Source organism: Pantoea sp. JZ2 (assembly GCF_035191405.1).
Lineage (GTDB): Bacteria > Pseudomonadota > Gammaproteobacteria > Enterobacterales > Enterobacteriaceae > Pantoea > Pantoea stewartii.
In genome coordinates this window covers 173,015-230,685 of sequence record NZ_CP045247.1, presented here as the reverse complement: position 1 = coordinate 230,685, position 57,671 = coordinate 173,015, and the positions used below count along the sequence as shown (strand labels likewise).

Here is a 57,671-nt window from a genome sequence, read left to right as displayed (position 1 = left end):
GCGCCAGCCAAAAAGCGTGCGCTGTACGGTTCCTTCCCGCAGTTGGGTGCGCCCATTGGATTCTTTTTTGCCAACGGCACCTTCCTGCTGCTCTCCTGGTTGCTGACCGACGAGCAGTTTATGCAGTGGGGCTGGCGCGTGCCTTTTGTACTGTCTGCCGTGCTGGTCCTGATTGGCCTGTATGTGCGCGTGTCGCTACATGAAAGTCCGGTCTTTGCCAAAGTGCAGAAAGAGAAGAAGCAGGTGCGCGTGCCGATTGCCTCACTTCTGAGCAAACATCTGACGGCGACCATTCTGGGCACCTTCATCATGCTTGCCACCTACACGCTGTTTTACATCATGACAGTTTACTCAATGAGTTACGGCACCGCCGCCGCGCCTGCGGGGCTGGGCATCTCACGTAACAGCATGCTGTGGATGTTGATGATGGCGGTCATTGGCTTCGGCGTGATGGTCCCCATCGCGGGCCTGCTGGCTGACCGCTTTGGTCGCCGGAAAACCATGATCACCATTACGCTGATGATTATTGGTTTCTCATTCCTGTTCCCTGTGATGCTGGGTTCCGGCTCTCAGGCGCTGGTGATGGCCTTCCTGCTGCTGGGATTAAGCATCATGGGCCTGACATTTGGCCCGATGGGTGCGCTGCTGCCCGAGCTGTTCCCGACAGAAGTGCGCTATACCGGCGCGTCGTTCTCATACAACCTGTCGTCGATTCTGGGGGCCTCCGTTGCGCCATATATCGCAACCTGGCTGAACGTGCACTACGGCTTATATGCCGTCGGATTGTACCTGGCCTCTATGGCCTTCCTGACGCTGATCGCCCTGATTGCCTGTAAAGAAACCCGGCATCAAACGCTGTATGAAGTGTGATCTCAGGTCACGCTTATAAAAAAACCCGGGTTTTTAGCGGCAGCAGACGGTTGGGTAAGGTGATGGCCCAGAGCGTCATCGGTGTTGTGTTTTCACTGTGCCAGTCCGGCAAAACACGACGCAGTGGACCATCAAGCAGATAGCCGTTTGCGATAAATCTACACACATTGCGCAGCCAGACTCTTCCCGAAGCGCATTTGGGGAAAAGGCGGGGACTGACTGAATGCCGACCCGACCCGCAGCGCCCGGCTGTCGCTTCTGTCGCCGTATGCTATGCCCTCAGACATCATCACGAGTATTTTGCTGGCAACCTTACGGCTGGCGTGTTCCTTATTCTTGCCGGGTGTCAGTATGTTGGTTACAGGAGCCTTTTACCGCCTGTTATCGTGTCGCCAGGCGCATGCTAAAACAAAAAGGCGCAGCCAGATGGCTGCGCCTTTTTGTCTTACATTTGCTGAAAACGGTGGCGGTGCGACTTAGCCTGCAACCGCGATGCGTTTCATATCGGTCATGTAACCACGCAGTTTGCGGCCAACCTGCTCGATAGGATGCTGACGAATGGCTTCATTAACGTCGCGCAGTTGGGCGTTATCCACCTGCGTGCCGTCAATAGCTTTACCCAGATCGCCCGGCTGCAGTGAGGCCATAAACTCTTTCAGCAGCGGCACCGCCGCAAAAGAGAACAGGTAGTTACCGTACTCAGCGGTATCAGAAATGACCACGTTCATTTCATACAGGCGTTTACGGGCAATGGTGTTCGCGATCAGCGGCAGCTCGTGCAGTGACTCGTAGTAAGCCGACTCTTCGATGATGCCAGCATCTACCATGGTTTCAAATGCCAGCTCAACGCCCGCTTTGACCATGGCAACCATGACAACGCCTTTGTCGTAGTATTCTTGCTCTTCGATTTTGCCGTCGAACTGAGGGGCGGTTTCGAACGCGGTTTTACCGGTCTCTTCGCGCCAGGTCAGCAGCTTCTTATCGTCATTCGCCCAGTCCGCCATCATGCCAGCAGAGAAATCGCCTGAGATGATGTCATCCATGTGCTTCTGGAACAGGGGAGCCATGATGGTTTTCAGCTGCTCAGACAGTGCGTAAGCACGCAGTTTCGCCGGATTAGACAGGCGATCCATCATCAGCGTAATGCCGCCAAATTTCAGGGATTCGGTGATGGTTTCCCAGCCAAACTGAATCAGTTTCTCGGTATACGCCGCATCGTGACCTTCAGCCACCAGCTTATCGAAGCACAGCAGAGAACCGGCCTGCAGCATGCCGCACAGAATGGTCTGCTCACCCATCAGGTCAGATTTCACTTCCGCAACGAAAGAGGATTCCAGCACGCCAGCGCGGTCGCCACCGGTGGCAGAAGCCCAGGCTTTAGCGATAGCCATACCTTCACCTTTCGGATCGTTTTCCGGGTGAACCGCGATCAGCGTCGGTACCCCGAAGCCACGCTTGTATTCTTCACGGACTTCGGTGCCCGGACACTTCGGCGCCACCATAACGACGGTGATATCTTTACGGATGGTTTCGCCCACTTCGACAATGTTGAAGCCGTGTGAATAGCCCAGCGCGGCACCGTCTTTCATCAGTGGCTGTACAGCCTGAACAACGGCGGAGTGCTGTTTGTCTGGCGTCAGGTTAACCACCAGGTCCGCCTGAGGAATCAGTTCTTCGTAAGTGCCCACTTTGAAACCGTTGTCGGTGGCTTTGCGATACGAGGCACGTTTTTCGGCGATGGCTTCTGCACGCAGGGCATAAGAAACATCCAGACCGGAATCGCGCATGTTCAGGCCCTGGTTCAGGCCCTGCGCACCACAGCCCACAATCACAATCTTTTTGCCTTTCAGGAAGCTGGCGCCATCCGCGAACTCGTCACGCCCCATAAAACGACATTTGCCCAGTTGCGCTAACTGGTTGCGCAGATTCAGTGTGTTGAAGTAATTAGCCATGGCTACTCCGGTTAAATGTTGTGTTTGCTTTTGTCTGTTGACGGCGTGAGATTCAGCGCCGCGAATGACCCCATCATATGACAGGATTTCTGTTGCTTAAATTGATATATTAACAACATTACATTGCAATAATCGCAATGCATTCCTGAGGTGGAACCTGTATGGATTTACGCGATCTCAAATTGTTTTTACATCTGGCAGAAAGCTGCCATTTTGGCCGCACCGCACGGGCCATGCACGTCAGTCCGTCCACGCTGTCACGCCAGATTCAGCGGCTGGAAGAGGATGTCGGCCACGCGTTGTTTCTGCGTGATAACCGCACCGTCACGCTCACCGAAGCGGGCGAAAGACTGAAGTTATTTGCACAACAAACCTTACTGCAGTATCAGCAATTGCGCCATGCCATGGATCTCAACGGTCCGTCACTCAGTGGTGAACTTCGCCTGTTTTGCTCGGTGACCGCCGCGTACAGCCATCTGCCGCCCATTCTGGATCGTTTCCGCGCCGAGCATCCTCAGGTGGAAATCAAACTGACTACCGGCGATGCGGCCGATGCGATTGAAATGGTCCAGTCGGGTAATGCCGATCTGGCGATTGCCGGTCGACCTGAATCGCTGCCTGCCAGCATTGATTTCACCACGCTGGGGCTGTTGCCGCTGGGGCTGATTGCACCTGCACTGCCCTGTCCGGTGCGCAGTCAGGCGACAGAAGAGGCACCGGACTGGTCACAGATTCCGTTTATCCTGCCCGAGCAGGGACCGGTCCGGCGGGCGATCGAGCTATGGTTCCGCCGTCATCGCATCGTTAACCCATTGATTTATGCGACCGTTGCCGGTCATGAAGCAATCGTGTCGATGGTAGCGCTGGGCTGTGGGATTGCGCTGCTGCCGGATGTGGTGCTGGAGAACAGCCCTGAGCCGGTACGAAACCGTGTGCTGCCGCTGGAAAGCGTGGCGTCCGTCGCACCGCTGGAGCTGGGTGTTTGTGTACAAAAAAAGCGGCTCGGAGAGCCGCTTATCAGTGCATTCTGGCACCAGCTATAGTTACTGGCCTGCCAGGAAGAAGCGGAATGCCGGGTTATGCGTTTCGTCGTGGAAATCGTAACCCAGGTCGGCAAGGTGCTCTTCAAAACGCGGTTCGTCGTTGCCAAGCTCGAAGGCCGTGAGGACCCGGCCGTAGTCCGTGCCGTGGCTACGGTAATGGAACAGTGAGATATTCCAGTGCGTGCCCAGCGTTTGCAGAAACTTAAGCAATGCGCCGGGCGCTTCCGGAAACTCAAAGCTGAACAGGCGCTCACGCAGCGGCTTGGAAGGCCGTCCACCCACCATGTAACGCACGTGCAGCTTCGCCATCTCATCGTCAGACAGATCCACCACCTGATAGCCGTTTTCCGTTAACTGGCTGATGATCTCTGCGCGCTCATCCATCCCGCGCGTCAGCCGCACGCCGACAAAAATGCAGGCTTTGTCGGTGTCGGCATAGCGATAGTTAAACTCGGTAATCGAGCGACCACCCAACGTCTGACAAAACTTCAGGAAGCTGCCCTGCTGTTCCGGGATCGTGACCGCCAGCAGAGCTTCGCGTTGTTCACCCAGCTCACAACGTTCAGAAACGTAGCGCAAACCATGGAAGTTAACGTTAGCCCCCGACAACACGTGCGCCAGGCGTTCGCCCTGAATATCGTGCTGCTGGACGTATTTCTTCATGCCCGCCAGCGCCAGCGCGCCTGAAGGTTCTGCCACGGCGCGCACATCTTCAAACAAATCTTTCATTGCCGCGCAGATCGCATCGCTGTCCACGGTGACGATGTCGTCGAGATATTCCTGGCACAGGCGGAAAGTTTCGTTACCGATGCGCTTCACGGCCACACCTTCGGCGAACAAGCCCACGCGCGGTAAATCCACCGGCTCACCAGCCTCCAGCGCCGCTTTCAGGCAGGCCGAGTCTTCTGACTCAACAGCGATCACTTTGATTTGCGGCATCAGCTGCTTGATGAGCACCGCCACGCCCGCGGCCAGACCGCCGCCGCCCACCGGAACAAAAACCCGATCGAGATGTGCGTCCTGCTGCAGCAGTTCCATCGCCAGCGTGCCTTGTCCGGCGATGACCGCCGGATGGTCAAACGGTGGCACAAAGGTGTAACCCTGCTGCGTCGCCAGTTCAATGGCTTTGGCTTTCGCCTCGTCAAAGTTGGCACCATACAGGAAGGCTTCACCGCCAAATGCACGCACCGCATCCACCTTGATGTCCGCTGTCGCCAGCGGCATGACGATCAGCGACTTGATGCCCAGCTTCGTCGCCGATAACGCAACGCCCTGGGCGTGGTTACCGGCCGACGCGGTGACAACACCGCGTGCTTTCTGCTCTTCATCAAGGCCGGCAATCATCGCGTAGGCACCGCGCAGTTTAAAACTGTGCACCGGCTGGCGATCTTCTCGCTTCACCAGAATGGTATTGCCCAGACGTGCAGAGATTTTTTCCATCTTCTGCAGTGGGGTAACCTGTGCCACTTCGTATACCGGTGAACGTAACACCGCACGCAGATACTCGGCACCGCAGGGCGCCTCGGGTAGCGGTTGAGCCTCAGCCATCTTAGCCTCCCAGCTTACTCTTATCGCGCACAGCACCTTTATCGGCGCTGGTCGCGAGCGATGCATAGGCGCGCAGGGCAAACGACACGTCGCGCTGACGGTTCATCGGCGTGTAAGCTGCGTCGCCACGGGCTTCCTGCTCTTCACGGCGGGCATGCAGTTCATTATCCGGTACGGCCAGTCTGATACCGCGGTTTGGGATATCGATATCGATGATATCGCCATCTTTCACCAGCGCGATGGTGCCGCCGTTAGCGGCTTCAGGTGAGGCGTGACCAATTGACAGGCCAGAGGTGCCGCCAGAGAAGCGACCGTCGGTGATCAGGGCACAACTTTTACCCAGCCCCATCGACTTCAGGTAAGTGGTGGGATACAGCATTTCCTGCATGCCCGGCCCACCTTTTGGCCCTTCGTAACGGATCACAACCACGTCACCCGCTACCACTTTGCCACCGAGGATAGCTTCCACTGCGTCATCCTGGCTTTCATAAACTTTGGCCGGGCCGCTGAACGTCAGAATCTCTTTATCGACGCCCGCGGTTTTTACGATACAGCCATCTTCGGCAATGTTGCCGTAGAGCACGGCCAGACCACCATCCTGGGAATAGGCATGTTCGCGCGTACGGATACAGCCTTCAGCGCGGTCATCATCCAGCGAGTCCCAACGGCAACTTTGCGAAAACGCCTGAGTCGTTCGAATACCGGCTGGACCCGCACGGAACATGTCCTTCACCGCCTGATCCTGAGTCAGCATGATGTCGTACTGATCGAGCGTTTCACGCAGGCTCTGCTGCAGAATGTTACGGGCGCTGGTGTCAATCAGCCCGGCACGATCCAGCTCGCCGAGAATACCGATGACGCCACCCGCACGGTGCACATCTTCCATGTGATATTTCGGCGTGCTTGGTGCCACTTTGCACAACTGAGGAACTTTGCGTGACAGGCGATCGATATCAGAGATGTTAAAGTCCACCTCACCTTCCTGCGCGGCAGCCAGCAGGTGCAGAACGGTATTTGTAGAGCCGCCCATAGCGATATCCAGCGTCATGGCATTTTCAAACGCGGCTTTGGTGGCGATGTTGCGCGGCAGCATATTCACATCATCCTGCTCGTAATAGCGTTTGGTCAGGCTGACGATGCGCTTACCGGCGTTAATGAACAGCGCTTTACGGTCGGCATGGGTGGCCAACAGTGAACCGTTACCCGGTTGTGACAGGCCGAGGGCTTCGGTCAGGCAGTTCATTGAGTTTGCGGTGAACATGCCCGAACAGGAGCCGCAGGTTGGACAGGCGGAGCGTTCAATCTGCTCACTGTCAGCATCGCTGACGTTCGGGTTAGCCCCCTGGATCATGGCATCCACCAGATCCAGCTTGATGATCTGATCGGACAGTTTGGTTTTACCGGCTTCCATTGGGCCGCCGGAAACAAAGATCACCGGAATATTCAGGCGCAGTGCGGCCATCAACATGCCGGGGGTGATTTTGTCGCAGTTTGAAATGCAGACCATGGCATCAGCACAGTGCGCGTTCACCATGTACTCGACAGAGTCGGCAATCAGCTCACGTGAAGGCAGAGAATACAGCATGCCGCCATGACCCATGGCAATACCGTCGTCCACCGCGATCGTGTTGAACTCTTTGGCCACGCCACCTGCCGCTTCGATTTGCTCGGCAACCAGCTTACCCAGGTCACGCAGGTGTACGTGGCCCGGCACAAACTGGGTGAATGAGTTAACGACGGCGATAATCGGTTTGCCGAAATCATCGTCGGTCATTCCTGTTGCGCGCCAGAGGGCACGGGCACCAGCCATGTTGCGGCCGTGGGTGGTGGTAGCGGAACGGTACTTAGGCATGCTCTTTACTCCAGTCAAAATAAGATCGCGGACATCCAGCGACATCCGCGCAAGGTCTGGTTATGCGTTAACCGGGTCCAGCCAGCCCCATTTGTCTTCGGTCTCGCCGGTAAACAGGCCAAAGAATGCCTGCTGAATGCGTTTGGTGACGGGCCCACATTTGCCTTCGCCAACCTGAATGCGATCCACGCTGCGTACCGGGGTGATTTCTGCCGCCGTGCCGGACATAAAGACTTCGTCAGCCAGGTACAGAGATTCACGAGACAGTGCCTGTTCACGCACTTCGATGCCCATATTACGCGCCAGCGTGATGATGGCATCGCGGGTGATGCCCGGCAGTGCAGAGGAGGTAAACGGCGGGGTAAACAGCACGCCATCTTTCACTTCAAACAGATTTTCGCCTGCGCCTTCTGAAATCAGGCCATTGGTATCCAGCGCAATGCCTTCCTGATAGCCATGGCGGCGCGCCTCACTGCCTACCAGCAGGGAAGACAGATAGTTGCCGCCCGCTTTTGCTGCGGTTGGCAATGTGTTTGGCGCAACGCGGTTCCATGAAGACACCATGGCATCAATGCCGTTTTCCAGCGCTTCAGCACCCAGGTAAGCGCCCCACGGGAACGCTGCAACAATCACATCCGTGGTGAAGCCATCCGGCGGGTTCACGCCCAGACCGACATCGCCCACGAAAGCCAGCGGACGGATGTAGGCGCTTTTCAGGTTGTTCACGCGAATCACTTCACGGCAGGCTTCCATCAGTTCATCAACGCTGTGCTTGATCGGGAAACGGTAAATTTTGGCGGAATCGTGCAGACGCTGCATGTGCTCGCGGTGACGGAAGACGACCGGGCCTTTGTGTGAGTCGTAGCAGCGCACGCCTTCAAATACCGAGGTGCCGTAATGCAGAGCGTGAGACATCACGCTGACTTTCGCCTCTTCCCACTTAACCATTTCGCCGTTGAACCAAATGAAATCTGCTTTCTTGGTGCTCATTATTATTTCCTTTCGCGACTACGCGCGGATTTGTTGTGATGTCTGTTGTTGAATCTGGACGCAGGCGACATCCATCAGTTTGCTTAACTGGGAAGACAGTAAATCGACAGAGCGCTGGCTGGCAACGGTCATTTCGATATTAATGTTTTCGGCGTTAGCCACAGTCGCCATGTTCATTGAACACACCTGAAAGCCACGATGGCGTACTACACGTAAAATGCGTTCCAATATTTCAGGTCGAAAGCGCGCTTCGATAGACAATTGATGCTGGTTCATACGGTTTTCTCCATCATGTTGGCGTTGCTGGCACCGGGCGGTACCAATGGCCAGACGTTTTCATGCTCATCAATTGACACGTGCAGGAAATAAGGACCTTCACTGTTCAGCAGAGCATCGATTGCGGCGTCGACCTGATCTTTACGGGTGATTCGCTGGCCCGGGATATCAAATGCGCTGGCCAGCGTGAGGAAGTCGGGGTTGTCGGTCAGGATGGTTTCACTGTAGCGACCGTCAAAAAACAGCTGCTGCCACTGGCGAACCATGCCCAGACGCTGGTTATCCAGCAGCAGAATTTTCACAGGCAGTTTGCCACGCTTAATGGTGCCCAGTTCCTGAATATTCATCATGATAGAGCCGTCGCCCGAGACACAGATGACGGTATCGTGAGGGCGCGCAACCTGTGCGCCGATTGCCGCAGGCAGGCCAAAGCCCATGGTGCCTAAGCCACTGGAGGTGATGAAATCTTCAGGGGCGTCACAGGCTATATGCTGGGCCGCCCACATCTGATGCTGACCTACGTCGGTGGTAACAACAGTGTTTGCCGGTTTGCGATCGGACAATTGTTTCAGTAATAACGGCGCATAGATGGCTTCACCGGGATGATCGTAGCGCCACGCATGCTGTGCTTTCAGCGCCATGACTTCGTCGCGCCAGGCCTGAATCTGTAAAGGCTGGCTCAGGGCCGGCAGGACATGGTTGAGATCGCCTTGCAGCGACACATGTGCACGGCGCAGCTTATTCAGTTCTGCAGGGTCCACATCCAGATGGATCACGCTGGCCAGCGGGGCGAAGGTGTCCAGTTTACCGGTGACGCGGTCGTCAAAACGGGCACCCACCGCGATTAACAGGTCGCAGGACTGGACGGCCAGATTAGCGGCCTTAGTGCCGTGCATGCCCAGCATGCCCAGATAACATTCGCTGTCGGCATCCACACTTCCCAGGCCCTTCAGCGTGGCAACAGCGGGAATGCCGGTTTCCTGCATCAACGCGCGCAGTGCCGGCACCGCTTGCGCCATGCCGACGCCACCGCCGACATACAGCATAGGTTTTTTGGCCTGCGCCATCATTGCCCGCGCGTCAATAATTGCCTGATGCGGCATCGACATCGCTTCTTCCACCGGCATCAACTGCGGTGAAGGTTCCCCTTTTGCCAGCTGAATATCCTTTGGGATATCGACTAATACCGGCCCGGGGCGACCCGACTGCGCAATGGCGAACGCCTCGGCCATCACGGAAGGCAAATCATCCAGCGATTCAACCATGAAGCTGTGTTTGGTGCAGGCTAACGACAGACCGAGAACATCGATTTCCTGAAAGGCATCCGTACCGATGAAGGCAGAAGCGACCTGACCGGTCAACGCGACAACCGGCACGGAGTCCATCATGGCGTCAGCCAGGCCGGTGATTAGATTTGTTGCACCGGGGCCCGAAGTGGCAATGCAGACACCGGTTTTACCGGTTGAACGGGCATAGCCGATTGCGGCCATCACCGCGCCCTGCTCGTGACGGCACAACAGGTGTTCGACGCCGCCGTCGTATAGCGCATCGTACACTGGCATGATGGCGCCGCCAGGGTAACCAAATACGGTATCAACGCCTTGTGCGCGTAAAGCCTGAACTACCCATTGTGCACCTGTCATCGTTATTCTCCTGTCGCCTGAGGGGAACAACAGAATTTTATGCTACTGTTCATTGTTTGTTCCTTGCAGATTTACTGAATTTTGCCAGGTCAAAAAAAAACCCCCGGACCTTTCGGTGCGGGGGTTTTTTTAGAGTTCTGGCTTGATTTTTAAGCCTTTCTTGCTCCAAGCGTTGCCCCGCACAGTGGGTTAATAATCACCACCACGCTAATCACGACAAGGCTAATCACTAGTAGAAGGGCTTTCATAACGTATTCGATTCTTTAACTCGTTCGAAGTAATGCCTACAGAGTTATCATAGTTAGTAGGCTAATTACAATATTTTTTATCAGGTTTTTTATTGCGGCCCATTGCGTTCTTTCGTTATCAATTTGTAATTAAAAGATTATTTTATTGAGCCCCGACTTTGACAAAAAAACCATGCCGATGCGGTTATACCGCGTTCAAAGTCCGGTTCCACAAAAAAAAGCGTGCGGATGTATAGTGCGCAAATAAATCACGGCGCAGCTTACATTTTGTCCTTTTGGCCCTCGCCGTCATTGAAGCGCCAGGGCAGACTTGCCGCATTTGGGAGCGGCCATGTCTTTGTCAAAAGTTCTGACACGTGCAGCCATCGGGGTTGATGCGCCGCTGGTGACTATTGAAGTCCATATCAGCAACGGATTGCCTGCCCTGACGTTGGTGGGCTTACCGGAAACTACCGTCAAGGAGGCACGCGAACGTGTCCGTAGCGCCATCATTAACAGCGGCTTTGACTTCCCTGCCCGGCGAATCACCATCAATCTGGGCCCGGCCGATCTGCCTAAGGAAGGCGGGCGCTACGATTTGCCCATGGCTGTCGCCATTCTGGTCGCGTCTGAACAGCTCCCTGCAGAGAAGCTGGGCGGATATGAGTTTCTGGGCGAGCTGGCGCTAAACGGCGCTCTGTGTGGTGTACAGGCCGCCATTCCGGCTGCCCTTGCGGCGATTAAAGCTGGCAGGCAGTTGATTCTCTCAGCAGAAAACCAGACTGATGTGGGTTTAATCCGTAAAGGCTCAACGCTGGTAGCCGCCCATTTGATCGACGTTTGTGCTTTCTTACACAACAGGGGTGAACTCACGATTGCCACCCCCCACGCCGATAACACCGACGAAATCACAGACGATCTTCGCGATATTGTCGGGCAGGAACAAGGACGCCGTGCCCTGGAGATCACGGCGGCCGGTGGACATAACCTGATGCTGATCGGACCGCCAGGCACAGGCAAAACCATGCTTGCCACTCGTTTACCGGGCATCATGCCGCCATTAAGCGATCAGGAGGCCTTAGAATGCGCAGCGATAGCCAGCCTGAGTAATGCGGGCCCTGTGCATCATTCATGGCGTAAAAGGCCGTTCAGGGCCCCTCATCATAGTGCTTCACTGTATGCGCTCATTGGCGGTGGCGCATTGCCCCGTCCCGGCGAGATCTCGCTGGCCCATAATGGAGTGCTTTTTTTAGATGAATTGCCTGAATTCCAGCGCAGCGTTCTGGATGCATTGCGCGAACCCATTGAGTCCGGTGAAGTCGCGATTTCGCGAGCCAGGGCTAAGGTGGTTTACCCTGCACGTTTTCAGTTAGTCGCTGCGATGAATCCCAGTCCGACAGGACACTATCAGGGACAGCATAACCGCACCTCACCGCAGCAGATTTTACGCTATCTCAGCAAACTTTCCGGCCCCTTCCTTGATCGCTTTGATCTGTCGCTGGAGGTGCCATTGCTACCGCCGGGACTGTTAGGCCAGCAACAGCAGACGGGAGAAAGTTCTGTGGCGGTACGCGAGCGCGTGCTTGTTGCCCGGCAAAGACAGATTGCGCGTTCAGGAAAAATCAACGCTCATTTAGCTAATGCGGAGGTATTACGGTGGTGTGCGCTTTGTTCAGCGGATGCGAAGTGGCTGGAGTCTGTTTTAAATCAGTTGGGCTTATCAGTACGGGCTTGGCAGCGGATCCTGAAAGTGGCGCGCACGGTGGCCGATTTGGCCGGTGAAGAGACGATCAGCCGTTATCATTTGCAGGAAGCCGTCAGTTACCGAAGCATTGACCGCCTCATGACCTATCTTCATAACAACCTGCAGTAAAAAGGGGCTTTCGCCCCTTTTCATTAATCGTCGCTTTCTGTGTAGTCTTCAACGGTATCCATTTGTGGCTTACCGCCTGACAGTGTGTGAAAACGCTTAGGACGCTTGATACGGGTCATGTATTTGGACCAGACACGTTCTGCTTCCGTCTGCGGCTCACGGACACCACGACATACCTCGATGAACAAACGCTCTTCTTCTGTCGCTGGTTCACGTTTGGCAAGATCCAGCTCATTAAACGCGACGCCGTGGCGTTCAAGTAGCTGTGCTTCTTTAATCGTAAAGTCCCCATGACGCGAAAATCCGCGTGGGTAATGTTTGTTATCAAAGAAACGATTTTCCGTTGAGAAGCTTTCCGCCATGTTACACGCTCCTGTTTCTCTTATGGCCGTGCTATTTATGGCGCGGAGTATTAGATACGCTTGACAGAGTGTAAAACAAAACATTTAAATCTATACGACAAACAAATTTTGGGAGAAGGCTGTGGATACGGAATTACTGAAAACTTTCCTGGAAGTGAGCAGAACTCGCCATTTCGGGCGTGCTGCAGAAGCACTTTACTTAACGCAGTCTGCTGTCAGTTTTCGCATCCGCCAGTTAGAAAACCAACTGGGAGTGAATCTTTTTACCCGACACCGCAACAACATCCGTTTGACCTCGGCAGGTGAGCGTCTTTTGCCTTACGCGGAAAGTCTGATGAATACCTGGCTTATGGCGAAGAAAGAAGTGTCGCACACGCAGCAGCATCATGAGCTGTCCATTGGTGCCAGCGCCTCACTTTGGGAAGCCTATCTGACGCCATGGCTTCAGACACTCTACGAAAACAGGGAAAGTCTGCACCTGGAAGCGCGTGTGGCGCAGCGTCATTTGTTAGTTAAACAGTTGCATGAACGCCAACTGGATTTATTGATTACGACGGAAGCACCAAAGATGGATGAATTGACCAGCCAGCAGATAGGTCATATCTCGCTGGCACTGTTTCGTTCCCGGCAGACCGAAAAGCGTGAGAAATATGACTATATTAAGCTGGAATGGGGCGCGGACTTTCATCAGCACCAAAGTTATCTTTCCGGCGGGGACGATGTTCCGGTATTAACAACGACATCAGCACAGGTGACGCGTGAATTGTTGCACACGACAGGAGCCTGCGCGTTTCTGCCCGAGTTCTGGCAAAGCTTGTACAGCGACCTGATAGTGATGCCCGATACGTCTGTGGCGGTGCGGCCTTTGTATGCGGTATGGCTGCAAAACAGTGATCAGCAGACGTATATCCGTCAGTTGCTGAAGTTTCCAGTCGTGCCGAATTAAAGAGAGGGAAGAAAGCGAGGATTAAGCCAGTCTTTGCTGGCTGGTTTTCTGTTTTGCTTTTCTTAAGGCAAAAAAAATCCTTCGCATACGCAAAGGATTTTTCTTTTTCTGGCAGGGGCGGAGGGACTCGAACCCCCAACACCCGGTTTTGGAGACCGGTGCTCTACCAATTGAACTACGCCCCTAAAAAGGGTGGCGGAACGGACGGGGCTCGAACCCGCGACCCCCTGCGTGACAGGCAGGTATTCTAACCAACTGAACTACCGCTCCACCGATTCTGTACTGATCGCAGAAAAACGTTCTGCTGTCAGGTGTTTCGCCCTTCCGCGTCACCGGTAAGGTCATGACCAGCGTGCTGGTCTTAAATTGATGCCTGGCAGTTTATGAATCACGCTGTGATTCACCCTTCGGGCCGCTGCGTTGCAGCGTTCAAAAGCGTTCGCTTTTGTCCTACTCTCTGTTGAGTAGCGAACTGCCCGAAGTTACGTACAGGTTTTTTAATTTAATGCCTGGCAGTTCCCTACTCTCGCATGGGGAGACCCCACACTACCATCGGCGCTACGGCGTTTCACTTCTGAGTTCGGCATGGGGTCAGGTGGGACCACCGCGCTACAGCCGCCAGGCAGATTCTGTCTGCCGCACCGCCCTCTCGGGCCGCACGGCGTTATCCGGTAAACAAGGCTGAAAATTCTTTCTGTCTCTCAACCAAAACGCCTCTGGCGTTGTAAGGTTAAGCCTCACGGGTCATTAGTACCGGTAAGCTCAACGCATCGCTGCGCTTACACACCCGGCCTATCAACGTCGTCGTCTTCAACGTCCCTTCAGGAGGCTCGGAGCCTCAGGGAGAACTCATCTCGGGGCAAGTTTCGTGCTTAGATGCTTTCAGCACTTATCTTTTCCGCACTTAGCTACCGGGCAGTGCCACTGGCGTGACAACCCGGACACCAGCGGTGCGTTCACTCCGGTCCTCTCGTACTAGGAGCAACCCCCCTCAATTCTCCAGCGCCCACGGCAGATAGGGACCGAACTGTCTCACGACGTTCTAAACCCAGCTCGCGTACCACTTTAAACGGCGAACAGCCGTACCCTTGGGACCTACTTCAGCCCCAGGATGTGATGAGCCGACATCGAGGTGCCAAACACCGCCGTCGATATGAACTCTTGGGCGGTATCAGCCTGTTATCCCCGGAGTACCTTTTATCCGTTGAGCGATGGCCCTTCCATTCAGAACCACCGGATCACTATGACCTGCTTTCGCACCTGCTCGAGCCGTCACTCTCGCAGTCAAGCTGGCTTATGCCATTGCACTAACCTCCTGATGTCCGACCAGGATTAGCCAACCTTCGTGCTCCTCCGTTACGCTTTGGGAGGAGACCGCCCCAGTCAAACTACCCACCAGACACTGTCCGCAGCCCGGATCACGGGCCCACGTTAGAACACCAAACATTAAAGGGTGGTATTTCAAGGACGGCTCCACGCAGACTGGCGTCCACGCTTCAAAGCCTCCCACCTATCCTACACATCAAGGCTCAGTGTTCAGTGTCAAGCTGTAGTAAAGGTTCACGGGGTCTTTCCGTCTTGCCGCGGGTACACTGCATCTTCACAGCGATTTCAATTTCACTGAGTCTCGGGTGGAGACAGCCTGGCCATCATTACGCCATTCGTGCAGGTCGGAACTTACCCGACAAGGAATTTCGCTACCTTAGGACCGTTATAGTTACGGCCGCCGTTTACCGGGGCTTCGATCAAGAGCTTCTCCTTACGGATAACCCCATCAATTAACCTTCCGGCACCGGGCAGGCGTCACACCGTATACGTCCACTTTCGTGTTTGCACAGTGCTGTGTTTTTAATAAACAGTTGCAGCCAGCTGGTATCTTCGACTGGCCTCGGCTCCGGGAGCAAGTCCCCTCACCTACGCGCCAGCGTGCCTTCTCCCGAAGTTACGGCACCATTTTGCCTAGTTCCTTCACCCGAGTTCTCTCAAGCGCCTGGGTATTCTCTACCTGACCACCTGTGTCGGTTTGGGGTACGATTTCGTGTTACCTGATGCTTAGAGGCTTTTCCTGGAAGCAGGGCATTTATCACTTCAGCACCGTAGTGCCTCGTCGTCACGCCTCAGTGTAAAGTGCACCGGATTTGCCTGGCGCACACACCTACACGCTTAAACCGGGACAACCGTCGCCCGGCCGATATAGCCTTCTCCGTCCCCCCTTCGCAGTAACACCAAGTACAGGAATATTAACCTGTTTCCCATCGACTACGCCTTTCGGCCTCGCCTTAGGGGTCGACTCACCCTGCTCCGATTAACGTTGAACAGGAACCCTTGGTCTTCCGGCGACAAGGTTTTTCACCTTGTTTATCGTTACTTATGTCAGCATTCGCACTTCTGATACCTCCAGCATGCCTCACAGCACACCTTCAACGGCTTACAGAACGCTCCCCTACCCAGCAACGCTTACGCGTCGCTGCCGCAGCTTCGGTGCATGGTTTAGCCCCGTTACATCTTCCGCGCAGGCCGACTCGACCAGTGAGCTATTACGCTTTCTTTAAATGATGGCTGCTTCTAAGCCAACATCCTGGCTGTCTGTGCCTTCCCACATCGTTTCCCACTTAACCATGACTTTGGGACCTTAGCTGGCGGTCTGGGTTGTTTCCCTCTTCACGACGGACGTTAGCACCCGCCGTGTGTCTCCCGTGATAACATTCTCCGGTATTCGCAGTTTGCATCGGGTTGGTAAGCCGGGATGGCCCCCTAGCCGAAACAGTGCTCTACCCCCGGAGATGAGTTCACGAGGCGCTACCTAAATAGCTTTCGGGGAGAACCAGCTATCTCCCGGTTTGATTGGCCTTTCACCCCCAGCCACAGGTCATCCGCTAATTTTTCAACATTAGTCGGTTCGGTCCTCCAGTTAGTGTTACCCAACCTTCAACCTGCCCATGGCTAGATCACCGGGTTTCGGGTCTATACCCTGCAACTTAACGCCCAGTTAAGACTCGGTTTCCCTGCGGCTCCCCTATACGGTTAACCTTGCTACAGAATATAAGTCGCTGACCCATTATACAAAAGGTACGCAGTCACACCACGAAGGTGCTCCCACTGCTTGTACGTACACGGTTTCAGGTTCTGTTTCACTCCCCTCGCCGGGGTTCTTTTCGCCTTTCCCTCACGGTACTGGTTCACTATCGGTCAGTCAGGAGTATTTAGCCTTGGAGGATGGTCCCCCCATATTCAGACAGGATACCACGTGTCCCGCCTTACTCATCGAACTCACAACCTGTGCACCTTTGTGTACGGGAGTATCACCCTGTACCCTGCGACTTTCCAGACGCTTCCACTGATGCACAAGCTGATGCAGGTTCTGGGCTCCTCCCCGTTCGCTCGCCGCTACTGGGGGAATCTCGGTTGATTTCTTTTCCTCGGGGTACTTAGATGTTTCAGTTCCCCCGGTTCGCCTCATGCCGCTATGGATTCACTGCATGATAGTGTGACGAGTCACACTGGGTTTCCCCATTCGGGTATCGCCGGTTATAGCGGTTCATATCACCTTACCGGCGCTTATCGCAGATTAGCACGCCCTTCATCGCCTCTGACTGCCAGGGCATCCACCGTGTACGCTTGGTCGCTTAACCTCACAACCCACAGGCGTTTTGCGCTTGCGTGTTATGAGCTTTTGAGAGACCCGAACGCATCGTGCTGTGTTCCTTATTACGGAGGAACACGACGTGCGTCGTTTCAAATTTTCAGCTTGTTCCGGATTGTTAAAGAGCATAATACTTCGCAGCACACCGTCGCCGGTACGCTCTGAAGTATTGTCAGAAAAAAAACAGCAAGTATGGTGGAGCTAAGCGGGATCGAACCGCTGACCTCCTGCGTGCAAGGCAGGCGCTCTCCCAGCTGAGCTATAGCCCCATACAGTTACTGCAGAGACCACTACCACCACTCAACTGCGTGCACTTCATGAGAAATGCACTTCGTGCTCAGGCAAGGCGTGTGTCCGCGAAGCATAGTGAACTATGCGAGCCGGAGACATAACGCAGCATGAGTGCGAAGTTGGTAGGCCTGAGTGGACTTGAACCACCGACCTCACCCTTATCAGGGGTGCGCTCTAACCACCTGAGCTACAAGCCTGTAGAGGTTTTTCTGCTCGTGACTTTCTATCAGACAATCTGTGTGAGCACTTCGCACGAAGGTATCTTCAGGTAAGGAGGTGATCCAACCGCAGGTTCCCCTACGGTTACCTTGTTACGACTTCACCCCAGTCATGAATCACAAAGTGGTAAGCGCCCTCCCGAGGGTTAAGCTACCTACTTCTTTTGCAACCCACTCCCATGGTGTGACGGGCGGTGTGTACAAGGCCCGGGAACGTATTCACCGTGGCATTCTGATCCACGATTACTAGCGATTCCGACTTCACGGAGTCGAGTTGCAGACTCCGATCCGGACTACGACGCACTTTATGAGGTCCGCTTGCTCTCGCGAGGTCGCTTCTCTTTGTATGCGCCATTGTAGCACGTGTGTAGCCCTACTCGTAAGGGCCATGATGACTTGACGTCATCCCCACCTTCCTCCGGTTTATCACCGGCAGTCTCCTTTGAGTTCCCGACCGAATCGCTGGCAACAAAGGATAAGGGTTGCGCTCGTTGCGGGACTTAACCCAACATTTCACAACACGAGCTGACGACAGCCATGCAGCACCTGTCTCAGCGTTCCCGAAGGCACCAATCCATCTCTGGAAAGTTCGCTGGATGTCAAGAGTAGGTAAGGTTCTTCGCGTTGCATCGAATTAAACCACATGCTCCACCGCTTGTGCGGGCCCCCGTCAATTCATTTGAGTTTTAACCTTGCGGCCGTACTCCCCAGGCGGTCGACTTAACGCGTTAGCTCCGGAAGCCACTCCTCAAGGGAACAACCTCCAAGTCGACATCGTTTACGGCGTGGACTACCAGGGTATCTAATCCTGTTTGCTCCCCACGCTTTCGCACCTGAGCGTCAGTCTTCGTCCAGGGGGCCGCCTTCGCCACCGGTATTCCTCCAGATCTCTACGCATTTCACCGCTACACCTGGAATTCTACCCCCCTCTACGAGACTCAAGCCTGCCAGTTTCAAATGCAGTTCCCAGGTTAAGCCCGGGGATTTCACATCTGACTTAACAGACCGCCTGCGTGCGCTTTACGCCCAGTAATTCCGATTAACGCTTGCACCCTCCGTATTACCGCGGCTGCTGGCACGGAGTTAGCCGGTGCTTCTTCTGCGGGTAACGTCAATTGATGAGGTTATTAACCTCACCACCTTCCTCCCCGCTGAAAGTACTTTACAACCCGAAGGCCTTCTTCATACACGCGGCATGGCTGCATCAGGCTTGCGCCCATTGTGCAATATTCCCCACTGCTGCCTCCCGTAGGAGTCTGGACCGTGTCTCAGTTCCAGTGTGGCTGGTCATCCTCTCAGACCAGCTAGGGATCGTCGCCTAGGTGGGCCGTTACCCCGCCTACAAGCTAATCCCATCTGGGCACATCCGATGGCGTGAGGCCCGAAGGTCCCCCACTTTGGTCTTGCGACGTTATGCGGTATTAGCTACCGTTTCCAGTAGTTATCCCCCTCCATCGGGCAGTTTCCCAGACATTACTCACCCGTCCGCCACTCGTCACCCGAGGAGCAAGCTCCTCTGTGCTACCGTCCGACTTGCATGTGTTAGGCCTGCCGCCAGCGTTCAATCTGAGCCATGATCAAACTCTTCAATTTAAAGTTTGATTTGCTGCAACCAGTGCAGCGATGCTCAAGGAAAACGTCGTAATGAATTTCAATACGTGTTCACTCTTAAGACTTGATATTTTTTTGCGTCCGGAGACGCGGATATCAATCCTGCGAGTGCCCACACAGATTGTCTGATAAATTGTTAAAGAGCAGTGCCACACTTCTCTGTGGCGCGGGCTGCATATATTACGCTTTCCGCTTTATGAGTCAAGCACTTATTTTTGCTAAACTCATCGGCTCGAATGATTCTGAACCTTACTCAACCCGGCGCTTCGTATTCCGTTGTGCCGTGTCAGTGGAGGCGCATTATAGGGAGTTCTTCGAAGCTGACAAGGGCTAATTTCAATTAATTTTCCGAGTGCTGTTTTTTTCAGCGAAAACCCGCTAAAGCGCCAGTTTTTCAAGCAACGGGAAGCCATAACGCTGTAAAACCGACGATAATTGCGCCGCCTCTTCATCCAGCTCAGTGCAAAACGCCATGTTTTGATCCGGCGAGCGGACTTCGGGTGCTTCATTGTCCAGTAGCCAGGCAGTACGTCTGGCTATTGCGGCACCGGAGTCAATCAAACGCGTACCTTCAGGCAGGACATGCTGAAGCTCATCGCGAAGTAAAGGAAAGTGCGTGCAGCCTAATACGACAGTATCCGGTGGCTCCGTCATACGTAACCAGGGTTGCACAATGCGCCTGACATCATCCAGTGAAACCTTATCGCCATGAAGCTTGGCTTCGGCTAACTCCACCAGCTCGGCTGAGCCCAGCATTTCAATCTTGCAGGTTTTAGCAAACTGCGACACCAGATCATGCGTGTACGAACGCCGGACCGTTGCGCGCGTCGCCAGCAGCCCGACCACACCGTTACGTGTAAGGCGTGCAGCCGGTTTGATTGCCGGTACAACGCCGACAACCGGAAAGGCAAATCGCTCACGTAATGCAGGCAAAGTCACGGTGCTGGCGGTATTACAGGCAATAATGACGAGAGAAATGGGATGACGGCGAGTAATGGCATCAACCATCGCAACAACACGCTCGACAATAAAGGTCTCGGTTTTCTCACCATAAGGAAAACCAGCGTTATCGAACGCATAAAGATAATGCAGGTCCGGCAGGAGTTGCCGAACCTCATCATAGACAGAAAGCCCGCCTACGCCGGAATCAAACACCAGCACAGTCGGGCGCAGGTCAGAAGCTGTAGCTTCCGTTGAGGTAATACTCTCTTCCTGGAGTCTGGTAGCCATACGCTGTCTCGTAATCTTTATCGAACAGGTTGGCAATTCTACCACGAACGGTCAGATGTGATGTGACAGGATACGATACGGCGAGATCAACGGTGCTGTAGGCCGGCAAACGGCGCTGCTCACTCGTGTACTGGCTCGTGTTATTGTCATAACGCTTGCCAAAATACTGGTAAATAACATCTATATCAGCCTCATAAACCATTACACCCAACTGATATTTCATCTGTTGATGAGACCGGCGAGCCAGGACTTCATCATCCGAATCCCGTCGGGCATCAAGATAGCCTAAGGTGATTTGATGATGCAGGAAAGACGTATCGAAGTCTGCGGTGGCTTCAATACCTTTCATTGTCACCGCTTTCTGATTGAAATAGCCGCCCTGGAATGTCACCGGATCGGACGCATAGTCAATCAGGTTCGTGACGTGATTACGGTAGGCCGCCAGCCGCCAGTTAACGGGGCCACTTAACCCTTCGAGCGCAGCTTCCCATTGTTTTGATTTCTCAGGCTGCAAATCGGGATTGGCGCTAATGCCAAAATGCTTTTGGCCATAAAGCTGCCCCAGCGTCGGTGCCTGGAAACCGGTGCCATAGGAGAGCGATGCCTTATAACCCGGCACAAACTCCCATCCAGCCGCCGTTTGCCAGGTACCATGACGACCATAATCCTGGTTATCGTCCCCCCGGACAGCACCTTCAAGCGTAACAGTGCCCAATTGCTGCTGCGTCGTCAGATATGCCCCGGTATTATCCTGCTTATAGCGGTCCGTTTCTCTGGGCTGGCCAGAAAAGAGTTGGCCTACTGAGCTCAACGCTTGCCGCTGCCAGTCAATCCCGGTACTCACCGTGCCATAACCGACTGCGAAGGCGTTCCCCCATTGAAGGTTGCGCTGATCCATATCATCCAGCGTATTGGAGTCTGCGTAACGTCCCTCAGCGCCAACATAATTATATATTTTGTACTTTTGGTAGCTGGCGACCAGTTGAGAAGAATAATCACCTTTAGTAAAGCGCAGGCCGGTATCAAAGGCGTGGTTATAAATCTGCTGCTCATCCGATCCGCCCGGGAAGCCAGCATCGTAGTCAGTATTCGCCGCATAACCATAACCACGAAAGAAACCAGAAAACATGTCATTGAACTTATGCTCAACCCCTGCCCAGAACGCTTTGTTGCGCCAGCCATCACGATCGCGATCGGCTGGAGACGTCGAATCAGGCTGGATGTTATAGCCATTGGTTGCCTGATAAGAACCGGCGACGGTAAGGCGGGTTTGGTCGGTCACATTCTGGTTTACGCCCCCGCTGTATTCCTGATATCCCTTTGACCCCATGCCTGCAGAAAGCACATTGTGATTTTGTGGATTTTGAGTAATCACGTTTACCACTCCGCCAATGGCATCAGCGCCATAGACGGAGGAGCGCGGCCCGCGAATGAATTCAACGCGTTGTATAAGGGAGATCGGAATCAGATTGAAGTCCGCTGCACCGGTGATGCCCGGTCTGGCAAAGGGCACGCCATCCACAAGAATCAACGTCTGGCGCGCTTCAGCGCCTCGCACAAACATTGACGCGCTTTGCCCAATCCCACCGTTCTGCGCAATATCCACGCCGGGCAGGCGACGAAGCACGTCTACCAGATTTTTTGCCTGCCACAGTTCAATCTCATCCCGTGTCACCACCGAGGTTGAAGCCAGCACCGACGAAACCGGCTGTTGAAAACGATTAGCCGTCACGATGAGCGCATCATCACTTCTCTGTGCAAAGCCATTTTGCGCCCAGAGGAAAATCGCCGTTGCACTGAAGGCAAACAGCGGGGTTGTTGTTTTACTCATTTTTATCGCATCCAAAAGAAAAAGGCCGCAGGCATACAGTCGATAGCACGCGATGACTGTACGCGTGGCGACGTCACACCGGCAGGTCTTCGGGCTGGGAATCATAGCAGGTGATGACTTCCCATCCCGCAGGACAGTGTCTGCAATCGCAATCACCCTGACATTCCTTACCGCTGCGCGTCAGCTCCAGATTCACACTGGATTCCCTGTTAACTCAAGGTTGAGGCCGGTGCCCGCAGTCTACGAAGCGCGCACGGGCAAGTCCAGATCTGCACACCCCGACGCTCTGCTCGCGCGCGCAGGACTGGACATCAGCAGGTGAATCCCTACAATCGCCCGGCAAGCAGGCTATTAACCAGGATTAAACATGACACCCGAACATCTCCCTGTTGAACAGTATGACGCGCAGCTGGCGGAAAAAGTCAGTCGGTTAGAAACGATGATGACGCCTTTCGCTGCCCCCGCCGTGGAGGTGTTCCGTTCACCGGTCAGCCACTATCGCATGCGTGCAGAATTCCGCATCTGGCATGATGGCGACGACATTTATCACATCATTTTCGATCAGGAGACGAAACAGCGCATTCGCGTTGACCAGTTCCCGGCGGCCAGTGCCCTGATTAACCAGATGATGCCGAAAATGATGGCGGCCATTCGCGATAATCGCATCCTGCGCCATAAGCTGTTCCAGCTTGATTATCTGTCGACGCTAAGCAACCAAATCGTCATCTCTCTGCTCTATCACCGCAAGCTGGATGAGGAATGGCAGCAGGCCGCCACAACGTTACGCGATCAGTTGCGGGCGGAAGGCGTCGATGTGCAGCTGATTGGTCGCGCCACTAAGACCAAAATTTGCCTTGATCGGGATTACGTGGAAGAGCGTTTGCCGGTCGCCGGTAAAGAGATGATTTATCGACAGGTGGAGAACAGCTTCACGCAACCCAACGCGGCGATGAACATTCATATGCTGGAATGGGCGCTGGATGTGACAACGGGTTCCCGTGGCGATTTACTGGAACTCTACTGTGGTAATGGCAACTTCTCGCTGGCGCTGGCCAGAAATTTCCGCCGCGTGCTGGCCACGGAAATTGCCAAGCCATCTGTCGCGTCGGCCCAGTACAATATTGCCGCCAACCAGATTGATAATGTCCAGATTATTCGCATGGCGGCCGAAGAGTTTACCCAGGCAATGAACGGCGTGCGCAGCTTTAACCGGCTGGAGGGGATCGACCTGAAGAGTTATGACTGCGAGACGATCTTTGTGGATCCGCCGCGCAGTGGGCTGGATGAGGAAACCGTCAGGATGGTGCAGGCTTATCGCACGATCCTGTATATCTCCTGCAACCCGCAAACCCTGTGTGACAATCTGCTGGAGCTGGCGCAAACCCATGATGTCACGCGACTGGCCCTGTTTGACCAGTTCCCGTATACCCATCATATGGAATGCGGTGTGCTACTGACGCGCAAAGCGTAAAAAAACGGGAACCCAGGGGTTCCCGTTTTTGTGATTACCGGTTGCGATTGCGCTTGTAACGCAGGGCAATCCAGAACACCAGCCCGACCATAAGAATCGTGGGGATAAAGTTAGATCCGATATCCGGATATTCGGCACGCACTAATGCGCTGTACACCAGGATTCCCAGCAGGAAGAAGGCCGCAGCCAGCCCCGGAACCCCATCGGGCATACTTTTATTCAGGTAGCGTTGATGCAGGCACCATGCCGCCAGCCCCAACGCAATCAACGGGAAAATAGAAAAAGGAACGAAAGCACTAAACAGCACAGAGAACGAGCCGTTCATAGCAAGGCCGGTAATAAAAGCCAGTAACATCGTGCCTTTATCACGGGAGCTTGGGTGGGTCATGGCAGGGTCCTTATTCATAGCTCTTCAGGTTTCTCCAGGGTTACCGCCAGGCGTTCTTGTTCCCGGCGATACCAGTAATACGCGCCCTTCGCGATCATACGTAACTGCAATACCAGACGATCTTCCAGCTTACGACGCTGCGCTATATCAATATCCAGCGCCTCGGCACCGGCACTGAAGACAATGGTCACCATCGCTTCAGCCTGCGCTTCGGTGAAGCTGCGCGGCATGCGGTTTTCGACCTCAAGATAATCAGCCAGTTCAGCAATAAAATGTTGGATTTCACGCGCAACCGCCGCACGGAAAGCCGCAGACGTCCCCGAACGTTCGCGTAACAGCAGCCGAAACGCATTGGGGTTATTTTCGATGAACTCCATAAAGGTGGCGATAGAGGTTTTAATGATGCTGCCGCCTTTCGCAATACGTTGACGTGCCTGTCGCATCAACTGCCGCAGCATCAGCCCGCTTTCATCCACCATGGTTAAACCCAGCTCATCGACATCTTTAAAGTGCCGATAAAAAGAGGTTGGCGCGATGCCCGCCTCGCGGGCAACCTCACGTAAACTCAGACTGGCAAAACTGCGTTCGGCGCTGAGCTGACTGAAGGCAGCTTCAATCAGTGTACGTCGTGTACGTTCTTTTTGTTGCGCTCTGACGCCCATTCTCTCTGCCTTGTGAGGTTCTGAAACAGCACTATAACAAAATATTCAGCGTACAGTCCGGCAAACTTTGTGACGACGTGTTAAACCTCACTGAAAGCCAAAACGTGATGAAAATCGCTGTTAGAATTCAGAAGTGCGCGGCGAGATGTTAGAATCTCGTTGTAAAAATGTATAAATAATAGGACGTACCGGTATGCAAAAGTCTTACGATTACGATGTCATTGTGATTGGATCAGGACCAGGCGGTGAAGGTGCGGCGATGGGGCTGGTGAAGCAAGGCGCCCGAATCGCGGTTATCGAACGCTATCACAACATAGGCGGCGGCTGTACACACTGGGGTACGATCCCCTCGAAAGCCCTTCGTCATGCTGTGAGCCGCATCATCGAGTTCAACCAGAATCCCCTCTACAGTGACCATACCCGCCTTCTCCGCTCATCGTTTGCCGATATTCTCAATCACACGGAAAGCGTGATCAGCCAACAAACCGCAATGCGTCAGGGTTTTTACGAGCGCAATCGCTGTGAGCTGTTTCAGGGCGATGCGCATTTCGTGGATGCCAACACGGTTGAAGTGGAACATCATGATGGCACGCGCGAACAGCTGACCGCCGGGAAATTTATTATTGCCTGTGGTTCGCGCCCTTATCATCCGCATGATGTCGACTTTACCCATCCACGTATTTACGATTCCGATTCTATTCTCAACCTGCATCATGAACCCGGCCACGTCATCATTTATGGCGCGGGCGTGATTGGCTGTGAATATGCTTCCATTTTCCGTGGGCTCAATGTCAAGGTTGACCTGATCAACACCCGTGACCGCCTGCTGGCGTTCCTTGATCAGGAGATGTCTGACTCGCTGTCTTATCACTTCTGGAACAGCGGCGTGGTGATTCGTCACAACGAAGAGTTTGAGAAGATTGAAGGCGTGGATGACGGCGTTATCATGCACCTGAAATCCGGCAAGAAAGTCAAAGCGGACTGCCTGCTGTATGCGAACGGCCGTACAGGTAACACCGATTCACTGTCGCTGGAAAATGTCGGTCTGGAAGCGGATGGCCGTGGGCTGTTGAAAGTGAACAGCATGTATCAGACAGCGCAGCCGCACATTTATGCAGTGGGCGACGTCATTGGTTACCCCAGCCTGGCCTCCGCTGCTTACGATCAGGGCCGTATTGCCGCACAGGCCATCATTAAAGGCGAAGCCTCAGCGCACCTGATCGAAGACATTCCGACCGGGATTTATACCATTCCGGAAATCAGCTCTGTAGGCAAAACCGAACAGCAGCTCACGGCGATGAAAGTGCCTTACGAAGTGGGACGTGCGCAGTTTAAACATCTGGCGCGTGCGCAGATTGTGGGGATGAACGTCGGTAGTCTGAAGATCCTGTTCCACCGTGAAACCAAAGAGATTCTGGGCATTCACTGCTTTGGGGAACGTGCTGCGGAGATTATCCATATCGGTCAGGCGATCATGGAGCAAAAAAATGGTGGCAACACAATTGAGTACTTTGTGAATACCACCTTTAACTACCCCACCATGGCAGAAGCGTATCGCGTCGCCGCGCTAAACGGTTTAAACCGCCTGTTTTAGCGTGGTATCGAAATAGCCTTGCATATGTGTGCGGATTGCCTCTGCCAGTTGTTCATAACGGCTGCGCAGAGGTGAGCCGGGACGGTAAACCAGCGCAATCGTACGCTGTGGTACCGGCTTATAACAGGGCAGATAACAAACCCCATCACGCACACGCTGTGGCGGGACAGCCAGAGCAGGCAGTAACGTAATACCGCTTCCTGCCGCGACCATATTGCGCAACGTTTCCAGGCTTGTCGCACGGAAATGGGTATCTTCGTCTGCACCCGCTTCAAAACAAAAACCCATGGCCTGATCGCGCAGGCAGTGGCCGTCTTCCAGCATCAGCAGTTTTTCACCAGCCAGATCGGACATGGGCACACGATCGCGTTCGCGCCACGGATGATCCTCATAAACCGCCAGCTTCATCGGTTCATCGAACAGCGGGACTTCAATAAAGGCTTCGCTTTCTTTGACCAGCGCCAGAATCGCGCAGTCCAGTTTGCCGCTGTCGAGCTGAGCCAGCAATTGCTGGGTCTGTGCTTCATGCAGGTACATTTCCAGCTTTGGAAAAGTCTGATGCAGCATAGGAATAATTTGCGGCAGTAAATACGGACCGGTGGTGGGAATCAGCCCAATATGCAGTGGTCCTGACATCGCTTCGCCCTGCTGACTGGCCATCTCTTTCAGCACTTTGACTTCACGAAGGACAGTACGCGCCTGGTCGACCAGCAGCAAACCGGCCTGCGTAAACAGTACTTTGCGGCTGGTACGTTCCAGCAGCATGACACCTAACTCATCTTCTAATTTGCGAATCTGCCCGCTTAAGGTCGGCTGACTGACATGACAGGCATCCGCCGCACGTCGGAAGTGACGATGTTCAGCAAGCGAAACCAGATATTCAAGATCACGGATATTCATTATTACCCTCCATTCCACGATAGCTCGTGGCGATAGATAGAATAGCAACCAACGATTGGCCCTATCAAGAGCGGATGGGAATAATGCCCACATCAAATTCAGACTCATCGCCACCCAGGGAAATGTTTTCTGAATCATAAAGACAGCGTTATCCGCTGTTTTTAGCTGACGCAAATCTTCTGGCAACGCTGATAAAACAAAAAACTGAACAGGCGAAGGCCAGACGACAAGCGTAACGAATCTGAACATCGGTCGGGAGCACCGATGGTCTGATGATGTGCCTAAAATAAAAGTAGTTTCTGAAGCTAGAGGTTGGCGGGCATGGTATGCCCGCTCTTTTTTTATCTGCGACTCAGGCTAAGCGCGCTTTGGCATCCGCAATGGCACGGGCAACCTGAGACGGTGAAACGCCTCCCTGCGCATTGCGCTTATCCAGGCAGGATGACAGGGCCAGCACCGGATAGACATCGTCTTCGATAACAGCACTGAACTGCTTAAGCTGAGATAACGACAAGGCTTCCAGTGCCACACCTTGCGCGATCGCTGCAACGACCGTTTCTCCCACGATATGGTGCGCTTCACGGAAGGGAACGCCTTTTGCCACGAGATAATCGGCCAGTTCCGTTGAGTTTGCGTAACCCTGTTCGGCCGCTTCCTGGCAGCGAGGACGTTTTACCTGCAAACCTTCCAGCACCAGCACGGACATATGCAGGCAGTCCAGCCAGGTATCCAGCGCATCAAACAGCCCTTCTTTGTCTTCCTGCATGTCTTTGTTATAGGCAAGCGGCAGGCCTTTCAGCGTCATCATCATGCCGGTTAACGCGCCCTGAACCCGCCCGCATTTTCCACGGATCAGCTCCAGTGCATCCGGATTTTTCTTTTGTGGCATCAGGGACGAACCTGAGGTGACTTTATCCGAGAGTTCGATAAAGCCGGCTTCGCCGGTATTGAAGAAAATCATGTCTTCCGCAAAACGTGAAAGGTGCACCATGCCGATTGACGCATCGGAAAGCAGCTCCAGCACATGATCACGGTCGGATACGGTATCCAGGCTGTTACGCGTTGCAGACGCAAAGCCTAACCAGCCTGCCAGTTGCTCACGGTCAATAGCGTAAGCCGTTCCGGCCAGTGCACCACAACCTAACGGGCTGACATCAAGACGCTTTAACGTATCCTGCAAACGGCTTTCATCGCGCGCCAGCATTTCAACGTAAGCGAGGCACCAGTGTGCAAACGTCACCGGCTGTGCACGCTGTAAATGTGTATAGCCCGGCATCACCGCGTCCTGATTGACTTCGGCAGTCGCCACCAGCGCCTGCTGCAGCTCACGTGTGGCATCCAGCAGTGCGGCAACCTGCTCTTTACACCAGAGTTTCAGGTCGGTCGCCACCTGATCATTGCGGCTACGGCCGGTGTGCAGTTTTTTGCCCAGCGCACCGACTTTCTCAATCAACTGGCCTTCAACCCAGCTGTGAATATCTTCGGCATCGCTTTGCAGGATTTGCTCAGGATTGGCACGAACCTCCTCCAGCAGTGCGTTCAGTGCGGCTTCAAGCTGTTGCTGCTCATCACTGCTCAGGACATTTACCGTCACCAGCGCTTTGGACCAGGCCACTGAGCCAATGATGTCCTGCTCTGCCAGGCGGTAATCAAAACGCAGCGAGTCGTTGAACTGTTTGAAACGTTGATCTGCTGCCTGGGTAAAGCGTCCACCCCAAAGTGCCATGTGAATCTCCTTCAAGTCGTTAAACCAGGGGCGGCCTGAAAGCCGCCCCTGATGCCATACTGAGAGGCGAGGCGATCCCCGCCTGCGATTACTTTTTCTGCTCGTTCAGCGCACGGATACGTGAAGAGAGTGAGAACAGACGAATAAAGCCGCCTGCATGACGATGATCGTAAACTTCGTCTTCGCCGAAGGTCGCGAACTCTTCGGAATACAGGCTGTTAGCTGAACGCTTCTGCGTCGCCGTGGCCTGACCTTTGTAGAGTTGCAGAACCACTTCGCCGTTAACCTCTTCCGCCAGCGACTCTGCCGCCGCCTGGATAGATTTACGCAGCGGCGCAAACCAGCGACCATCGTAAACCACATAAGACATTTCATGGCCCAGCTGCTCACGCCATTTGAAGCTGTCGCGATCCAGAACCAGTTGCTCTACCGCACGCAGCGCGTTAACCATAATGGTGCCGCCAGGGGTTTCGTAACAGCCGCGTGATTTAATGCCTACCAGACGGTTTTCAACGATATCGATACGGCCCACGCCATGTTTTGCGCCCAGCACATTCAGTTTTTCCAGACACTGGAACGGGCTCAGTCTTTCACCGTTCACCGCCACCACGCGGCCTTTTTCAACGGTTACTGTCACGTCTTCTGGCTGATCGGGCGCTTCCAGCGGATCGACAGTCCAGACCCAGCAATCCTTGTTAGGCGCGTTAGACGGGCTTTCCAGCACGCCGCCTTCGGTAGAAATGTGCCAGGCGTTTTCATCACGGCTGTAGATTTTTTCCAGCGAAGCGGTGGTAGGGATGTTGCGCGCTTTCAGATAATCCAGCAGCGCTTCACGCGACCGCAGATCCCACTCGCGCCATGGCGCAACCACTTTCAGCTGCGGCGCCAGTGCGGTGTAAGTGGTTTCGAAACGCACCTGGTCATTACCTTTACCCGTGGCACCGTGGCACAGCGCATCAGCACCCACTTTCAGCGCCAGCTCAACCTGGGCTTTCGCGATGATAGGACGCGCCATTGAGGTACCCAGCAGATACGTGCCTTCATACAGGGCCCCGGTCTGCAGCACCGGATAAACGTAGTCACTGATGAACTCTTCACGCAGATCGACAACGTGACATTCTGATGCACCTGACTGCAGCGCTTTCTTCTCAACGCCTTCCAGATCGCTACGTTCCTGACCGATATCCGCCACGAACGCGACCACTTCACAGCCGCCATAGGTTTCTTTCAGCCAGGGAATAATGGCCGAAGTATCCAGACCACCGGAGTAAGCCAGTACGATTTTTTTGATGTTTTGCGTTTGCATTTCGTAATCCTTGAATCTGAGTCGTTAAGCGAGAATCCGGGTGCCAATGGACACGCCGTTAAAAAGGGTAGGTAACTGCTCGGCATGACGCCAGCTGGCAATATCGACCGGACGGCCCAGCGTACGTGCCGCATCCAGCGCAGCGTTCACTTTGACAATCATGCCATCGGTGATGATGCCCTGAGCGATCAGCTGTTCTGCTTTATCTGCCGTCATTTCTTCGATGCGCTGACCTTTGCCATCAAGAATGCCGCTGACGTCCGATAACAAGACTAAGTCAGCACCCAGCGTTGAGGCCAGCGCTGTGGCAGCCTGATCGGCATTGACGTTCATAAGCTCACCGCTGTCGGTGATGCCGATTGAACTGACAACGGGCATGTAACCTGCACCCAGCAGCGTGTTAATTAATGCAGGATTGCCCGGCGTTGCGTTGCCCACATGGCCCAGCGCTTCATCTAACTGGGTGACATTGACCAGGCCCGCATCGCCCAGGCACAGACCGACGGCCTGAATGCCGTATTTTTTCGCCCAGGCCAACAGCGTTTTATTGGCGGTACCAGCCAGTGCGCCGGTGATGATGTCAATCTGATCGGCAGGCGTAACACGCAAACCGTTCTTCTTTTGCACCGGCAGCGCCAGTTTTTTCATCAGTTCATCGACCAGGCAACCGCCACCGTGAACGATAATCAGGGGGCGCTGATGAGCAGAACGGTAGGCCAGCAACGCGTCAAATAAACGGGCCAGTGCTTCTTCGCTGTCTAACAGCACACCGCCCAGCTTGATAATTAATGGATTAGTCATGGTTTAGTCGTCCGTTAAATCAGTGACTGCGTTTCAGGGAAACCGAAACGAATATTAAGACACTGTACTGCCTGAGAGGCTGCCCCTTTAAGCAGGTTATCTTCAGCAGCCACCACAATCAGGTGTTCGCCCTGTACGGCAAAGCCAATATCGCAGTAAGGCAGACCGACCACGGCTTTCAATGCCGGTACGCCTTGCTCGTAAACGCGTACCAGCGGCTTATCGTGGTAGGCATTGTGAAAGACCTCAGCGACATCATCACGGCTGACGCCGGCATTAAGACGGCAGGTGATCGTGGCCAGGATGCCACGCGGGAAACTGCCCAGGTGCGGCGTAAAAATTACCGGTGTGCCCAGGTGCGCCACAATTTCAGGATGATGACGATGATTAAAAATACCGTAAGGCTGCAGACTGACTTCACAGAAGCTGGTACCAACATTCGCTTTGCGCCCTGCTCCACTGACGCCACTGGTGGCATTGATGACCGGCCACTGCGCCTCATTCAGTAAACCGGCATCCACCAACGGCTTGAGTGCCAACTGAGAGGCGGTGGGATAGCAGCCAGGGACGGCAATCAGCTGTGCTTCTTTGATTTTTTCCTGCTGGAACTCCGCCAGACCGTAAACGGCTTTATCCAGCCAGTCCCCATGCTGGTGCGTGAAGCCATAAAACTGCGTGTAAAACTTGCCGTCGTTGACGCGGAAAGCGCCGGACAGATCGAACACGACGCAGCCAGCTTTCAGAAATTCAGGCGCCAGGTCGTGGCTGACTTCGTGGGCCGTCGCCAGAAACACCACATCAACTTTATCTGCCCATTCGTCGGCGCGGCTCAGTGGCTGCAGCGGCAGATCCACCACGCCTTTCAGCTGTGGATGAAGATCGGACAAGCGCTTACCCGCATCGGGACTTTGCGCAGACACCGCCAAAGCGGTTATGTTGATATGTGGATGGCGATTAAGGAAGGTGGCAAGCTCTACGCCAGCGTAACCACTGGCACCAACGATCAGCGTATTCAACATCAGGCTGTATACCTTTATTACAGTCACACGTTCCGGGTCGCGGCCTTGCCCCGTTGCCCACGATGTCGTTTGCAGCGATTTAAGGTTCACATGCACACGACGTTAATGTATTTTTATTCACTATTAATGCATGAATATTGATACATCCTAACTCAAGGACCGTCAACAGTGAAGACAAAATTACCGCCTTTTATCGAACTCTACCGCCAGTTGATCGCAACACCGTCTATCAGCGCAACCGATGCCGCTCTCGATCAGAGCAATGAAACTTTAATCAATTTACTGGCTGGCTGGTTCCGTGACCTGGGTTTTACCGTGGAAGTCCAACCCGTGCCGGGCACGCGGCATAAATTTAATATGCTGGCGCGCACCGGAAGCGGTGCGGGCGGTCTGCTGCTTGCCGGGCACACCGATACCGTTCCGTTTGATGATGGTCGCTGGACTCGCGATCCCTTTACCCTGACCGAGCACGACAATAAGTTGTACGGTCTGGGTACCGCCGATATGAAAGGCTTCTTCGCGTTTATTCTGGACACGCTCCGTGATGTGGATGTGACAGCCCTGAGTAAGCCGCTTTATATTCTGGCCACCGCTGATGAAGAAACCACCATGGCGGGCGCGTCATATTTTGCCGCATCCACACAGCTTCGCCCTGACTGCGCCATTATTGGCGAACCGACGTCACTGAAACCTGTTCGTGCGCACAAAGGACATATCTCGAATGCGATTCGTATTCAGGGTCAATCCGGCCATTCCAGCGATCCGGCTCGCGGCGTCAACGCCATTGAGCTGATGCATGAGTCGATTACCGAACTCATGCAACTGCGCAATACGCTGAAATCCCGTTACAACCATGATGGTTTTGCGATTCCTTATCCCACAATGAACTTTGGTCATATTCATGGCGGTGATGCAGCAAACCGTATCTGCGCCTGCTGCGAATTGCACATGGACATCCGCCCTTTGCCGGGGCTGACGCTGAGCGATCTTGACGCGCTGCTGAATGAGGCACTGGCGCCGGTGAGCGAACGCTGGCCGGGACGGATTACCATCGAAGAATTGCATCCGCCGATTCCGGGCTATGAATGTCCGGTTGACCATGAGCTGGTCAAGGTGGTGGAAAAACTGCTGGGTACACCGACAGAAGTGGTGAATTATTGCACTGAAGCCCCGTTTATCCAGCAACTTTGTCCAACGCTGGTGCTGGGCCCGGGTTCTATCAACCAGGCGCATCAGCCGGACGAATTTATCGATACCGCATTTATTCAGCCTACGCGCGCCTTAATCGCTCAGGTTGTGCAGCATTTCTGTCACTAATTATCATCAAACGGGGCATTTCACTGTATTAACAGCAAAATGCCCTGCCAATCTGTGGGATTTGATAATAAGAATAACTTATCCCGCTTCGCCGCTATCAAATTCCATGAATTTCCGTCAGTTAGCTGCACGTTTCCCTCACTTTAAGTCATTTGACGAACGCCTGATTACGTGGCTAGATAAAAGACGATGTTATACCCACTGGGCAATCATCCCACTTTATTCAGCTTGCGACGGGCAGCAACTGAAGAACCCCGGTCAGAGCCGGGAGGACGACGTTGCTGGCTTTTCTGCTGCCTGAAAAGGCCGGGTATAGAGGTTTATCAAGACGATAAGGGTGTCAGGGTCACATGAACGAACAATATTCCGCAATGCGAAGTAATGTCAGTATGCTCGGCAAACTGCTCGGGGATACGATTAAGGATGCGCTGGGAGAGAATATCCTGGGCCAGGTGGAAACCATCCGTAAGCTTTCTAAGTCATCCCGTGCAGGAAATGACACTCATCGTAAGGAATTGCTGAATACGCTGCAAAACCTGTCAAATGACGAGTTATTGCCCGTGGCGCGTGCCTTTAGTCAGTTCCTCAACCTCACTAACGTGGCTGAGCAGTATCAAACGATTTCCCGCAGCGGCGATGGCGCAAACCACCCTGAACTGTTGAAAAAAACATTTGAAACCCTCAAGCAAAATAATCTCAGTGAAAGTGCGATTCATAACGCCATTGAATCACTTTCCCTGGAACTGGTTTTAACCGCGCACCCTACTGAAATTACTCGCCGCACGCTGATTCACAAACTGGGCGAGGTCAACAGCTGTCTTGAACAACTCGACCACAGCGATATCTCTGAATACGAACGCAACCAGATTATGCGCCGCCTGCGCCAACTGGTCGCGCAGGCCTGGCATACGGATGAGATCCGTAAATACCGTCCAACGCCGGTTGATGAAGCCAAGTGGGGATTTGCCGTCGTTGAAAACAGCCTGTGGGAAGGTGTACCTGCATTTTTGCGTGAGCTGAATGAGCAGGTAGAAGAGACGTTTGGCATTAAGTTACCGGTTGATTTTGTGCCGGTGCAGTTCACCTCCTGGATGGGCGGAGACCGTGACGGTAACCCGAACGTCACCGCCGCCATTACCCGCCATGTTATGCAGCTCAGCCGCTGGAAAGCCACCGATCTGTTTCTGCGCGATATTGGCGTGTTGATTTCGGAACTGTCGATGTCCGAATGCAGTCAGGAAGTTGCCGAGCTGAGTGGCGATCCTGAGGCGCTGGAGCCGTATCGCGTGATCTTAAAGCGTCTGCGCAGTCAGCTAATGTCTACCCAGGCTTACCTGGAGCGCCGCCTGAAAGGCGAGCGCTTGCCCCGCCCGGCAGACCTGCTGGTCTCCAACGTGCAGTTGTGGGATCCGCTTTTCGCTATCTATCAGTCCCTGCAGCAGTGCGGCATGGGCATTATTGCCAACGGTCAGTTACTGGATACGCTGCGCCGTGTGAAATGCTTTGGCGTGCCGCTGGTTCGCATCGACGTCCGTCAGGAAAGCACCCGTCACACTGAAGCTATCGCTGAAATTACCCGCTATCTGGGCCTGGGCGATTATGAAAGCTGGTCGGAAGCCGACAAGCAGGCTTTTCTTATCCGTGAGCTGAACTCCAAGCGCCCTTTACTTCCTCGCAGTTGGGAACCGAGTGACGAAACCCGCGAAGTGCTGGAAACCTGCAAAGTAGTGGCAGAAGCGCCCCAGGGCTCTATCGCAGCCTATGTCATTTCGATGGCGAAAACGCCGTCTGATGTCCTTGCCGTCCATCTGTTACTGAAAGAGGCTGGCATTCCGTTCGCTATGCCGGTTGCTCCCCTGTTTGAAACCCTGGATGACCTGAACAATGCCAATGATGTGATGAGCAAACTGCTTAACATCGACTGGTACCGTGGTTTTATTCAGGGCAAACAAATGGTCATGATTGGCTATTCCGACTCGGCGAAAGATGCCGGCGTGATGGCCGCCAGCTGGGCACAATACCAGGCACAGGATGCACTGATTAAAACCTGCGAAAAGGCGGGCGTTTCCCTCACGCTATTCCACGGACGCGGCGGCACCATCGGCCGCGGTGGTGCACCCGCGCATGCCGCACTGCTGTCCCAGCCGCCAGGCAGCCTCAAAGGCGGCCTGCGCGTGACGGAACAGGGCGAAATGATTCGCTTCAAGTACGGCTTGCCGGAAGTCACTATCGCCAGCCTGTCGCTTTATACCGGCGCGATTCTGGAAGCCAACCTGATGCCGCCGCCGGAACCCAAACCGGAATGGCGTAATATCATGAACCAGCTTTCTGCCGACTCCTGCGCCATGTACCGGGGTTATGTGCGTGAGAATAAGGATTTTGTGCCTTACTTCCGTTCCGCAACCCCTGAGCAGGAACTGGGCAAGCTGCCCCTGGGCTCTCGTCCGGCGAAGCGTCGTCCGACGGGCGGTGTGGAATCCCTGCGCGCCATTCCCTGGATTTTTGCCTGGACGCAAAACCGCCTGATGTTACCCGCCTGGCTGGGCGCGGGCGCCGCCCTGCAGCAGGCGATGCTGGCAGGCCATCAGGATCAGCTTGAGGCCATGTGCCGCGACTGGCCCTTTTTCTCAACCCGCCTTGGTATGCTGGAAATGGTGTTTTCGAAAGCAGACCTGTGGCTGGCGGAGTATTACGATCAGCGACTGGTTGATAAATCGTTATGGCCATTAGGTAAACAGCTGCGTGACCAGCTGGATGCCGATATTAAAGCGGTGCTGACCATCGCCAACGATTCCCATCTGATGGCGGACCAGCCGTGGATTGCCGAATCGATTGCCCTGCGTAACGTTTATACCGATCCCCTGAACGTACTCCAGGCAGAGCTGCTTCACCGTTCACGTGCACAGGAAGCCCGTGGTGAAGAACCGGATGCGCGCGTCGAACAGGCGCTGATGGTGACGATTGCCGGTGTCGCTGCAGGGATGCGTAATACAGGTTAGCTCACAGAAACAGGGCGGTTGATACCGCCCTGTTTCGTATCAGTTAACGTCATCCTCATATCGCCATTACAGGTCGCCCAACTGACGCGGGGGCAAAAGGTATCGCACCTTTCAGATTGTAGAAATGCCGGTCTTTTACCCTTTCGCGTGACAGAATATTCACCCTGTTCGTAGCAGGCTCAGGTGACCAATGGCATGCCATAGCTTCTCTGCCATTTCGCTGATCCGGGGCGGGAAGAATGAAGAGTAATCTGTCCGTTTAGCGCTGACCGGCAAAAAAACGCATCCTGCCACCACCACCCAACGCTTCCCCCCAACATAGTGAGACGTTCAGACATTCAACGTGATCGATGCTCCCCTCAGCGCCAGTCAAAATGGCGCCACAGGCAGGCAAACGTTACCGCACGTTATGACATCGGCGAGCAGAAACAGGGCAAAAAAACAGGTGCCAGAGCACCTGTGTTGAAACCTGTTTAGAGGAGTTGCGCGAGGCGATTGATATCAGACTGTATGGCGCCTGCCGTGACGTCACGACCCGCGCCAGGTCCGCGAATCACCAGAGGATTATCGCGATACCAGCGGCTGTCGATGGCAAACACATTATCGCAGGGCAGTAAGGCTGCCAGAGGATGCTCAGGACGAACGGCTTCCACACCCACACGTGCTTTGCCATTGGCATCAAACCGTGCCACGTAACGCAGGACCAGCCCCATTTCCTGAGCGGCTTCAAACCGTTGCAGCATCTGCTCATTAAGTTCGTCACCGTTCTCGAAGAAATGGTCGACGGATTCATCACAGTTCTGGGGCACCAGTGACTCGACGCGTACCTGATCGGGTTCAATGTTATAGCCCGCTTCACGGGCCAAAATGACCAGCTTACGCATCACATCCTCGCCAGACAGATCAACTCGCGGATCCGGCTCGGTTAAGCCCTGCTGCCATGCCTGATCCACCAGTTCGGTAAAGGGCACCGACCCGTCAAACTGCAGGAACAGCCAGGACAATGTGCCAGAGAAAATACCGCTAATCGACAGAATGGTATCGCCACTTTCACGCAGATCCCGCACCGTATGGTTGATGGGTAAACCTGCGCCTACGGTGGCGTTATATAACCAGTGACGCCCGGTTTTTTCGAAGGCATCGCGAATCTCACGCCAGGTTTGCGTGTCGGACGCGCCCGCAATCTTATTGGCGCTAATCACGTGGAAGCCATGACTGGCAAAATCCAGATACTGCTGTGCCAGTGGTTTACTGGCGGTGACGTCCAGCACCACAAGATCATCGTAAGGATGCGCCCGCATCCACAGAAACAGCGATTCTTCATCACGTGTTTCCGCTTCATCGTCAAAGAAGGCCAGCGCGCGGCTGGCATCAAGCCCGTCATAGTTCAGCAGGCTGCGTTGACTGTCGACCACACCCGCGAGCACAAATTCAAAACCGGTTCGTGCTGACAAGGTTTCCTGCTCACGCGCAAACAGTTCCAGCCAGCGTGAGCCGATATTGCCTTTGCCAAACAGCATCAGGCCAATTCGCTTTTCGGCACGGAACAGGGAGCTGTGTAAGCCCTGAATTAAATGCTGCGTCGGCCCCACGCGCAGGACCGCCACCACGCTGATATGTTCTGGCGACTGACAAACAAACTCAACCGGCTGATCTTTCAATTGCTGCCAGAAACGGTGCGTATGCAACGGATTACGAGTCACGCCTGCTCCGACCAGCGCTACCAGCGCTAAGCCATCACGTAACTGTAAATGCCCGGGTAAGCCTGCGTCCTGTAACAATGTGAAGGCGCTGTTAACCACTTCAGAGGTGTAACAGAGTTGCAGCAGCTGACGATCAGGATGAACGCCCATTGCCAGTGGGCGCATCTGCGCGCGCGTGAGCAACTGATCGATCTCTTTGCGCAGGAGCGTAAAATCGTGCTGCCCGGGAAGCTGGATTTCGACCAGACACACATCATCGTGACTGGTCACAATGCGTGCGCCCGTTCCGGAAGCGAGGACGCGCTCAATACGGGTTGAGCCCTGTTCTGGCTGATAGCTACAGCGCAACTGCAAATCGATGTCGCTGCCGGAAACGGGCTGTAAGGTGCGGGTATGCAGCACCGGTGCGGCGAGACGCGCCAGTTCACTGGCCTCATCAAGACGCAACAGCGGCAGCAGACAGGCATCAGAAACTTTACGTGGATCGGCACTGTAAACACCCGCCACATCACTCCAGATAGTGACGCGTCCCACACCGGCCAGCGCACCAATTTGTGTGGCGGAGTAATCAGAGCCATTACGCCCCAGCAACACGGTTTCACCCGCATCGTTGGCGCAGATAAAGCCCGTCACCACGATACGTTTATGGGGATGCTGGGCCAGCAGCGTTTGTAACAACGGCCAGGATTTTCCTTCATCAACCTGAGGCTGCGCGGCACGTTCTGCACGCAGAAAATCGCGCGCATCCAGCCAGCAGGCCTGCAGGTCGTGTTGATTCAGCACAGCGGACATTAAACGTGCCGACCAGACTTCACCATGGCCCACGACTTCCGCATAAACCGCGTCGGTAACGGTACCATCGAGTAATCCGGCAAGCTTCTCAAGATCGCGAATAAAGGCCGATATTAAAGGTTCGGCGATTTCGGCAGGCAACAGGGCACTGATGAGCTCACTCTGATAACGACGTAATGTCTGCTGCACCTGATGCGCGGACAAGCGGTCACTCTGGCTCAGTTTCAGCCAGCTAATCAGCTGATTGGTCGTTGAACCTGCGGCTGAGACCACCATCATGTCGCCTGGCTGGCTGTAATCCGCCATGATGCTGGCAACACGCTGGTAGCAGCGTGCATCGGCAAGGCTGCTGCCACCAAACTTGTGGAGCTGTCTGTTGTTTGGCGTTCCTGCGCCTGCTGAAATCGTCATGGTTAATCCTCTGCTGCGATCCGGAATGCATTATCCAAATCGGCAATTAAATCTTCGTGGTCTTCAATCCCCACAGAAATACGGAGCAATGTTTCAGAAATACCTGCTGCGGCACGGGCTTCTGCAGACATGCCAGCGTGCGTCATGGTCGCGGTATGCGAGATTAAGCTCTCAACGCCACCCAGTGATTCAGCCAGCGTAAACAGTTCAAGCGCTTTCAGGAAACGACGCAAGCGCGCTTCATCGCCATCCAGTTCGAAACTGAGCATGGCGCCAAACCCACGCTGCTGACGCGCAGCGACTTCATGCCCGGCATTTTCTGGCAGAGAAGGATGATACAACTTTTTCACCAGGGGCTGCTGCTTCAGATAAGCAACAATTTCTAACGCATTACGCTGAGCAGCGGCCATACGCGGACCCAGCGTACGCATACCACGTAACAGCAGGTAGCTGTCAAAAGCGGAACCGGTCACGCCAATATTATTCGCCCACCACGCCAGATCGGTCGCGACCTGAGGATCTTTGGCAATGACAGCGCCAGCCACGACATCGGAGTGCCCGTTTAAATATTTGGTACAGGAGTGAATAACCAGATCTGCGCCCAGCGCCAGCGGATTTTGCAGCGTCGGACTCATAAAGGTGTTGTCCACAACGCTTACTGCGCCTACTTTACGCGCGGCGTCGCAGATGGCCGCGATATCGACGACACGCAGCAGCGGGTTACTGGGGCTTTCTACTAATACGAGCTGAGGTTTCTCGTCCAGCGCAGCCTGTAGCGCGGCACTGTCGCCTTGATCGACAAACTTCACCCGATAAGCACCGCGCTTGCTTAAACTATCGAACAGACGGTAGCTGCCGCCATAGCAGTCGTGCGGTGCCACCAGCAAATCGCCAGGCTTCAGGAAAACCGTTGTGACCAGATGAATGGCGGACATACCGGTATTAGTCAATACCGCGCCCGCACCGCCTTCCAGCTCTGCCAGCGCGCGTTGCACAACGTCGCGCGTAGGATTACCACGACGAGAATAATCGTGGGCTCGCGGCTCATTGAAATCATGGAAGTTATAGGTGCTGGAAAGGTGGATGGGCGGGACAACGCAGCCATATTGCTCGTCGTCATTCAAACCGCTGCGCACTGCGATGGTTGCCTGTTTACGCGTCATAGGGCTAACTGTTCCTGAAGTGAGAAATAAACTGACCACAGGATATCAGCTTACATTTAGACGTCAATACATCTGGACATCCAAATGTCTTTGCGTATAGATTGAGCATGGCCGCAATAACCGCTAAAATTATGCGCCCATGCTGGCGTTCAACCCATTTTCTTCCTGTGTTGGACGAAGAAACCCGCCAGAGAAGGGGTCCGGTAGAAGAAAATCAGGCATAATCGGCTGATTTCGTAACTTTTAACTTTTATTGATTAAGGTATCCCATGGCTGAATGGAACGGCGAATATATCAGCCCGTACGCTGAGCACGGCAAGAAGAGCGAACAGGTTAAAAAAATCACGGTTTCTATTCCGTTGAGCGTGTTAAAGATTTTGACTGACGAACGGACACGTCGTCAGGTGAATAACCTGCGCCATGCGACCAACAGTGAGCTCCTGTGCGAAGCCTTCTTGCATGCTTTTACCGGACAACCGTTACCAAATGATGTCGATTTGCGTAAAGAACGTAACGACGAAATCCCGGAAGAAGCGAAGAAAATTATGCGCGAGATGGGCATTGACCCGGACACCTGGGAATACTGAGTCAGCCAGACATAAAAAAACCCAGCCTGAGCTGGGTTTTTCTTGCCGCCGAACAAATGTTCGAATGCCGTTTCTTATTTTTTGGTGCCTGGCACGCTGAAACGCTTGTTGAAGCGGTCAACGCGGCCACCAGTGGCAACTTCACGCTGCTTACCGGTGTAGAACGGGTGGCACTTACCACAAACGTCCAGGTTCAGTTCGTGAGTCAGCGTAGAGCGAGTGTGAATCACGTTACCGCAAGTACAGTTGATGGTAACTGCTTCGTATTTAGGGTGAATACCTTGTTTCATGGGAAACCTCATAGAAGGCCGTGTCGCTCTCCGCGCCAGGACGAAACCTGCGCAGCACCACACGCGATTGAACATTAATGGTGTACTCCGGTAAGGTCTTTCCTACCGAAGGCGGCATATTATACAGGCTAATGTTTGCTGCTGCAAATGTCGCCTGAGATATCCGTCCTGTGCGCCAGCGTGTACACTAATCGCCCTGTCAGATGAACCGGAAAGAGAAAGTTATGCCCGTTGTTCAGGTTGCCCTGCCCGTTCCCCTTCCCCGCCTTTTTGACTATCTGCCGCCTGAGGGTGTGCAGCCGGTGACTGGCGGTCGCGTGATCGTGCCGTTTGGTAACCGGAAAATGATCGGCATTGTGGTGGCGTTCTCTGACAGCAGCGATCTGGCGACCTCACAGCTTAAACAGGTGCTTACCGTCCTGGACAGGGAATCCCTGTTTCCGTCCTCTCTGTGGCGCATTCTTCACTGGGCAGCCGACTATTATCACTCTCCGCTGGGTGAGGTGCTCAGCCATGCCATTCCGGTACTCCTCAGACAAGGTAAACCGGCTCAGGATGATCCCCTGTGGCGCTGGGAAATCACGGAACAGGGCCGCGCGACGTCCCCGGAAAGTCTTAAACGCGCGCCCAGGCAGCAGCAAGGTCTGGCGGTGCTGCGCCAGCAACCGCTCTATCGTCATGAAGTCAGTGAACATGACCTGACCGAGGCGGCTATGCAGGCGTTGCGCGCGAAAGGGCTTTGCGAATTGCACGAGCACCAGCCGCAAATGCATGACTGGCGAACCGCGTTTGCGGTAAAGGGTGAGCGTCTGCGCCTGAACACCGATCAGGCGACTGCGGTGGGCGCCATTCGGGGAGAAGATGAGCACTATGCCGCCTGGCTGCTGGCAGGAATTACAGGTTCCGGTAAAACCGAGGTGTATCTCAGCGTACTGGAAAATGTGCTGGCGCGGGGGAAACAGGCACTGGTGCTGGTACCGGAAATTGGCCTGACGCCACAAACCATTGCCCGTTTCCGTGAACGTTTTGACGCGCCGGTGGATGTCCTGCATTCGGGACTTAATGACAGCGAGCGTCTGTCCGTGTGGCTGCGGGCGCGACGGGGGGAAAACGCCATTATTATTGGTACGCGTTCCGCGCTCTTTACTCCCATGGCGCGACCGGGCGTGATCATTATTGATGAAGAGCACGACAGTTCCTATAAGCAACAGGAAGGCTGGCGCTATCAGGCACGGGATCTGGCTGTCTTCCGCGCGCATGAAGAAAACATTCCTGTAGTCATGGGATCCGCAACGCCGGCACTGGAAACCCTGCATAACGTGCGTAACGGTAAATATCGCCAGCTTGATCTGATGAAGCGTGCCGGCAATGCTAAACCGGCACTGCAGCAGTTGATCGACCTGAAAGGGGCACAACTTACTGGTGGCCTGGCACCCGCCCTGATCTTCAAAATGCGTCAGCACCTGAAAGCCGATAACCAGGTTCTGCTGTTTCTGAACCGCCGCGGTTTTTCGCCGGCTCTGCTCTGTCACGATTGCGGCTGGATCGCCGAATGCCAGCGCTGCGACCGTTATTACACGCTGCATCAGCATCACCGCCAGTTGCGTTGCCACCACTGTGACAGTCAACGACCACTGCCGCATCAGTGCCCGCAATGTGGTTCAACACATTTACTGCCGGTCGGTGTGGGCACGGAACAGCTGGAGCAACAGCTGGGCACCCTTTTTCCCGGCGTCCCTGTCTCACGCATTGACCGTGATACCACCAGCCGAAAAGGCGCTCTTGAACAGCACCTCGCCGACGTTCATCGCGGGGGCGCGCGTATTCTGGTTGGCACGCAGATGCTGGCAAAAGGTCATCATTTCCCGGATGTGACCTTAGTGTCGCTGCTGGATGTAGACGGTGCCTTGTTCTCAGCCGATTTCCGTGCTGCGGAGCGCTTTGCTCAACTGTATACCCAGGTGGCCGGACGTGCCGGACGTGCCGGTAAGCAAGGTGAGGTTTTACTGCAAACCCATCATCCTGATCATCCCCTGCTGCAAACGCTGCTGCATCAGGGCTACTTCGCTTTCGCACAACAAACGTTGCTGGAGCGCCAGTCGGTCTTTTTACCTCCCTGGACGCACCATGCCTTATTCCGGGCAGAAGACATGGATAATCATCAGGCTGCAGAATTTCTGCAACAGCTACGCAATATGCTGGAAGCCAGCCCGCATAACGATGCGTCAATGTGGTTTATGGGCCCGTTACCTGCCTTGCAGCCTAAACGCAGTGGCCGCTGGCGCTGGCAGTTACTGGTTCAGCATCCCTCGCGTAAACGCCTGCAACAGTTGCTGAGCAGTTCGTTACCGCTGGTCACAACCTTGCCCGCCTCACGAAAGGTGAAGTGGACGCTGGATGTCGATCCTACCGAAAGTTAAGGCCGGCCAGGTTGCGAGCGGGATCGAAATACGTCGCATAAGTCACAATTTTTATGCAAATTAAGTAACAGCCTTGTTGGCCAATCGATAACAATAGTGCCCGGCTTGTTTTTATACCCGTCGATACGAACGTTGAATGCGCGATTACGCATCAGGAGCATGTGTTGGATCAGAATCAACCGCCGGCCGCCGCCACCATGAAAGACGTCGCAGAAAAAGCCGGCGTCTCCACTGCTACCGTGTCGCGTGCGCTGATGAATCCCGAAAAAGTCTCTTCGGCCACCCGTCAAAAGGTGGAACAGGCCGTCGCGGCCGTAGGCTATGCGTCGCAAAGCATGACACGACATTCCCGGCGCAACGACACACAAACGATTTTGTTGATCGTCCCCAATATCTGCGATCCCTTTTTCAGCGACATTATTCGCGGCGTTGAAGTCGCCGCCTCAGAAGCCGGTTATCTCGTGCTTATCGGCGATTGTGCGCATCAGAAACCGCAGGCGTGGACATTTCTCAACCTGATACTGACACGTCAGATTGATGGCATGGTGCTGCTGGGCGCGCAGTTGCCTTTTGACGTCAGCCCGGACGAACAACGTAATCTTCCGCCCATGGTGATGGCGATTGAGTTCGATCCCGAGATGTCGTTGCCGACGGTGAATATCGACAATCTTACCTCCTCATTTGTTGCCGTTAACCATCTGCTGGAGTTAGGCCATAAACGCATCGCCTGCCTGGCCGGTCCGGAAGATGTCGCCCTGTGTCAGTATCGTCTGCAGGGCTACGTACAGGCGTTACGACGCAGCGGGATTAGCGTCGATCCGACCTGTATTGTTCGGGGAGATTTCACTTTCGAATCAGGTGTGGCCGCGATCAATCAGCTCATGACCTTAGCCGAGCCCCCGCAGGCCCTGTTTTGTCACAGCGATATCATGGCCATCGGTGCCATCAGTCAGGCAAAAAAACTGGGCTTACGTGTGCCGGAAGACCTGTCCGTGGTGGGATTCGATGACATCGAGCTGTCGCGCTACTGCGAACCGCCGCTGACCACGGTGAAACAACCCTGTTTTGACATTGGCCGGGAAGCGGTGCTGTTACTGCTGAACGAACTTCAGGGGAAAGGCACGCGGAGCGGGTCAAAGTTACTCGACGCAGAATTAGTGATACGCGGTAGCACAACATTGGCAAAAATGGGGCGTTGATACAGAAAATGTTCCGCTATTTTCAGGAGATTCTTAGGGCTATCATTGCTGGTCAAAGTTCCAGCCCTTAAGTAACATGGCGGGCTCCTTGCCGGGCGTGTGGTAACAACGGATTCGCCCAAATGGCATCATATTTTGAAGGGTATCAGGACGAGAGTGGCACAAAAAGATTATGTAGGCCGCGGGCGTTCAACAGGGACGCGTCGCAAGAAAAGCCCCAGCCGTGGTAAAAAAACGAAAAGCGGTTCAGGCACCTCTAAACTTATGATTGTACTGGCGGTGGCTGTATTAGTGACCTTTGCCGGTGGTTTATGGTTCCTTGCGCATCATAAGAAGGAAGATGTGCCGGTCATTACGGATCATAAAGCCAACGGTAATGGCTTGCCGCCCAAGCCTGAAGAACGCTGGAAATACATAAAAGAGCTTGAAAATCGTCAGGTTACCGTTCCAACGCCCAGCGAACCAACCTCGGGTGGCGAAGTCCAGTCACATACCCAGTTGACGGATGAGCAACGTCAGTTGCTGGAACAAATGCAGGCAGATATGCGCCAGCAGCCTACCCAGTTGAACGAAGTCCCGTGGAACGAGCAAACCCCGGCACAGCGGCAGCAAACGCTGCAACATCAACAACAGGTTCAGCAATACCAGCATCAACAACAGGTGCAACAATTCCAGCGTCAGCAACAGCAGGTGCAGCAACGTCAGCAGCAGGTACAACAGCCGCGCCAGCAGATTCAGGAACAACATACGCAGCGCCAGCAACAGCAGAATACCCAGCAGCAGTCACAACCTGCGCCGGTGACACGCGAACCTACCGCCCAGCCTAAGACACAGGATACGGCGAAAACGAAACCTGCTGAAAAAGCGGCATCGCAACGCTGGATGGTGCAGTGCGGTTCGTTCAAGGGAACAGAACAGGCTGAATCCGTGCGTGCTGCCCTGGCGTTCGAAGGTTTTGAAAGTCGCCTCACCTCCGGCGGCGGCTGGAACCGTGTGGTGGTAGGGCCCTTTAAAGATCGGGCCAGTGCCGACAGTACGCTGAAACGTCTGCGTGCGTCAGGCCATTCCGGCTGCATTCCGCTCGCCATTGGGGGTTGAAACCCGTCAAACCCGCCCCATATCTGTCTGCATGATCCTCCGCGCCTTGTGCGCGGAGCTTTTTTCCGACAGTAAAAGGGGTCTGCCCGTGACAACAATAGTAAGTGTTCGACGCAACGGCCAGGTAGTGATTGGCGGTGATGGCCAGGCTACGCTCGGTAATACCGTAATGAAAGGCAACGTTAAAAAAGTGCGTCGTCTTTACAACGATAAAGTCATTGCTGGCTTCGCTGGCGGTACCGCCGATGCCTTTACCCTGTTTGAACTCTTCGAACGTAAACTTGAAATGCATCAGGGCCATCTGGTGAAAGCGGCCGTTGAGCTGGCGAAAGACTGGCGCACCGATCGGATGTTGCGCCGTCTTGAAGCGCTACTGGCGGTGGCCGATGAATCCGCCTCGCTGATTATCAGTGGTAATGGTGACGTCATTCAGCCTGAAAACGATCTTATTGCCATCGGTTCAGGCGGTCCCTTCGCTCAGGCGGCGGCGCGCGCACTCCTGGAGAATACAGAGCTGGGCGCACGTGACATCGTTGAGAAATCGCTGAATATCGCTGGCGATATTTGCATCTACACTAACCACAACGTTAATTTTGAAGAATTAACGTCTAAGTCGTAAGGATTTAACCATGTCTGAAATGACTCCACGCGAAATCGTCAGCGAACTGAACCGCTTTATCATTGGTCAGGACAGCGCCAAGCGTGCCGTGGCCATCGCGCTGCGTAATCGCTGGCGCCGTATGCAGCTTGATGAAGAGTTGCGTCACGAAGTGACACCGAAAAACATTCTCATGATCGGCCCGACCGGTGTAGGTAAAACGGAAATTGCTCGCCGACTGGCAAAACTGGCTAACGCCCCCTTCATCAAGGTGGAAGCCACCAAGTTCACCGAAGTGGGTTATGTCGGTAAAGAAGTCGACTCCATCATTCGCGACCTGACGGACTCCGCGATTAAAATGGTGCGCAGCCAGGCCATTGAGAAGAACAAATACCGCGCAGAAGAAATGGCGGAAGAGCGCATCCTGGATGTCCTCATCCCGCCGGCAAAAAATAACTGGGGACAGGCTGAACACACCAGTGAGCCCTCATCTGCGCGTCAGTCTTTCCGTAAGAAGCTGCGTGAAGGCCAGCTTGATGATAAAGAAATCGAGATCGACTTAGCCGTAACAGGGCCGGGTGTAGAAATCATGGCACCGCCGGGCATGGAAGAGATGACCAGCCAGCTACAGTCCATGTTCCAGAATCTGGGTGGTCAAAAGCAAAAGCCACGCAAACTCAAAATCAAAGAAGCGATGAAGCTGTTGATTGAAGAGGAAGCGGCTAAGCTGGTTAACCCGGAAGAACTGAAACAGGATGCTATCGACGCGGTTGAACAGCACGGCATCGTCTTCATCGATGAGATCGATAAGATCTGTAAACGCGGCGGCCAAAACGCCGGTGGCCCCGATGTTTCGCGCGAAGGTGTCCAGCGCGACCTGCTGCCACTGGTAGAGGGCTGTACCGTGTCGACAAAGCATGGCATGGTTAAAACTGACCATATCCTGTTTATCGCCTCGGGCGCATTCCAGGTGGCCAGCCCGTCTGATTTGATTCCTGAGCTGCAGGGCCGTTTACCGATTCGCGTTGAACTGCAGGCGCTGACGGTCAATGATTTCGAGCGCATTCTGACTGAACCAAATGCCTCCGTCACCGTACAGTACAAAGCACTGATGAATACCGAAGGCGTGAACATCCACTTCACCGACGATGGTATTCGCCGTATCGCGGAAGCGGCCTGGCAGGTCAACGAAACGACCGAAAACATCGGTGCGCGTCGTCTGCATACCGTGCTGGAGCGCCTGATGGAAGATATTTCTTACGATGCCAGCGATCGCAGTGGAGAGTCCGTAACCATCGATGCTGATTACGTCGGCAAGCATCTGGATGAACTGGTTGCAGATGAAGATTTAAGCCGCTTTATTCTGTAACACTCCGCATCCATGCGTTGTATCAAAGCCCAGACATTACGTCTGGGCTTTTTTCTGCATGCGCTTGATGCAGGACCGTTTTTTTACGGTTGATGATTTTGCCAACAATTAGCATAAAGCGATATACTTAGCGCTCCTGTGGCAAACAGACGAAACCCTTATGAAATACGATACTTCTGAACTCTGCGACATCTACCACGAAGAAGTGAATGTTGTTGAACCGCTTTTCTCAAATTTCGGTGGGCGGACCTCATTCGGCGGTCAGATAACCACAGTGAAATGCTTTGAAGATAACGGCCTGCTTTACGATCTGTTGGAAGAGAATGGCCGGGGTCGCGTACTGTTAATTGATGGCGGCGGTTCAGTGCGCCGTGCGTTAGTGGATGCACAACTTGCGCGTCTGGCAGCACAGAATGAGTGGGAAGGCATCGTCGTTTACGGTTCAGTTCGTCAGGTTGACGAACTGGAAGAGCTGGAAATTGGTATCCAGGCCATTGCAGCCATTCCGGTGGGCGCAGCGGGCGAAGGGATTGGTGAAAGCGATGTGCGCGTGAATTTTGGTGGCGTCACTTTTTTCTCAGGCGATCACCTGTATGCAGACAACACCGGTATGATTTTGTCGGAAGACCCGCTTGATATTGAATAATGTCTGCAAACGAAAACGGGTGCCAGTGGCACCCGTTTTTGTATCAGCAGAGGCTTAAACCTCTTCCATTTTTCCCAACAAGGCACGCAGGCGTTCTTGCCAGACATGCTGCTCCTCTTTCAGATGCTGATTTTCACGCATCAGAGCTTCGTGGTTGCCGGCTGCGTTCTGCGCCTCATTACGCAGGTTGTTGTTCTGCTCTTTCAGCTCTTCAATTTCCATTTGCAGCAAGGTGATAGTATCAATCGCCTGCTGTACTTTCGCTTCCAGTTTCTCAAACACTTCAAATGACATCTTTCTGACCTCTCCTAAAATCCTGCAAGGCGTTGATGATGCCAGCTTTCGCACACAAGGCGTTTACCAGCAACGTTGTCCCGATTGTATGTAGCCTCATCCCGCAAGTCCAGCAACGCAGGCCTGCAGTCCACTGTCAGTACCACTTTTCAGCCTATCCCTAAAAACCACTTTTTGCTGCGCGCATTACTGTCAGAGCCTGAAGAAAGCCCGCAGAAAGGCACTCAATGGCGCTTAAAGAAAACTGAAACACGCGAAAACGCGCATTTTTTTGACGCGCCACACAAAAATCAATTTCGCTATTTCTCGTTTATGCTCGTTAACGATAAATTAACATCAGCCCTACAACGAAGATGGGTGACTCACGGACTGAGAACAAAAACTGATAAAATTTAACCTCGCTTCAGGAACAACTATCATGAGTCAGACTACAACCACACTCAAAGGTCAGTGTATTGCCGAATTTCTGGGTACCGGTTTGATCCTGTTTTTCGGCGCGGGTTGTGTTGCCGCGCTTAAGCTGGCTGGCGCCTCTTTTGGCCAATGGGAAATCTGTATCGTCTGGGGTTTAGCCGTTTCAATGGCGGTCTACCTCAGTGCTGGCGTATCAGGCGCCCACCTCAATCCAGCCGTTACGATTGCACTTTGTCTTTTCGCTAATTTTGAAGGCCGTAAAGTCGTGCCTTATATCCTGTCTCAGGTCGCAGGCGCATTCTGTGGCGCAGCGCTGGTATATGGTCTTTACTACAGCTTGTTTATCAATTTCGAACAAAGTCATAACATAGTGCGCGGTTCAGTTGAAAGCCTGAGTCTGGCCGGCATTTTCTCTACCTATCCAAATCCACAGATTTCCGTGGGCCAGGCGTTCCTGGTAGAAATGGTCATCACCGCGGTATTGATGTCTGTGATTATGGCGCTGACGGATGACGGCAACGGCGTTCCACGTGGTCCAATGGCACCCCTGTTGATTGGCCTGCTGGTAGCGGTGATTGGCGGTTCAATGGGTCCACTGACCGGCTTTGCGCTGAACCCGGCTCGTGATTTCGGACCTAAAGTTTTCGAATGGCTGGCTGGCTGGGGCTCCGTTGCCTTTACGGGCGGCCATCAGATCCCTTATTTCCTTGTGCCAATTTTTGGTCCACTGGTCGGTGCTTGCCTGGGTGCCTTTGGTTATCGCGCCCTGATTGGTCGCCATTTGCCCGGCGCGGTGATTGCCTCACCCACTACTGACAAACCGATTGCGTCCGCGCATGAACGTAAAGCGTAAGTTCCACTTTTATCATCAGGAATGAATTTATGACTACCACCGATAAAAAATACATCGTCGCTCTGGATCAGGGCACAACCAGTTCACGCGCTGTTGTGCTGGATCATGACGCTAACATTGTGGCGGTATCGCAACGCGAATTTACTCAAATCTATCCCAAAGCGGGCTGGGTAGAACATGACCCTATGGATATTTGGGCGTCCCAGAGTTCAACGCTCGTAGAAGTGCTGGCCCATGCTGATATTCGTTCTGATGAAATCGCCGCTATCGGCATTACGAACCAGCGTGAAACGACCATCGTCTGGGATAAAGAAACGGGCAAGCCGGTTTATAATGCCATTGTCTGGCAGGATCCCCGTACCGCTGACTACTGTCACAAGCTGAAGAGTGAAGGGCTGGAAGAATACATTCAGCACACCACGGGTCTGGTGATTAACCCCTACTTCTCCGGCACCAAAGTGAAATGGATTCTTGATAACGTTGAAGGTGCGCGTGAGCGTGCAAAACGTGGCGAATTGCTGTTCGGTACTGTGGATACCTGGCTGGTCTGGAAAATGACTCAGGGACGTGTGCATATCTCCGATTACACGAATGCCTCACGTACCATGTTGTTCAACATCCACACACTTGAGTGGGATCAACGCCTGTTGGATGTTCTTGATATCCCGCGTGAAATGTTACCCGAAGTGAAATCTTCGTCTGAAGTATACGGACAGACTAACATCGGTGGTAAAGGCGGTACGCGTATTCCTATCGCCGGTATTGCAGGCGACCAGCAGGCTGCGCTTTACGGTCAAATGTGCGTGCAGCCGGGAATGGCGAAAAACACCTACGGCACCGGCTGCTTTATGCTGATGAACACCGGTACCGAAGCGGTGACTTCAACGCATGGTCTGCTGACGACTATTGCCTGCGGCCCGCGTGGAGAAGTGAACTACGCGCTGGAAGGTGCCGTCTTTATCGGTGGCGCAGCCATTCAGTGGTTACGCGATGAGATGAAGTTGATTAGCGATGCGGCTGACTCTGAATACTTCGCGATGAAAGTGAAAGATTCTAACGGCGTATATATGGTGCCAGCCTTTACCGGTCTGGGCGCACCTTACTGGGATCCCTATGCGCGTGGTGCGCTGTTCGGTCTGACACGTGGTGCGAATGCAAACCACATCATCCGTGCAACGCTGGAGTCCATCGCTTACCAGACGCGTGACGTCCTGGAAGCCATGCAAAACGATGCAAACACACGTCTTCAGTCACTCCGTGTCGACGGTGGTGCGGTTGCCAATAACTTCCTGATGCAGTTCCAGTCTGACATTCTGGGTACGCGCGTTGAGCGTCCTGAAGTGCGCGAAGTCACAGCACTGGGTGCCGCGTATCTGGCGGGTCTGGCCGTTGGCTTCTGGAAAGACCTGGATGAAGTCCGTGCTAAGGCTGTCGTTGAGCGCGAATTCCGTCCAACGCTTGAAACCACAGAGCGTAACTTCCGCTACGCCGGCTGGAAAAAAGCCGTTGCGCGCGCGCAAGCGTGGGAAGAAAAAGAGTAATCTGCCCTATGCCCGTGACCTCGGCTGTCACGGGCCTTTTCCCCGCCTTCTCCCTCCGCTACACTGCCTGCCTGTTTTTTGTCAGGTGCCTACAATGAAACGAGAACTTGCCATTGAATTTTCCCGCGTAACCGAAGCTGCCGCGCTGGCAGGCTATAAATGGTTAGGACGCGGCGACAAAAACGCGGCCGACGGTGCGGCGGTCCATGCCATGCGTCACGTCTTAAATACCATCCAGATCGATGGCCAGATTGTGATTGGCGAAGGGGAAATCGACGAAGCCCCGATGCTTTATATCGGCGAGAAAGTGGGAACCGGCCAGGGTGACGCGGTAGATATTGCGGTCGATCCCATTGAAGGCACACGCATGACGGCGATGGGACAAGCCAATGCGCTTGCCGTCATGGCCGTAGGCGATAAAGGCACCTTTCTTCATGCGCCTGACATGTATATGGAGAAGCTTATCGTGGGTCCGGCGGCGCGCGGCCATATAAATCTGGATCAACCGCTTGAGCTTAACCTGCGTAATATCGCGATCGCCATGAATAAACCGCTCTCAGAGCTCACCGTATCGATTCTGGCCAAGCCGCGCCATGACGCTGTCATCCAACAGCTTAAAGCGCTGGGCGTACGCATTTTTGCCTTTCCCGATGGCGACGTTGCGGCATCCATACTGACCTGTATGCCGGACAGTGAAGTTGACGTGATGTACGGGATTGGCGGCGCGCCTGAAGGCGTGGTTTCAGCCGCCGTTATCCGTGCGCTGGATGGTGATATGCAAGGCAGATTACTGGCACGTCACCATGTGAAAGGTGACACGGAGGAAAACCGCCGCATTGGCGAATATGAGCTGAAACGGTGTGCTGGTATGGGAATCGAAGCAGGAAAGGTCCTGCCACTTCAGACGATGGCGCGCAATGATAATGTCGTTTTTGCGGCTACCGGCATCACCAGCGGCGACCTGCTGAAAGGTATTACTCGTCAGGGCAATATGGCCACCAGCGAAACGCTGTTAATACGCGGCAAATCGCGCACGATTCGCCGCATTCAGTCTGTACATTATCTCGACCGTAAAGATCCAGCTCTGCACCCTTTTATCCTGTAACCGCCTGATTGTCACCTGCTGGCTGGCGCGAAAGCGGTAGCCAGCAGAGCAGCATCACCAGCGCCGTGACGAACATCAGCATGCCAAGACTGAACTGATCGCGCTGTGGCATCAACGCCGACAAAGAAGCGACCAGCCCGGACCCCAGGTTCTGCATACCACCAATCAATGCACCCGCGCTTCCTGCCAGCCAGGCATAGGGTTCCATGGCACCCGATGTCGCCAGGGGAAACAGCATCCCCGCGCCAAAGAAGAACAGCGATGCCGGTATCAATAACGTCCAGATAGTCATGATGCCAAACCAGGCAGGCACCCACATCAGCACTGCTGCCAGCAGGCAACTGTTGACGCCAAACCACATCAGGCTGTGCCAGGAACGCTGCTCACGCCCGGCAAACCATGCCCCAAAGAAGGCGGCCGGGATGGGCAGAATGAACAAGATACTGACGGTAAAACTGTTCAGACCCAGTACGCCGCCCAGCAGCACACCACAGCTGGCCTCAAAGACGGCAATGCCTGACAGCGCACCAATCAGCAGTACCAGATAGCGGACAAAATTCGCATCGCGTAACAGACGAATGTAACGTTTAAGGAACGGCGTTACTTCGGCGCTGACCGGGCGTGTTTCCGGCAACCAGCACGCCATAGTCACCGTCACGATCATGCATAACAGCAGTAAAAAAGCGAAACAGGCATGCCAGCCAAACAGTTGTGTCAACGCTGCGCCAATCACTGGCGCGACTAACGGGCTGGCAAGCACGCCCATGTTGAGCCAGCTGTTCGCCTGACGTAACGCATGGCCATTATAGAGGTCGCGCGGCATGGTCCGCGCCATCACCCCGGCCACGCCAGTGCCCGCGCCCTGAATCGCACTGCCAATGACCAGCATATCCAGTGATGAAGCCAGTAAGGCGATCATTGATCCGATCATAAAGATCGCCATGCCCGCCAGGATCACCGGACGGCGTCCTACGCTGTCAGACAACGGGCCATAGATCAGCTGCGATCCACCATAGGTCATTAAATAGGCCGCCATGACATGTTGCATCATGCCGTTACGCACCTGCAGTGCGTCCGCCATTGCCGCCATTGCCGGCACATAAATGGTCTGAGCCATCTGCCCTACTGCGACCAATGCGATGAGCATGATCAACAACGGGCGATTTTCTATCTTCTTCATCATCATTGAACAAAAATTCTGTATGAAAAGGAACGTTTAAACAGCACAACTAACGGCTGAAACAGGTTGTGGCAGGAAAATATCAGGATTACGTGACAAAGCGAGTGATTCACACAAAGTGGGTGCGCCATTCACGTCAATAAATGCAACCAGGATGTAAACTTAATATTACAGTTTGTCGATTAGAGCCTTTGCCCCGTTACCGACTGGTAATCTGTCAGAGCAGTAGCGAAGATGTTTATCCGCCTGACTATCAACGCTTAAGGAGTCACTATGGCCGAGTGGATCAATGCGCAAGTGAAGGAAGTGAAAAACTGGACCGATGCGCTGTTTAGCCTGCGGGTTAAGGCACCGATTGCCCCCTTCCATGCCGGACAGTACGCAAAACTGGCACTCGAAATTGAGGGCGAACGTGTGCAGCGAGCTTACTCTTACGTCAATGCACCCAATGACGACCTGCTTGAGTTCTACTTAGTCACCGTACCCGACGGCAAATTAAGCCCGCATCTGCAGGCGCTGCGCCCCGGTGATCAGGTGATGATCACCAAAGATGCGGCGGGCTTTTTTATTCTGGATGAAGTCCCTGAGTGTCAAACATTATGGATGCTGGCGACCGGTACCGCCGTGGGCCCTTACCTGTCGATCCTGCAACAGGGCGAAGGCCTGGATCGCTTCGATAATATCGTCCTGGTCCATGCCGCCCGTTATGCCGCCGACCTGAGCTTTTTACCGCTGATGCAGCAACTCCAGCAAATCTATAACGGTAAGTTGCAGATCATCACGGTTGTCAGCCGTGAGGAAAGTCTGGGGTCGCTGACGGGACGCATTCCGGCCCTGATTGAGAATGGCAAGCTGGAGCAGGCAGCAGGGTTAACCATTGACGCAGAGACCAGCCATGTCATGGTTTGTGGCAATCCACAGATGGTACGTGATACGCAGCAGTTACTGAAAGAGACGCGCGGTATGCGTAAGCACCTTAAGCGCAAACCCGGCCATATCACCAGCGAAAACTACTGGTAAGGCGCGCGTTTCAGACGCAAGGGCACCGGCGCGGCACCAAAGCGGTTGTCGCCGACGGTGCCACGAAACACCCCCAGATCCAGAATCAATCCGGCCAGGATAATAAAGGGCAGTACGCGCCCGATGAGCCACTGTAACACCTCTCCCGTCATGCTCCAGTTGCCCGCCATCAGTAGCCAGGCGGCAATCAGCAGCAGGGCCCAGTAGCCCCGGCGATCGCGATCGTGCAGGCGTTTAACCACAATCGCGCTGGCAGGCCACAATAAGCAGACGATGCCAAACGCAGCCATCTGTGTGTCCAGCAGATCGTTACCTGCCAGGAAAAACAGCAGGCTGGTTAGCAGTACCCAGATTGCCTGCCAGAGCCAAAAATCCCGACGCCCTACGCGCCCGCGAAAAGAGAAAAACCATTGCTGGATTATCATGCACTTTCCTTAGACAAAATTTTACGCTGCACACTTTTGACCTTGAAGATAAAAACCGTTCTAATTTGGCATCGAGTTTATTGGTCAGAGCCGACAAAATGAAGAATTTGCCAGGCGTACTGTTGCTGAGCGTCGCGCTGACGGTTCCGGTATTTGCCGCCGATCCGCAACCCCTCGACAAGGCTGAACACATGCCAACCGCCCCCTATCTGTTACCGGGCGCACCCACGCTGGACATGACCATTGGCCAGTTTCGTGAAAAATACAACCTGGCCAATCCCCAATTGCCGCTCAGGGAATACAGTGCCATTGATACGCGCGATGAAAAGAGCGATCTGACACGCGCCGCCACCAAAATTAATGAAACCCTTTATTCTTCTACGGCGCTTGAGCCGGGCACGGGCAAAATCAAAACGTTGCAGATCACGTGGCTGCCGATTCCGGGGCCTGACCAGAGTGCCTCGCAGGCTAAGGCGCTTGATTATATGACCGCCATGTTACGTTTTTTTGTGCCGGGACTCACGCAGGAAGAAGGGCGAAAAAAGCTGGAAACGCTGCTTAAAGCCGGTAAAGGCTCACGATACTATGAGCACGTTGAAGGCGCACTGCGTTTCGTGGTTTCAGATAACGGGGATAAAGGACTCACCTTTGCCATTGAGCCGGTAAAACTGGCGCTGGCTACGCCTTGATGGACGGGGCAAAAATGACGAAAAGCAAAGCCATGGCATTATTTGATCTCTATACTGTCTGGCAGACAACGTTGCCCCAGGGCAGCGCCATTTCATGTATCGCGTTATGCGGAGGATAGAATGCGACATCCACTGGTTATGGGTAACTGGAAGTTGAATGGCAGCAAGCATATGACAGCCGAACTGATCGACGGTCTGCGCAAAGAACTGTCGGGCGTGGGAGGCTGTGGCGTTGCTATTGCCCCCCCTGCGCTCTATCTTGATCAGGCTAAACATGCTGTCTCCGGTAGCCATATTGCACTGGGTGCTCAAAACGTTGATGTAAACCTGTCTGGCGCATTTACCGGCGAGATTTCCGCTGAGATGCTGAAAGATATTGGCGCGAAGTACATCATCATTGGCCACTCAGAACGCCGCACTTACCATAAAGAAAGCGATGAATTCATTGCGAAAAAATTTGCCGTCTTAAAAGCAGCGGGGCTGGTGCCGGTTCTGTGCATCGGCGAAACCGAAGCCGAAAATGAAGCAGGCAAAACCGAAGAAGTGTGTGCACGTCAGCTTGATGCTGTACTGACCACTCAGGGTGCCGAAGCATTTAAAGATGCGGTTATCGCCTACGAACCCGTCTGGGCGATTGGCACGGGTAAATCAGCCACCCCAGCGCAGGCGCAGGCCGTTCACAAATTCATTCGTGACCATATCGCGAAAAAAGATGCTGCTGTCGCTGAGCAAGTGATTATTCAGTACGGTGGTTCAGTCAACGATAAAAATGCAGCCGAGCTGTTTACGCAGCCGGACATTGACGGTGCCCTGGTTGGCGGTGCGTCACTGAAAGCCGATGCATTTGCGGTCATCGTTAAAGCAGCCGCGGCAGCCAAACAAGGCTGACCTGGCGCTTAGTCCATTCTGAGCGGCCAAATCAGGCCGCTTTTTTTATGGGTTGCAGTAACGCGCAGTCGTGATCCTGCACTTCCTCAGCGGAACCTTTATTTAACAACAGCCAGTTGCGCTCCACTGCCATCAGTATCAACCGCCCATCAGACAAGCGCGCTAACGCGAGGCCGTAGCGGCCCATCTGATCGCGTGCATGCGGTATCTCAGCGGCCAGACGGATAAATACGCTTTGCTCTGCCAGCTCGGCTTCACTCAGCGTACGCACGTGATAAGGATGACTGAGAAAGGTGACGGCTTTCCATTTCGGTGTGAACGTGGGTGTCAGCGCATCCAGTTGCTTTCTCACATCAGGCCGAAGGCATGAAAGATGAATATGAAGCTGATTCTGGGT

General features: G+C 54.1%; 46 protein-coding genes, 4 tRNA genes, 3 rRNA genes and 1 riboswitch (2 of these 54 running past the window's edge). Of the genes, 21 read left to right on the top strand and 32 right to left on the bottom strand.

Annotated features, from left to right (window positions below; genetic code table 11):
* Positions 1–870: the 3' portion of an MFS transporter gene (locus tag GC087_RS01065; protein WP_033738323.1), read on the top strand. 462 nt of this gene lie to the left of the window's left edge; 870 of the gene's 1,332 nt are visible here — the last part of the coding sequence; its start codon lies beyond the left edge, outside the window; the stop codon is at positions 868–870.
* A 13-nt stretch (positions 871–883) separates the two neighbouring features.
* On the opposite strand, the gene GC087_RS01060 is transcribed toward GC087_RS01065, so the two are convergent.
* Both GC087_RS01060 and ilvC read right to left on the bottom strand, forming a co-directional pair.
* Complete coding sequence (locus GC087_RS01060; RefSeq protein ID WP_324029439.1) at positions 884–1,036, bottom strand: type 2 periplasmic-binding domain-containing protein; 153 nt, start codon at positions 1,034–1,036, stop codon at positions 884–886.
* Positions 1,037–1,346: 310 nt separating this feature from the next.
* A complete protein-coding gene (gene ilvC / locus GC087_RS01055) occupies positions 1,347–2,822 on the bottom strand; it encodes a ketol-acid reductoisomerase (RefSeq protein ID WP_033738325.1) in 1,476 nt (491 codons plus the stop codon).
* Positions 2,823–2,983: 161 nt separating this feature from the next.
* Between ilvC and ilvY the strand changes: the two genes are divergently transcribed.
* Positions 2,984–3,865 carry an HTH-type transcriptional activator IlvY gene (gene ilvY / locus GC087_RS01050; RefSeq protein ID WP_039342836.1) on the top strand — a complete coding sequence of 294 codons (882 nt, stop codon included), beginning with the start codon at positions 2,984–2,986 and terminating at the stop codon, positions 3,863–3,865.
* On the opposite strand, the gene ilvA is transcribed toward ilvY, so the two are convergent.
* The 6 genes from ilvA to ilvL form a co-directional block, all read right to left on the bottom strand.
* Positions 3,866–5,413, bottom strand: a complete 1,548-nt coding sequence (ilvA, locus tag GC087_RS01045) for a threonine ammonia-lyase, biosynthetic (RefSeq protein WP_006121157.1) — start codon at positions 5,411–5,413, stop codon at positions 3,866–3,868.
* A 1-nt stretch (position 5,414) separates the two neighbouring features.
* Positions 5,415–7,265, bottom strand: coding sequence for a dihydroxy-acid dehydratase (gene ilvD / locus GC087_RS01040; protein WP_324029437.1), 1,851 nt, complete (start codon positions 7,263–7,265; stop codon positions 5,415–5,417).
* Positions 7,266–7,325: 60 nt separating this feature from the next.
* Positions 7,326–8,255, bottom strand: coding sequence for a branched-chain amino acid transaminase (locus tag GC087_RS01035; protein ID WP_033738329.1), 930 nt, complete (start codon positions 8,253–8,255; stop codon positions 7,326–7,328).
* A gap of 18 nt (positions 8,256–8,273) precedes the next feature.
* Entirely contained in the window at positions 8,274–8,531 is a 258-nt protein-coding gene (gene ilvM / locus GC087_RS01030) for an acetolactate synthase 2 small subunit (RefSeq protein ID WP_006121160.1), read from the bottom strand.
* Positions 8,528–10,174 carry an acetolactate synthase 2 catalytic subunit gene (gene ilvG / locus GC087_RS01025; RefSeq protein ID WP_006121161.1) on the bottom strand — a complete coding sequence of 549 codons (1,647 nt, stop codon included), beginning with the start codon at positions 10,172–10,174 and terminating at the stop codon, positions 8,528–8,530. Before ilvG ends, ilvM begins: the two co-directional genes overlap by 4 nt.
* A 149-nt stretch (positions 10,175–10,323) precedes the next feature.
* The gene (gene ilvL, locus GC087_RS01020) at positions 10,324–10,422 is read right to left on the bottom strand and encodes an ilv operon leader peptide (protein ID WP_071785161.1); all 99 of its coding nucleotides are present in this window, start codon (positions 10,420–10,422) and stop codon (positions 10,324–10,326) included.
* Between the two features lie 331 nt (positions 10,423–10,753).
* Here ilvL and GC087_RS01015 point away from each other — a divergent pair, with 331 nt between their 5' ends.
* A complete protein-coding gene (locus GC087_RS01015; protein ID WP_205953774.1) occupies positions 10,754–12,274 on the top strand; it encodes a YifB family Mg chelatase-like AAA ATPase in 1,521 nt (506 codons plus the stop codon).
* Positions 12,275–12,297: 23 nt separating this feature from the next.
* Here the strand turns inward: GC087_RS01015 and GC087_RS01010 are convergent, their stop codons facing one another.
* Positions 12,298–12,636, bottom strand: a complete 339-nt coding sequence (locus GC087_RS01010) for a MaoP family protein (RefSeq protein ID WP_006121163.1) — start codon at positions 12,634–12,636, stop codon at positions 12,298–12,300.
* 121 nt (positions 12,637–12,757) lie between these two features.
* On the opposite strand from GC087_RS01010, the gene hdfR reads away from it, so the two are divergent.
* Positions 12,758–13,582 (top strand): HTH-type transcriptional regulator HdfR, encoded by an 825-nt coding sequence (hdfR, locus tag GC087_RS01005; RefSeq protein ID WP_006121164.1) that lies wholly within the window; start codon positions 12,758–12,760, stop codon positions 13,580–13,582.
* Positions 13,583–13,691: 109 nt separating this feature from the next.
* Here the strand turns inward: hdfR and GC087_RS01000 are convergent.
* From GC087_RS01000 to btuB, 9 genes are all read right to left on the bottom strand, one after another.
* Positions 13,692–13,767: transfer RNA gene (locus tag GC087_RS01000), tRNA-Trp, on the bottom strand.
* 8 nt (positions 13,768–13,775) lie between these two features.
* A tRNA-Asp gene (locus GC087_RS00995) sits at positions 13,776–13,852 on the bottom strand.
* 237 nt (positions 13,853–14,089) lie between these two features.
* A 5S ribosomal RNA gene (rrf, locus tag GC087_RS00990) occupies positions 14,090–14,205 on the bottom strand.
* Between the two features lie 103 nt (positions 14,206–14,308).
* Positions 14,309–17,214 (bottom strand): 23S ribosomal RNA (locus GC087_RS00985).
* Between the two features lie 204 nt (positions 17,215–17,418).
* A tRNA-Ala gene (locus GC087_RS00980) sits at positions 17,419–17,494 on the bottom strand.
* A gap of 142 nt (positions 17,495–17,636) precedes the next feature.
* A tRNA-Ile gene (locus GC087_RS00975) sits at positions 17,637–17,713 on the bottom strand.
* Between the two features lie 72 nt (positions 17,714–17,785).
* Positions 17,786–19,327 (bottom strand): 16S ribosomal RNA (locus GC087_RS00970).
* Together the 16S, 23S and 5S rRNA genes with 4 tRNA genes alongside form the textbook arrangement of a ribosomal RNA operon.
* Positions 19,328–19,723: 396 nt before the next feature.
* The gene (murI, locus tag GC087_RS00965; RefSeq protein ID WP_006121165.1) at positions 19,724–20,575 is read right to left on the bottom strand and encodes a glutamate racemase; all 852 of its coding nucleotides are present in this window, start codon (positions 20,573–20,575) and stop codon (positions 19,724–19,726) included.
* A complete protein-coding gene (gene btuB / locus GC087_RS00960) occupies positions 20,520–22,406 on the bottom strand; it encodes a TonB-dependent vitamin B12 receptor BtuB (RefSeq protein WP_039342563.1) in 1,887 nt (628 codons plus the stop codon). The genes murI and btuB overlap by 56 nt, the downstream gene beginning before the upstream one ends.
* A gap of 62 nt (positions 22,407–22,468) precedes the next feature.
* Positions 22,469–22,652: riboswitch (cobalamin riboswitch) on the bottom strand.
* A 121-nt stretch (positions 22,653–22,773) separates the two neighbouring features.
* Between btuB and trmA the strand changes: the two genes are divergently transcribed.
* Complete coding sequence (gene trmA / locus GC087_RS00955) at positions 22,774–23,877, top strand: tRNA (uridine(54)-C5)-methyltransferase TrmA (protein WP_039342545.1); 1,104 nt, start codon at positions 22,774–22,776, stop codon at positions 23,875–23,877.
* Positions 23,878–23,911: 34 nt separating this feature from the next.
* Here the strand turns inward: trmA and GC087_RS00950 are convergent, their stop codons facing one another.
* On the bottom strand, positions 23,912–24,265 hold the full coding sequence (locus GC087_RS00950; protein WP_006121168.1) for a YijD family membrane protein: 354 nt from the start codon (positions 24,263–24,265) through the stop codon (positions 23,912–23,914).
* Positions 24,266–24,279: 14 nt separating this feature from the next.
* On the bottom strand, positions 24,280–24,927 hold the full coding sequence (fabR, locus tag GC087_RS00945) for an HTH-type transcriptional repressor FabR (protein WP_324029435.1): 648 nt from the start codon (positions 24,925–24,927) through the stop codon (positions 24,280–24,282).
* A 193-nt stretch (positions 24,928–25,120) separates the two neighbouring features.
* Between fabR and sthA the strand changes: the two genes are divergently transcribed.
* On the top strand, positions 25,121–26,521 hold the full coding sequence (gene sthA, locus GC087_RS00940) for a Si-specific NAD(P)(+) transhydrogenase (protein ID WP_033738119.1): 1,401 nt from the start codon (positions 25,121–25,123) through the stop codon (positions 26,519–26,521).
* On the opposite strand, the gene oxyR is transcribed toward sthA, so the two are convergent.
* From oxyR to argC, 5 genes are all read right to left on the bottom strand, one after another.
* A complete protein-coding gene (gene oxyR / locus GC087_RS00935) occupies positions 26,504–27,421 on the bottom strand; it encodes a DNA-binding transcriptional regulator OxyR (protein ID WP_006121171.1) in 918 nt (305 codons plus the stop codon). The two genes, sthA and oxyR, sit on opposite strands and share 18 nt — an antisense overlap.
* A 352-nt stretch (positions 27,422–27,773) precedes the next feature.
* Complete coding sequence (gene argH / locus GC087_RS00930) at positions 27,774–29,147, bottom strand: argininosuccinate lyase (protein WP_033738117.1); 1,374 nt, start codon at positions 29,145–29,147, stop codon at positions 27,774–27,776.
* Between the two features lie 88 nt (positions 29,148–29,235).
* A complete protein-coding gene (locus GC087_RS00925; protein WP_058701584.1) occupies positions 29,236–30,453 on the bottom strand; it encodes an argininosuccinate synthase in 1,218 nt (405 codons plus the stop codon).
* Between the two features lie 24 nt (positions 30,454–30,477).
* Entirely contained in the window at positions 30,478–31,254 is a 777-nt protein-coding gene (gene argB / locus GC087_RS00920; protein WP_006121174.1) for an acetylglutamate kinase, read from the bottom strand.
* Positions 31,255–31,268: 14 nt separating this feature from the next.
* Entirely contained in the window at positions 31,269–32,273 is a 1,005-nt protein-coding gene (argC, locus tag GC087_RS00915; protein WP_039342537.1) for an N-acetyl-gamma-glutamyl-phosphate reductase, read from the bottom strand.
* A gap of 168 nt (positions 32,274–32,441) precedes the next feature.
* Here argC and argE point away from each other — a divergent pair, with 168 nt between their 5' ends.
* Positions 32,442–33,590 carry an acetylornithine deacetylase gene (gene argE / locus GC087_RS00910; RefSeq protein WP_006121176.1) on the top strand — a complete coding sequence of 383 codons (1,149 nt, stop codon included), beginning with the start codon at positions 32,442–32,444 and terminating at the stop codon, positions 33,588–33,590.
* Between the two features lie 350 nt (positions 33,591–33,940).
* Positions 33,941–36,589, top strand: a complete 2,649-nt coding sequence (gene ppc, locus GC087_RS00905; RefSeq protein ID WP_324029433.1) for a phosphoenolpyruvate carboxylase — start codon at positions 33,941–33,943, stop codon at positions 36,587–36,589.
* A 473-nt stretch (positions 36,590–37,062) separates the two neighbouring features.
* Here ppc and GC087_RS00900 read toward each other — a convergent pair whose 3' ends face one another.
* Together GC087_RS00900 and metB are read right to left on the bottom strand one after the other, a co-directional pair.
* A complete protein-coding gene (locus GC087_RS00900) occupies positions 37,063–39,495 on the bottom strand; it encodes a bifunctional aspartate kinase/homoserine dehydrogenase II (RefSeq protein WP_033738110.1) in 2,433 nt (810 codons plus the stop codon).
* A 2-nt stretch (positions 39,496–39,497) separates the two neighbouring features.
* Entirely contained in the window at positions 39,498–40,658 is a 1,161-nt protein-coding gene (gene metB / locus GC087_RS00895; protein WP_006121311.1) for a cystathionine gamma-synthase, read from the bottom strand.
* Positions 40,659–40,927: 269 nt separating this feature from the next.
* Between metB and metJ the strand changes: the two genes are divergently transcribed.
* The gene (metJ, locus tag GC087_RS00890) at positions 40,928–41,245 is read left to right on the top strand and encodes a met regulon transcriptional regulator MetJ (RefSeq protein WP_006121309.1); all 318 of its coding nucleotides are present in this window, start codon (positions 40,928–40,930) and stop codon (positions 41,243–41,245) included.
* A 74-nt stretch (positions 41,246–41,319) separates the two neighbouring features.
* Here the strand turns inward: metJ and rpmE are convergent, their stop codons facing one another.
* Positions 41,320–41,535, bottom strand: coding sequence for a 50S ribosomal protein L31 (rpmE, locus tag GC087_RS00885; protein WP_006121308.1), 216 nt, complete (start codon positions 41,533–41,535; stop codon positions 41,320–41,322).
* Positions 41,536–41,759: 224 nt separating this feature from the next.
* Here rpmE and priA point away from each other — a divergent pair, with 224 nt between their 5' ends.
* The 6 genes from priA to rraA all read left to right on the top strand — a co-directional run bounded on the left by priA (position 41,760) and on the right by rraA (position 48,865).
* Positions 41,760–43,955 (top strand): primosomal protein N', encoded by a 2,196-nt coding sequence (priA, locus tag GC087_RS00880; protein WP_058701582.1) that lies wholly within the window; start codon positions 41,760–41,762, stop codon positions 43,953–43,955.
* A 164-nt stretch (positions 43,956–44,119) separates the two neighbouring features.
* Positions 44,120–45,154: a DNA-binding transcriptional regulator CytR gene (gene cytR / locus GC087_RS00875; RefSeq protein WP_058701581.1), complete on the top strand. Its 1,035-nt coding sequence runs from the start codon at positions 44,120–44,122 to the stop codon at positions 45,152–45,154.
* Between the two features lie 156 nt (positions 45,155–45,310).
* Positions 45,311–46,252: a cell division protein FtsN gene (gene ftsN / locus GC087_RS00870; RefSeq protein ID WP_006121304.1), complete on the top strand. Its 942-nt coding sequence runs from the start codon at positions 45,311–45,313 to the stop codon at positions 46,250–46,252.
* Between the two features lie 88 nt (positions 46,253–46,340).
* On the top strand, positions 46,341–46,871 hold the full coding sequence (gene hslV, locus GC087_RS00865; protein ID WP_006121303.1) for an ATP-dependent protease subunit HslV: 531 nt from the start codon (positions 46,341–46,343) through the stop codon (positions 46,869–46,871).
* A 10-nt stretch (positions 46,872–46,881) separates the two neighbouring features.
* Positions 46,882–48,219 carry an ATP-dependent protease ATPase subunit HslU gene (hslU, locus tag GC087_RS00860; protein ID WP_006121302.1) on the top strand — a complete coding sequence of 446 codons (1,338 nt, stop codon included), beginning with the start codon at positions 46,882–46,884 and terminating at the stop codon, positions 48,217–48,219.
* 160 nt (positions 48,220–48,379) lie between these two features.
* Positions 48,380–48,865: a ribonuclease E activity regulator RraA gene (rraA, locus tag GC087_RS00855; RefSeq protein ID WP_006121301.1), complete on the top strand. Its 486-nt coding sequence runs from the start codon at positions 48,380–48,382 to the stop codon at positions 48,863–48,865.
* Positions 48,866–48,919: 54 nt separating this feature from the next.
* Here the strand turns inward: rraA and zapB are convergent, their stop codons facing one another.
* The gene (gene zapB, locus GC087_RS00850; RefSeq protein ID WP_006121300.1) at positions 48,920–49,159 is read right to left on the bottom strand and encodes a cell division protein ZapB; all 240 of its coding nucleotides are present in this window, start codon (positions 49,157–49,159) and stop codon (positions 48,920–48,922) included.
* Between the two features lie 418 nt (positions 49,160–49,577).
* Here zapB and GC087_RS00845 point away from each other — a divergent pair, with 418 nt between their 5' ends.
* The 3 genes from GC087_RS00845 (at position 49,578) to glpX (ending at position 53,072) form a co-directional block, all read left to right on the top strand.
* Positions 49,578–50,426 (top strand): MIP/aquaporin family protein, encoded by an 849-nt coding sequence (locus tag GC087_RS00845; RefSeq protein ID WP_324029431.1) that lies wholly within the window; start codon positions 49,578–49,580, stop codon positions 50,424–50,426.
* 29 nt (positions 50,427–50,455) lie between these two features.
* Positions 50,456–51,967, top strand: a complete 1,512-nt coding sequence (gene glpK, locus GC087_RS00840) for a glycerol kinase GlpK (protein ID WP_039342527.1) — start codon at positions 50,456–50,458, stop codon at positions 51,965–51,967.
* Between the two features lie 94 nt (positions 51,968–52,061).
* Positions 52,062–53,072, top strand: coding sequence for a class II fructose-bisphosphatase (gene glpX, locus GC087_RS00835; RefSeq protein ID WP_006121296.1), 1,011 nt, complete (start codon positions 52,062–52,064; stop codon positions 53,070–53,072).
* On the opposite strand, the gene emrD is transcribed toward glpX, so the two are convergent.
* Positions 53,062–54,255: a multidrug efflux MFS transporter EmrD gene (gene emrD, locus GC087_RS00830; protein WP_269751336.1), complete on the bottom strand. Its 1,194-nt coding sequence runs from the start codon at positions 54,253–54,255 to the stop codon at positions 53,062–53,064. The two genes, glpX and emrD, sit on opposite strands and share 11 nt — an antisense overlap.
* 270 nt (positions 54,256–54,525) lie before the next feature.
* Between emrD and fpr the strand changes: the two genes are divergently transcribed.
* The gene (fpr, locus tag GC087_RS00825) at positions 54,526–55,272 is read left to right on the top strand and encodes a ferredoxin--NADP(+) reductase (RefSeq protein ID WP_054632881.1); all 747 of its coding nucleotides are present in this window, start codon (positions 54,526–54,528) and stop codon (positions 55,270–55,272) included.
* On the opposite strand, the gene GC087_RS00820 is transcribed toward fpr, so the two are convergent.
* Complete coding sequence (locus tag GC087_RS00820; RefSeq protein WP_006121293.1) at positions 55,263–55,697, bottom strand: DUF805 domain-containing protein; 435 nt, start codon at positions 55,695–55,697, stop codon at positions 55,263–55,265. The two genes, fpr and GC087_RS00820, sit on opposite strands and share 10 nt — an antisense overlap.
* Positions 55,698–55,795: 98 nt before the next feature.
* Here GC087_RS00820 and GC087_RS00815 point away from each other — a divergent pair, with 98 nt between their 5' ends.
* Together GC087_RS00815 and tpiA are read left to right on the top strand one after the other, a co-directional pair.
* Positions 55,796–56,386: a DUF1454 family protein gene (locus GC087_RS00815; protein ID WP_006121292.1), complete on the top strand. Its 591-nt coding sequence runs from the start codon at positions 55,796–55,798 to the stop codon at positions 56,384–56,386.
* Positions 56,387–56,506: 120 nt separating this feature from the next.
* A complete protein-coding gene (tpiA, locus tag GC087_RS00810) occupies positions 56,507–57,274 on the top strand; it encodes a triose-phosphate isomerase (protein ID WP_058701580.1) in 768 nt (255 codons plus the stop codon).
* Positions 57,275–57,305: 31 nt separating this feature from the next.
* Here the strand turns inward: tpiA and GC087_RS00805 are convergent, their stop codons facing one another.
* Positions 57,306–57,671, bottom strand: the 3' portion of a protein-coding gene (locus GC087_RS00805) for a CDP-diacylglycerol diphosphatase (protein WP_058701586.1). Its footprint extends 408 nt past the window's final position; 366 of the gene's 774 nt are visible here — the last part of the coding sequence; its start codon lies beyond the right edge, outside the window; it ends in the stop codon at positions 57,306–57,308.

Bases quoted from the DNA above. Each gene is read 5' to 3' on its own strand.
- ilvC (WP_033738325.1), bottom strand. From the start codon at position 2,822: ATGGCTAATTACTTCAACACACTGAATCTGCGCAACCAGTTAGCGCAA.
- ilvY (WP_039342836.1), top strand. From the start codon at position 2,984: ATGGATTTACGCGATCTCAAATTGTTTTTACATCTGGCAGAAAGCTGC.
- ilvA (WP_006121157.1), bottom strand. From the start codon at position 5,413: ATGGCTGAGGCTCAACCGCTACCCGAGGCGCCCTGCGGTGCCGAGTAT.
- ilvD (WP_324029437.1), bottom strand. From the start codon at position 7,265: ATGCCTAAGTACCGTTCCGCTACCACCACCCACGGCCGCAACATGGCT.
- GC087_RS01035 (WP_033738329.1), bottom strand. From the start codon at position 8,255: ATGAGCACCAAGAAAGCAGATTTCATTTGGTTCAACGGCGAAATGGTT.
- ilvM (WP_006121160.1), bottom strand. From the start codon at position 8,531: ATGAACCAGCATCAATTGTCTATCGAAGCGCGCTTTCGACCTGAAATA.
- ilvG (WP_006121161.1), bottom strand. From the start codon at position 10,174: ATGACAGGTGCACAATGGGTAGTTCAGGCTTTACGCGCACAAGGCGTT.
- ilvL (WP_071785161.1), bottom strand. From the start codon at position 10,422: ATGAAAGCCCTTCTACTAGTGATTAGCCTTGTCGTGATTAGCGTGGTG.
- GC087_RS01015 (WP_205953774.1), top strand. From the start codon at position 10,754: ATGTCTTTGTCAAAAGTTCTGACACGTGCAGCCATCGGGGTTGATGCG.
- GC087_RS01010 (WP_006121163.1), bottom strand. From the start codon at position 12,636: ATGGCGGAAAGCTTCTCAACGGAAAATCGTTTCTTTGATAACAAACAT.
- murI (WP_006121165.1), bottom strand. From the start codon at position 20,575: ATGGCTACCAGACTCCAGGAAGAGAGTATTACCTCAACGGAAGCTACA.
- btuB (WP_039342563.1), bottom strand. From the start codon at position 22,406: ATGAGTAAAACAACAACCCCGCTGTTTGCCTTCAGTGCAACGGCGATT.
- trmA (WP_039342545.1), top strand. From the start codon at position 22,774: ATGACACCCGAACATCTCCCTGTTGAACAGTATGACGCGCAGCTGGCG.
- GC087_RS00950 (WP_006121168.1), bottom strand. From the start codon at position 24,265: ATGACCCACCCAAGCTCCCGTGATAAAGGCACGATGTTACTGGCTTTT.
- fabR (WP_324029435.1), bottom strand. From the start codon at position 24,927: ATGGGCGTCAGAGCGCAACAAAAAGAACGTACACGACGTACACTGATT.
- sthA (WP_033738119.1), top strand. From the start codon at position 25,121: ATGCAAAAGTCTTACGATTACGATGTCATTGTGATTGGATCAGGACCA.
- oxyR (WP_006121171.1), bottom strand. From the start codon at position 27,421: ATGAATATCCGTGATCTTGAATATCTGGTTTCGCTTGCTGAACATCGT.
- argH (WP_033738117.1), bottom strand. From the start codon at position 29,147: ATGGCACTTTGGGGTGGACGCTTTACCCAGGCAGCAGATCAACGTTTC.
- GC087_RS00925 (WP_058701584.1), bottom strand. From the start codon at position 30,453: ATGCAAACGCAAAACATCAAAAAAATCGTACTGGCTTACTCCGGTGGT.
- argB (WP_006121174.1), bottom strand. From the start codon at position 31,254: ATGACTAATCCATTAATTATCAAGCTGGGCGGTGTGCTGTTAGACAGC.
- argC (WP_039342537.1), bottom strand. From the start codon at position 32,273: ATGTTGAATACGCTGATCGTTGGTGCCAGTGGTTACGCTGGCGTAGAG.
- ppc (WP_324029433.1), top strand. From the start codon at position 33,941: ATGAACGAACAATATTCCGCAATGCGAAGTAATGTCAGTATGCTCGGC.
- GC087_RS00900 (WP_033738110.1), bottom strand. From the start codon at position 39,495: ATGACGATTTCAGCAGGCGCAGGAACGCCAAACAACAGACAGCTCCAC.
- metB (WP_006121311.1), bottom strand. From the start codon at position 40,658: ATGACGCGTAAACAGGCAACCATCGCAGTGCGCAGCGGTTTGAATGAC.
- metJ (WP_006121309.1), top strand. From the start codon at position 40,928: ATGGCTGAATGGAACGGCGAATATATCAGCCCGTACGCTGAGCACGGC.
- rpmE (WP_006121308.1), bottom strand. From the start codon at position 41,535: ATGAAACAAGGTATTCACCCTAAATACGAAGCAGTTACCATCAACTGT.
- priA (WP_058701582.1), top strand. From the start codon at position 41,760: ATGCCCGTTGTTCAGGTTGCCCTGCCCGTTCCCCTTCCCCGCCTTTTT.
- hslU (WP_006121302.1), top strand. From the start codon at position 46,882: ATGTCTGAAATGACTCCACGCGAAATCGTCAGCGAACTGAACCGCTTT.
- rraA (WP_006121301.1), top strand. From the start codon at position 48,380: ATGAAATACGATACTTCTGAACTCTGCGACATCTACCACGAAGAAGTG.
- zapB (WP_006121300.1), bottom strand. From the start codon at position 49,159: ATGTCATTTGAAGTGTTTGAGAAACTGGAAGCGAAAGTACAGCAGGCG.
- GC087_RS00845 (WP_324029431.1), top strand. From the start codon at position 49,578: ATGAGTCAGACTACAACCACACTCAAAGGTCAGTGTATTGCCGAATTT.
- glpK (WP_039342527.1), top strand. From the start codon at position 50,456: ATGACTACCACCGATAAAAAATACATCGTCGCTCTGGATCAGGGCACA.
- glpX (WP_006121296.1), top strand. From the start codon at position 52,062: ATGAAACGAGAACTTGCCATTGAATTTTCCCGCGTAACCGAAGCTGCC.
- emrD (WP_269751336.1), bottom strand. From the start codon at position 54,255: ATGATGAAGAAGATAGAAAATCGCCCGTTGTTGATCATGCTCATCGCA.
- fpr (WP_054632881.1), top strand. From the start codon at position 54,526: ATGGCCGAGTGGATCAATGCGCAAGTGAAGGAAGTGAAAAACTGGACC.
- GC087_RS00820 (WP_006121293.1), bottom strand. From the start codon at position 55,697: ATGATAATCCAGCAATGGTTTTTCTCTTTTCGCGGGCGCGTAGGGCGT.
- GC087_RS00815 (WP_006121292.1), top strand. From the start codon at position 55,796: ATGAAGAATTTGCCAGGCGTACTGTTGCTGAGCGTCGCGCTGACGGTT.
- tpiA (WP_058701580.1), top strand. From the start codon at position 56,507: ATGCGACATCCACTGGTTATGGGTAACTGGAAGTTGAATGGCAGCAAG.